This window comes from Saccharospirillum impatiens DSM 12546 (assembly GCF_000423605.1).
GTDB classification, from domain to species: domain Bacteria; phylum Pseudomonadota; class Gammaproteobacteria; order Pseudomonadales; family Natronospirillaceae; genus Saccharospirillum; species Saccharospirillum impatiens.
Map to the genome: position 1 here is coordinate 1 of NZ_AUIH01000037.1, position 41,515 is coordinate 41,515.

Genomic DNA, 41,515 nt, shown 5'->3' on the forward strand with positions numbered 1-41,515 from the left:
GGAACTGGCTAACGCGCAAGTGAACACGATCCGGCTAAAGCTGTGTAAGGTGGCGGCCATCGTCATACACAATACGCGCCGAATTCGCTTCCTGCTGCCCAGTCATTACCCATATCAAGGACTGTTTGAAACCGCACTGAACAACCTGAACTCGACATAGCCATAACCAGTGCTGACCCGGCACACTTTAAACAACGGGGTAAGGGGAAGTGTGCCTGAAAATCGGGAATCCGGGTCAAAATCGACCTGTAGCTGTGGAGCTGCTCGAAAACATTCAACAAATTCTATGCAGTGCTACTTTAGGCTGTTTGGTGAAATATCCGGGCTAGCCACTGCTTTGACTTCGCAAAGGGCCCGGGGTATATCTGAGTACAGACAAGGCCAGGCACACTCTGGCCTTGGCGCACGAATCGACTGACCAACAACAATAACAGACCGGGCCGAATCACGTTCGACCCGGACGTCGAGGAAATCGCCATGAGCCCAACCGCCGACCAGTTGCGGACGTTCAGCCGATGCATCCTGAATCTCCCGGACCCGGCCGAAACGACCGATCCACAGGACTGGCTTTCAGAAGCCGTTGCCGCTTTGCAGCCACTGGTTAAATTCGACTCCGCCTGGTGGGGACAGGTCGAGGCTGATCACGCTGCAGGTGTGGCCAGAAACGTCATGCACGGCAGCCATGGGTTAAGCCCCCGTTTTGCCCTTGAATGGAACGCCATTTCCTGCAGCGACGACTTCGCTCGTGCCTCGATAAACCGACTGGGGGAAGCCATCGTGCTGAACCACTCGGAAGACCTTGCCGAAAGCACAGACGTCACCCACTTCGCACTGAAGCACGGGCTCCACCACTGCATGGCCGTGACGTTGCGGTTTCGGGCCAGCGGTCTGTTATTTTTCATATCCCTGTATCGCAACCACACCGGCCCGGATTTTACCCCGATGGAGGCCCTGTGGCTGGAAGAATTCAGCACCCATTTGCTGGACGGCTGGGTCCACTGCCTGGCACTGGCCAATCAGGGACGATTCCGCGACCACTGGGACAGCGCCGCCCTAACCAATGCCGCCGGTCGAATTCTGTACATTGGCAAAGAACTGAGCCATCTGCTGGACGATCAGTTCGAAGACTGGCAAGGCACGGAAATGCCCGACGCTCTGGTCCGGTCACTCACCACCAAGCGCCGCTCGCCCTATCGGCGTGACCGAACCGGGCTCCTGGTTCAGCCCTTCGGCAAACTCGCCTCGTTCACCCTCTGCCGCGATGCATACCGAATGCCACCACCCCGGGAACTGAGCGCAGCTCTGTTGTACGCAAAAGGTCAGTCGTACAAAGAGGTGGCACGGTCTCTGGGTGTAACACCGGCAACCGTTCGAACGTACCTGAGGCAGGTCTATAGTCAGTTGAACGTTAACAACAAAATGGCGCTTGCTACCGCCTTGCACAAGGCAGGCTACGATACCGGAAGCGCACCCGCCCCGACTCCTGGCCCTTTGGCCCGCGAACCCGCCGACACTGCCTGAACCTCCCCGAATATTCAATTGAACAAATTGAAGCACTGATTTATCTCAAAATTCAACAAGTTAGCGACAATCCCAAACGCCCATGCCCTTTTTTGAGGCACAACGACTTGCCTAATGGGCGTTTGCTGTTAGTATCAATGTTCAATTGAACATCTAAAAATAACAAACGCATGGGGCTGGTCCTTTCAGGATGTTCAATTCAAGGCATGGAGCCTTAACGTATGGACCGCACCCAATGGAGAACCAACCATGAACCTGCAAAAGAAAATGCTCTCCCGCCTCTCACCCACAGCCACCCTGATGGCGACCGCTTTACTGCTGGGCTTCAGCAGCCAGGCGTTGGCCGAATGTGAACGTGGCGCGCTCGATACCATGTATTGCGACACCGACGGTGACCTGGTCGCCGATCTGCCTACCGATGAATCGCAATGGGTTGACCCGGACACCCTGATTTTCGCCTATACGCCGGTTGAAGACCCCGCCATTTATTCCGACATCTGGCAGCCCTTTATCGATCACCTGGCTGAGGTGACCGGCAAAGATGTGCGCTTTTTTGCCGTGCAATCCAACTCGGCCCAGGTAGAAGCGATGCGCAGTGGTCGTTTGCACGTCGCCGGTTTTTCAACGGGCCCGACACCCTTCGCGGTGAATCTGGCCGGCGCGGTACCCTTTGCGTTAATGGGCTCAAGCTCGGGCCAGTTTGGCTATTCATTGCAGGTGTACACCCATGTCGATTCCGACATTTATGAAATGGCCGACCTCAAAGGCAAGCGCGTCGCGCACACGTCGCCAACCTCCAATTCAGGCAACCAGGCACCCCGTGCCCTGTTCCCGGAAATGGGCATCGTACCGGGTGAAGACTATGAAATTTCATTCTCCGGTAGCCACGACCAGTCCATGCTGGGCGTCGTCGCCAAGGATTACGATGCGGCACCGGTAGCATCAGAGGTCGTCGAACGCATGGCCGCTCGCGGACTCTATGACGAGGACGATGTCCGTCTGGTCTGGGAATCGGATCGTTTCCCGACAACGTCTTACAACCATGCCTATAACCTTCACCCTGATTTGGCCGAGAAAGTGCGTGAAGCTTTTTATACCTTCAAGTTTGCTGGCACTGAACTGGGCGATGAGTTTGAAGGCGTCGAAACGTTCATTCCGATCACTTATCAGAATAACTGGCGCGTGATCCGCACCATCCAGGCATCTAATGGTGTTCAATACACCCGTGATAATCTTCAATAAGAAAAACGGGTGTCTCCGCCTTCTGGGCGGAGGCACCTGCGGGAGTGAAACACATGCTAGAGATTACCAACCTCGAAAAGCGATATGGTCGCAACGACCCGGTGCTCAAAGGTCTGAACCTCAGGGTTGAAGGCAGCAGTGTCGTATCCATCGTTGGCGCGTCCGGTGCCGGCAAAAGTACCATGCTGCGCTGCATCAACCGTCTGGTCGAGCCAACCTCGGGGTCGATAAAGCTCAACGGCCACGAACTGGTCAATCTTCGCGGCAGCGAACTGCGCCGTGCTCGTCGACGTATTGGTATGGTTTTTCAGGGGTTTAACCTGATCGATCGTCTGTCGGTTATGGAGAACGTGCTGTCTGGTCGCCTGGGTTATGTCTCGTTTTTTCAGGCGTTGACCCGTCGCTTTCCGCAATCGGACATAGACCGCGCATTTAGCCTGATGGAGCGCGTGGGCATTGCACACTATGCCAACAAACGGGCTGATCAACTGTCGGGTGGTGAGCGTCAGCGAGTGGCTGTCGTACGTGCCCTGATGCAAGAACCGGAAATTCTACTGGCCGATGAGCCAACCGCCTCACTGGACCCTAAAACCTCGCAGCAGATCATGAGTTTGTTGCAAACACTGGCGAGTGAAATGTCGCTGCCGGTATTAATCAACATTCACAACGTGACGCAGGCGCGGATGTACACCGACCGCATTGTCGGCATGCGCCACGGCCAGATGATTTTCGACGGTGCACCCAAAGAGTTCAATCAGGATGCACTGGATGCCATCTATGGCGGTATCGAGTCACCGGAAGAAGACGGCGCCGACCCTGAACACCAGACGACTCAGGAGGCGTTGGCATGACACCGGACAAAACAACTGCCGACGTACCGTCGGTCAGGGTCTGGAAAAAGCCACCGTTCATCGCCAACCCCTGGGTTCGCTATGGCTTGATGGCCGTCACCCTGATTTACCTGTATTGGGCATTCTCAACACTGCCGTTCAACTGGACTCGCATTGCCGAAGGCCTGCCTCGTGCGGCCCAGATTTTTGGTGGCGCCTTTCCTCCGAGCTTCGAACGCGGCGGCCTGTTATGGACCGGTTTCAAGGAGAGTTTCCAGATCGCGTTTCTGGCCACCTTGCTGGGCGTTTTCCTGTCGGTACCGATCGCCGTCATGGCGGCCAGAAATGTAGCACCCTTGCCGGTCTATTTGCTGGGTCGCACCATCATCATCATCTCGCGCAGCTTTCACCCGGTCATTGTCGCTATTCTGTTTGTTGCAGCGGTTGGCTTCGGTCCGCTGGCCGGCATTCTGACCCTGACACTTTACTCCATCGGCTTTGTGGCCAAGTTGCTGGCTGAAGAGATCGAAGAAATCGACTGGGGGCAGGTGGAGGCCATGCGCTCGGTAGGCGCGGGTTACCTGAAAATGCTGGTCTACGGGGTGTTCCCTCAGATTATGCCACGCCAGATCGGGCTGTCCATGTACCAGCTCGACAGCAACCTTCGCGCCTCGGCGGTGGTCGGGATTGTGGGTGCCGGTGGTATCGGTGGCACGCTCATGAACGCCTTCGGCCGTTATGATTACGATTTCGCATTTGCCATTCTACTGATGATCATTGGCATCATTCTGGTCAGTGAAGGCATCAGCGGTTGGGTGAGGAAAAAAGTATGGTAGATCACGCTGCAAAACTGGCTGACCATGTTTGGTCTCGTTACGACAAAAAAGAACAGTGGACTCGCTATGCCGTTTATCTGGCAACACTGATCGCCGTTGTTTGGGCGATCCACGACATCGATATTTTCTGGCCCTGGGTATGGGATGCTCCCAATCAGATTCAGAGCCTGGGCGCGCGCATGTGGCCACCGCAATTCAATACCTGGAACGCGATTTTCAATGCCATGCTCGAAACCGTGCACATCGCCACATTGTCGACACTGCTGACGATATTCATCGCCTTGCCGGTGTCTTACATCGCGGCGCAGAATACAACGCCGAACAAGGCAACACTGTGGCTGGGCCGGTTCATTCTAGTGTCGAGCCGCTCAGTGAACACCATCATCTGGGCGCTGTTGTTTGTGGCCATTTTTGGTCCGGGTGTTCTGGCGGGTATTCTGGCCGTGATGTTTCGCTCGGTGGGCTTCATCGGCAAATTAATGGGTGAAGCCATTGAAGAAATTGACCGCCGCCCGGTAGAAGCCATGCAAGCAACCGGCGCCAGCAAGATGAAGGTTGTGTTGTACGCCATTGTGCCTCAGGTGATGCCCGCTTTTTTTGCCATCATTATCCTGCGCTGGGATATCAACATTCGCGAGTCCACCGTACTCGGGTTGGTCGGCGCCGGTGGCATTGGTGTGTTACTGCAAGGGTCTATCGACCTGTTTGCCTGGCAAACCGTGGCCACCATTCTGCTGGCGATCGTCTTTCTGGTAATCCTGGGCGAAGCCATCACCAGCATTTTGCGCAAAAAGGTGATCTGACTCCGGCCCGGTGCCGCTCCGCGATAGCGCCCGGCGCCCGGCACCAACTGGAATGAGAGCGCTATGTCGAATAGTATTGGATTTGGCAACAGGGACGCTCTGATAACCGGACAGGACCAGACTGACGCAGGCTGCGTATAACGTTACAAAGGGCTGACTGACAGTGTATTTATTCTAATGGGCGCCAAAGAACGGCAGTACAGCATTCTGGAATGGGTGCGTGAGCAGGAGCATGTCGAGGTTGAAGACATTGCCCGGCGCTTTGGTGTGACCACCCAGACCATTCGACGGGACATTAACCGGCTGTGCGAGCAAGGCTTGTTACGCCGACGCTACGGCGGTGTCAGCCTGCCGGGCAGCGCGTCCAAAAGCCCCATAAGCGACCCCCTAGTGCGCAATCTACCGGCGAAACAACAGATGGCCCGGCGCGTCGCTGCAGACATCCCTGAGAACGCGACCGTCAGCCTGGGGGTTGGCAGCAGCATTGAACTGGTTGCCCGGGCGCTGATCCATCACCAATCGCTGCGCATTCTAACCAACAATCTCAGTGTGGCCTCGGCATTGTCCGCAAACCCGGGGATCGAAGTGATTGTCTCCGGTGGCCAATACCGCCACAACGATCACGACGTGGTCGGGCCGGAGGTCACCAACTTCTTCAGCTCCTTCATTACCGATTACGGCATCATCAGCACCGGCAGCATGGATTTGCACCATGGTTTGATGGACTACGACATTCGCGAAGCCGAAGTCAGCCGCGCCATTATATCCAACACGCGGGCTCGTTTGCTTGTGGCAGATCAGAGCAAATGGACGCTTAATTCGCATTGCAAAGTTGCCTCATTCAAATACGTAGACCGATTCTACACGGATGTAATGCCTGCCAGTAAACGCGCCGATTTACCCAATTCCGTAGACATCATCGAGTGTGCCGAAGCAGAACCGGAATTTGAACAGGAGGATCCTTTGTCAGTCAGCAACCTCTGATCTGCCATCCGACAGAGACTCCCAACCACGATTAGGGACATCTGACGTCCGTTCCGCTAGGCTTTGTTAACCATGCAAATACCACCCTTTCGTAAACAGGGCATCCAACGTGTCTCAACCGATCGATCTGGCTAACAGGCTGAACCGAAACCGGAGACGATTCCTGGTCGGACGCCACCGGGAAAAAGCGGCAATGGAAGCATTTGCCACCGCTTCCCCGACACAACCCGGGCTGGTCATTCATGTGTGTGCCCCCGGTGGGGTCGGCAAAACGACCCTGTTAAAAGACTTCCTTCAGGATACCCGATACGACAGCCCTATCTTGTGGCTCGATGCCCGCAACGTACCGCCCAATCCAGCATTACTTGCCGGTGCCATTCAGGCTCTGCGCGAGGAACAGGGTGTCGGGCACGCGCAGCCGCATTTACTGATCATCGACACCTTTGAATGCCTGGCACCCATGGAGGGCTGGCTGAGAGAGATTTTTATACCCTCACAGTCACTGGGTTTCAGGCTCATTCTGTCCGGTCGCAACCCGCCCGCCCTTGAGTGGCGAACCGACCCGGTGTGGATTGATGAACATAGTCAGATAACCCTGTCACCGTTTACCGATACAGAAGTCAATGAATACCTGGCTCTGCGCGGCATTGATAACGCAGGCTTTGACCGCGCCCGGCAGTTCGCCCGGGGTAACCCGCTGGCACTTGCCCTCTACTCTGACTCAATGGGCAGGGATGAGGGGCTCTCTGACAGCCTCGCCCGCAGCTGGCATCAGCGACTTGTCGACAGCCTGGAAGACAGTCGCCAGCGGGCTGCACTGGAGGCCTGCTGTGTCGTGCGACACATTGATGAACCCATGCTGGCCAGCATGCTCAGGCTGGAGCACAGCGAGGCCAACTTCCTATTTGGCTGGCTGGCATCTCAGTCGTATATTGAAACCGGAAATAGCGGTCTGTTTCCTCACGATCTTTTACGCCAAGCATTCACCGGGGAACTCAGGCAACGTCAGCCAAACCGACTGATCGAGCTTGGAGACCGGGCGTTTACCTACGTTCATGACCGGCTGGAACAGGGCGTAGAAAACCGACTGGGGTTAATTCAAGACGCCTTCTTTCTTCTGCGGGATATCGACATTCAGCAAAACATGAGCGAGTCGAATTCGATCACTGTTTACGTAGACAGTATTCGCCCGGCTGACTGGCCGACCATCGACAATATGGTTCGACGTTTTGAAAGTGACGGGACAGTCGACCTGGTCCACCAGTTGCACGCCAGCCAGCCTGAGTCTCTGACCGTCGTACGAGACAGCACTGACAAAGCGATCGGTTTCTTTCAGATTCTGAGCGTTGACCGGTTACCTGCACACTTGCTGGAAGCTGACCCCGTGTGCGCTGAGTTCCTGTCCATGGCAAGACAGACATTGAAGCACTCGGGCTCCGTTATTTTGAACCGATTCTGGATGCATGGTGATCAGGATATGGCGGCGTCATCTGTCTACACACAAGCCTTTTCGCACGTAGCCTTCCTATCAGTCAGCGCCACGCCAGCGGTGATGGGCAGTATTCAGGGAGACACCGCTGAATGGCGGCAGGCACAGGCCCGCTTTGGTCACCCGGAAGCGCCAATACAGGCAGCAGAACGTCGCGGCACGCCAGCCATGTTCATTTACCAGGACTTGAGCGCCAACGCCAGAGCCGGCATAAACTGGCTACGGCATGCCTATCGCCACGCATTCAGCCTTGAAGGTCTACCAGCGACAACGACAACCGAGCCGTTACCCGATCAAAAGGCATTTAAGAGCGCTCTGCGTCAGGCGTTTCGCAGCGCCACCCGACTCGATCGACTGCAAAGCAACGCCCTGCTCGACTGCAAACTGCTGCTGCAACACGGCCCGGACCAGGACCGGGTAACCCGGGCGCAACAGCTTCGACACCTCCTTGAAACAACCTGTGAACGGCTCGAGGCGCAAGCCACCACACTCAACCATGCGCGGGTGTTGCAATCCACCTATCTGCGGCCGGCCCCTAGCCAGCAAGCCGCGGCTGATCGCCTGGCCTTGTCCTATGCCACTTACCGCCGCCGTCTGACAGAAGCCCTGAAGCTGGTGGAGTCGGAATGGTGGGCTGAAGAGCTCAAGCTGCGCGAAAACTGAACAAAAAATGGAGCAGATTGTGAACCCTGACCCTCGTACAGTGAATTAACATTCGCTGAAGGAATAGACGGTCATGGATATCACACGCCTAATACCCCCCAAGTACCTGCGTCAGGGACTGATCAGCCTGATGATAGCCCCCGCGTTGCTTTTGAGTGGTTGCGGCAGCAGCTCCGATGATGGCCCCGGTGAGACCGACGATACAGAAGATACGAGCGATAGCGACCAGGACCCGGTCGACAGCCTGACAGCGCCCACGGTATCGGTAAACTACGACAACTGGCGCCTCCATTTCAGCTGGCCGGAAGTAGCCGGTGCAGACTACTACCGCCTCTTTGAAGATCCGGACAGCATGACTGGCTATACGCAGCTCGGGCCGGATATGACCAGCAATGAATACGTCTACAACATCAACCTCAGCGAAGGAACCGATGCCCGGTTTATCGTCGAAGCCTGTGACTCTGAACAATGCCTCGATTCCAGTGAAGTCACATTGGACGCAGTGTCTTCCGGTATTACACCCATCGCCTTCAGTGGAGATACAGCTCCGGGCATGGGCGGTGCCGTGTTCAGCAGCGACTTTGGCACCTCATTTGATTTCGATGTAAACGACCAGGGTGTCGTTGCCCTGCTGGGTGTGACCAACCAGACCGACAGCAGCGGCAGTGCCCGCGATGGTGTGTTCACATATGAGTCAGGATCCGGGTTGACCCTCGTGCAAGCTGACGATGCGACCCTGCCCGAAAGCGATGCCAGCTACAACGGTTTTTACGATGTCTGGATCGCCAACAGCGGCAGCATTCTCTTTGGCGGGTTACTCAATCTTGATAACACCCTGACCGACGATGTTGACGGATTCAATAATGAGGTCCTGTTGCGCAATACCTCCGGTACAACAGCATTATTGGCCCGTGAAGGCGAACCCGCGCGGAACGGAACCACCTTCCCGACACTGGACGCCGGCGCCAGTGTCTACTTCAGTGAAAACATCACCACCAACCGGGTTTTTACCAACATCAGCATTAATGCGTCGGGTGGCATATCCTTTCAACTGGGATCCAACACAGACGCCTTTCGCAGTGATGATGATTCAACCTTCACAGACCCAACGATCTGGTCAATCAAAGAAGATGGTACGAAGCTCCAATCGCTGAGTGCCAACCAGACGGAACTCCCGGGAAGTCTTGATATCGCGTCTTTCAGCGCATTCAAACAATACAGCCAGAATGCAGCAGGCCAGCTAGCTTACGGCCTGGCTCTTGCCAGCCTGCCAAACACCACAAACTCCGGGGTATATGTCCGGGATACAGACGGCTCAATCACCGAAGCAGCCCGAGAAGCGGGCGGATCGGCCAGCGACTACATTGACCGGCTGCAAGCCGCCACGGTAAAGATCACAGATAACGGAGAGATATTCTACTTCACCCAACGGAACGTCGCGGGTGTCGGCAACAGAGGCCTTTACACAAACGCAACCGGCACCACCAATACCCGGATCGCCCGCATTGGCCTGCCATTCCTGCTTGAGAATGGAACCACCCAGGAAATCACCGGCTTCATTGGCGGTGGGCGCTCATTTTCAGCAAGCGACGACGCCGCTGCGTTCCTGGTGAATGCCGGTTTGACCGACACCGAAGACGCCTTGATTGTGTGGCAAAACGGCAGCGCAAAGCGTCGTTTCCAGGAGGGCGACCCGGTACGCGCACTGCTGGACAGTTCAACGGTTGATCTCGATCTGGTGTCCGTTCCGGGAACAGGGCCGCGAATTGAAATGAACGACAGCGGCTGGATTGGTTTTCAGGGGCTCACCGCATTGGGCACTGAAGCGTTGTTTGCCTCAAGCCCCAATGGGTACACTCGATTGATTGTGCGCGAAGGGCAGCCATTCTCGGTGGACGGTACAGCCTATGGTACGGTCATGGAAGTACTCGACTTTCAAATCGACAACGCAGCGACCCTGACCGTGGGTTTGCGTTTTGTCGGCGGCACCAATGGCATTTTCAGTTTCACCCTGTGCGGTGCCGACGAGCCTTGCTAACGAATCGGCCGGCTTGCAGCGGGTTACCAGCTGTACCCGGCCGCACTCGTTTTACACTTTCTCGGGCACATGCAAAGGCCCGAGACTGCTCAGATAACTCGATGAAGCTGTGTACTGAGGGTAGGTTACCCTGGAGTCGCGAAAGCTTTTCAATGGCTGCCCCAGCATCAGAACTCCGCGTTCACGGCTCCGTCTGACCCGCTCGAGATCAACCACAGTGGTCATTAGTGTCTGACGTTCTCCGGCCTGTTTTAAAACCTCGCCGTCCGGTCCGACAATGATCGACTGACCATTACCCAGTGCGCCACAGCTGTTGATGTCGAAAAAATAACATTGGTTAGTGCCCGCACTTGCCCTGGCTATAGACAGCTCCAGATCCCGGTCATCGGTGTTGGTCAGCGTTGGGTGCAAAATCACCTCGGCCCCCATCGAACACAGTGCGCGTGTCGTTTCCGGAAACCACATATCGTAGCAAATGGACACGCCAAAACGGCCCACACCTTCGATGTCGAACACGGTATGCTGATCGCCGGCTGAAACGCCTTGCTCATAAGGCAGAAAGGGAAATAGCTTGCGGTGCCTGGCGACCACCTCGCCTTGCGGATTAATAACGGAAGTCGTGTTGTACACTTCACCTTCGTACAGCTCATATAACGACCCGTTAACCACCCACAGGCCCTGCTTACTCGCCAGTGAGCAGAAAAAATCCTCTGTCGGGCCCGGCAACGGTTCAGCACTGGCAACCGAGACTCCCTTGGCCGCCAACTCACCCAGCACGACCATGTCGATCCAGGGAAAACGCCGTTTGGCTCCGGCAACAAGCTGGCTGATGGCTTTCAAATTATCGCCCGTGGTGGCATCGAGCTGGATGCCGGCAATTGCAAACTCTGTCATGACTGACTCTCCGATACAGGGTAGAAGCAGGCGTAACCGTGGTTTGCCTCCTCCTCGATATAGGGGGGTGCTTCTTTACGGCAACGGTCCGCTGTCGACGGACATCGCCCGGCAAAGGGACAGCCGTGTGTTACGTTAGGCCGGTCCGAATCTCTGGACATTAACAAGGCAAGCTCGCGACGTTTGCCCGGGGTGATGCTGGGCACAGCATCAATGAGCGCACGGGTATAGTGATGACGGGGGTTGTCCAGAACCGCTCGGGTTGGACCCGATTCAACCCGATTGCCCAGATACATCACCATGATTCGATCGGCAACGAACGAGACAGAACCCAGATCATGTGAAATAAACACCATGCTTAATGAAAGCCGCGTCTTCAGTTCTTTCAAAAGCATCAGAATCTGGGCCTGCACGGAGACGTCAAGCGCTGCGGTGGGTTCATCCAGAATCAACAGTTTCGGCTCCTGCGCCAGTGCCCTCGCAAAAGCTATTCGCTGCAGTTGCCCGCCGGAAAATTCATGGGGGAATCTGTCCAGATGTGGCTCACCCATGCCCACCAGATTCAGGTATTCGATCACCTTTGCACGACGCAGTTTCTTTCTCTCCCGAAAACCGCTTGCCGCGGCCAGCGCCCCATAGCGAAAAGCCTCTGCGACCAGATCGATTACCTTCATTTTCGGATTCAGCGATGAATACGGGTCCTGAAATACAATGGCGATACCCTCGTTACGGTGCGCTGAGTTTTCTTCTCCCGGCTGATACAGTTTTCGATCCTGAAACGAAATATCGCCACCGTCAGACCGGTCCAGTCCAATCAGCAAGCGGGAAAGCGTGCTTTTGCCACACCCGCTCTCACCAACAACCGCCAGCACTTCGCCATGGGCAATATCCAGATCAACCGCGTTGACGGCAGTAAAAGGGCCTTTCCGGGTTTGATAGATCTTGGACAGCCCGCGTACTTTTAGGGTATTGAGCATATTGGCCGCTGTCATGAGAATTCAACCTCTTGCTCACTGGTCAAATGACAGCGATAACGCTGCCCATCGTTAAGTGCTCGCACTGGCGGTGACTCATCACACACCGGGAGCCTCCGGTCACAGCGCTCTTTGAAAGCACAGCCCCGAATCGGCCGGCTGAGGTCCGGTACCTGACCTGAGATATACTCCAGAACCGTTGCACCGCCTCTGATATCGGGTACCGTTGCCATCAACTTACGGGTATAGGGGTGGGCCGGTGATCTCAGTACATCCGACATCTGACCCGACTCAATTATTTCCCCGGCATACATCACTTCGACGCGATCACACAGCGATGCAACCACGCCAAGATCATGGGTAATCAGCAACACAGACAAGCCTTCCTCTCGGGCCAGGCTCTGCAACAATTGCAGGATTTCAGCCTGCACGATGACGTCAAGCGCCGTGGTGGGTTCATCAGCGATCAACACGCGCGGCTGGCACACCAGCGCCATGGCAATCACCACCCGTTGAATCTGCCCACCCGATAGCTGATGCGGGTATTTTTTCAATACCTGCGCCGGGTCGGGCAATTGCACGCGCGACAGTTTATCGAGTAATACAGGAAGCACCGTTTTACGTGAGACTTTCCCGCTGGCCAGAGCCACGTCAGTCAGTTGCTGTTCAATGGTAAAAAATGGATTCAGGGCCGTCAGTGGGTTCTGAAAAATAATGGCCGCGTGCTGGCCGGCCAGAGATTTACGATTACCCCGCGGACTCAGCGACTGACTCCGACCGAGCCACTGACATTCTCCCGTTACTTCGGCGGAATCCGGCAGCAAACCCATCGTCGCCATAGCCGTCATCGTTTTTCCAGAGCCCGACTCGCCCACCAGCGCAACAATTTCACCCTCATCCAATGACAGTGACACCCCTCTAACCGCGCGAACCGTTTTGCGAATAGAGGGAAAGCTAACGTTCAGGCCAGTTACCGATAAAAGTGTCGTCATTGCTGGCCCCTCGATTTAGGGTCAAGAATATCCCTCAGCCCGTCGCCAATCAGATTGACTGCAAGCACCGTCACGAAAATGGCCAGCCCGGGAAATGCCGCCGTCCACCAGTAATCGAGAAACTTTGACCGTGACAGAGACACCATCAGCCCCCACTCAATGGCCGGTGGTTTGGCACCGATGCCAATGAAGCTAAGGGACGCTGCCGCCAGAATCGTGTAGCCAAAATCCATTGACGCTTGAACCAGTGCAGGCGTCCAGGCATTGGGCAAAATGTGTCGCACCAGAATCTTCAGGTGGCTGATGCTCATAGTGCGGGCCGCACTGACATAGAGGTTGGAGCGAATCGACATCACAGCACCCCGCATAATGCGGGCATACCAGGGAAACCAGGAAATCGCGAGAGCGATCATGGCGTTAATCAGGCTCGGCCCTAATGCTGCAGTAATCGCGATGGGTAGCAGCAGAGGCGGAAACGCCAGAAAGACATCGGTCAGCCGCATCAGAATCGAATCCAGCCGGCCACCAAAATACCCTGACACCAGCCCTATGGGGATACCAATGGCCATGGCGACTGCGATCACGTTGATGCCGATGATCAGCGAGGTTCTGGCACCAAACATCACTCTCGACAAAATGTCCCGTCCGAGATCGTCGGTTCCCATCCAGTGAGCCCAGCTCGGTCCTTCCAGCTTAACCGAAAAATCAATGTTATTGGGGTCGTAGGGTGCCAGCCAGGGAGCAAACAACGCAGTCAGCAGAATGATCAGGAACAAACCCAGGCCAAGCACGAACAGTTTGTTGCGGCCGACAAAATCCCCCATCAGGGCAGCACGACCCGGTTCGAATGGACCCTCATGGCATTCCGCACCCCGGGTATTGGTTCTGCCCACTGGCATCGTTTCACTGGCTGACGTTTTCGACAAGGTCATTTCAGCTCCAGTCTCGGATCGACCAGGTGATAAAGCAGATCGATAACCAGGTTAAGGGACAGATAAATCACAGCCAGCAACAAGGTTGCGCCCATCACAGCAGGGAAATCGTTGCGTGTTATTCCCCCCACGGCATACCCGCCCATTCCGGGCCAGTCGAAAATAAATTCAACCACAACAGAGCCACCCAGCATGTAGCCATAAGCGAGCCCAATGACCGTTAGCAACGGAATCAGTGTCGCCTTCAGGGCGTACTTGTAATACACCTTACGACTGCCGACCCCGTAAGCCCGGAGCGTGCGGATGTGATCCTGTTGCAACACCTCAACCATGGTGTTTCGGGTAATCCGGGTAACCACAGCCATCGATGCCATCGCCAGCGTTACCACCGGCAGCACCAGATGCAAGGCGGCACTTTTGAACGCCTCCCACTGCCCCGCCAACAAGCTGTCGACCAGATAAAAACCAGTGCGCTGCGCGAACGGAAAATCCAGTGCAATCTCAGCGTCGATTCGGCCCTGTAATGGAAACCAGCCCAGACGACCGTAGAACACCATTTGCATCAGCATCGCGATCAAAAAAACCGGTAATGCCATACCCGCGATGGACGTGGTTCTGACAACGTGGTCCGGCCAGGTATTCTGGCGAACAGCAGAAAGCACACCCAACGGAATACCGACAACAATGACAATCGTCAGCGCCAGCGTGGTGAGCTCGAACGTAGCCCCAAACCGATTAAACAGATCACTGGTTACCGGTTGTCCGGTGCGCAGGCTGGTGCCGAGGTCGCCTTGAGCCAGGTCTCTTAGATACACCAGAAATTGCACGGCCACCGGTTTATCGAGCCCAAGCTCGGCGCGAGCGGCCTCTATCTGTTCAACCGAGGGGCGATGCCCCAGCATCATTTCAACCGGCGACCCGGGCAAAACACGACTCAGCAAGAACGTCAGCGTCAACACACCCAGCAGAATGAAAAACATCTGAACGAGCCGCTGGGCCAGATAGGTCTTCATGGCAGTTTCCTGACGATTGAATGCAGTGAACAAAGGTCCCCCGAGCGCAAGGCCAACAAGCCGAACCGCCCGGAGGTTAGCGACTACTGTTCGTACAAATCGTAAAAGAAGACGGCATTATAAGCGGGGTTCTCCTGAACCCCGCCAATGTCTGTCGCCCGGGCAACGCGCGATTGAATGTCGGCGTAAAAAATAGCCACGGCATCGTCAACCAGAATGCGCTGAGCTTCCTCATAATTCTGCACGGCGGCCTCACGATCATAGCCTTCCAGTGCAGCCCCCTCAGTGACCAGACGGTCGTACTCCGGGTTTGAATAATGCGACAGGTTGAACAATGTGCTGTCTTCGGTACGGAACAATCCGATCAGCCAGTCGTTCGGTGTGGGATAGGTTGGCCACCAGGTCATGGATTGAAGATTGGGTGCCGTACTGAGGTCTTTGGCCCGGTTCCAGATAACACCCCAGTCGCCCGGCAACAAATCAACGTCTACGCCCACCTGTGCAGCCATCGCCTGAAACAGCAACGCCGAGTTCTTGTAGGCTTCATCGGTGCCGATGTAAGCCATGCTGATCTCCCAGTCAGACTCCGGGATGCCGGACTCATTCAACAGCTCCCTTGCACGTTCAAGATCAAACGTCGGGTTCTGCAGATCACCATTGTGGCCCCACATGGTTTTAGGAATCGGCCCTTCGCCCACAGAGGCATGACCATCGTATACTTCGTTCACAACGCTGTCGTAATCCCAAAGGTGGGTAAGCGCCTGACGAAAAGCTCTGTTATCGGTAGGGTATTTCTGCGTGTTGATCAGGAACTGAGAATTTTTCCAGGACGGTACTGCATAGGAACTGAGGCCCACTTCCTGATCAACCCGATCGACAATATCGGCCGGTACCAGTGAAATAAAATCGGCTTCACCAGACATCAGCATCTGCACCTGAGTGGCGTTTTCAGTTACAACGCGCAAGATAACACGGTCGTACTGATTGGCCTCCCAGCCCCCCCAATACTGATCAAACGCTTCCAACACCACCTGCTGACCCTGAGACCACTGGCGCACCTGATAAGGGCCCGTACCGGCGGCGTTACCCTCATTGAACCAGTCAGTCCCTTGCTCGGCAGCATCCGGTGAATAGATATAGGCGCCGTACTGTGACGACGCGATCAGATCAATCGGTTGTGGGGTTTCGGTGGTGATCACTAACTCATGGGTGTCGATGGCTTCAATGCTCTCAACACCTGCCCAGATGTACCAGGCGCCCTGGCGCATTTCCCGGGTACGATCCAGAGACAGTTTGGCGGCTTCTGCGTTGAAAGGTGTCCCATCCTGAAACGTCACACCTTCACGCAGGGTAAACGTCCAACTAAGTCCATCGTCCGACACGGACCAATCGGTAGCGAGTGCCGGTGTGAATCGCTCGTCGGCACCTTCAGGGTTATACCAAAGCAGCGGTTCATACACGTTTGCCAGCATCACCACTTCCAGTGAAAAAGCGGCAGCCGGATCCCAGTCTTTAATATCGCCATACATGGCATAGGTGAGTGTGCGGGCATGAGCTACCGTCAGGGACAAGCTAATAGCGACCCCCAACAACAGAATCTTGATGGCTTTCATGGAGAATCCTCCTAATTATTATGTCAAGAAATAGGGTCCGCGCAGTGAAAGACGGTTAGCCGAGCCCTGTCCCGGTAGAGATAGCAAGGAAGGTGCCAAAGAACTCAGATTGCTTTTTTCCTTTAGAAACAATGCCTTGTGAAAACCATTGAGGAACAGAGTGTATTAATAAATGAATAGTCAACACATTATATTCATTTTTGAATAGGTTCTTTGGCAATCGATACGTCGTGTTTTTTCATCATACGTGCGACCGTTGGCTGCGAAACACCCAATTCACGGGCAATATCGACCTGGCGGTGATATTTTTCACAAGCAGCTCTGAGATATTGTTGTTCAACCTGGTTCAAAGCGGCATGAAACGACAACTCCATTGGGTGTCCATGAGATATGTAAAGCCCATCAGACAGATAGCCGGGTAAGTCCTCGACCTGTATTTGCTCATCCGTTGTCATCACAAAAATACGCTCAAGAATGTTTTCCAATTCCCGAATATTGCCGGGGTAGTGGTAGCGACACATAACATCAAGCGCGTCCCGGGAGAGTGTTCGGGTCTGACCGTAACGATCCGACAGGCGCTGCAACACCAGTCGCGCAAGACCCGGCAAATCACTCAGACGATCGCGCAGCGCAGGCAACTCAATGGGCAATACATTGAGCCGGTACAGCAGATCCGACCGAAACGCTCCCTGCTCGACGCGGGCGGCCAGGTTCTGGTTGGTCGCGACAATTAACCGCACATTCACTTCCCTGACCCGGGTATCACCGACCCGAATAAAACGCTGGGTATCGAGGAAAGTAAGCAACTTGACCTGTAAATCCATGCTGAATGAATCGACTTCATCCAACAGCAGGGTTCCGCCGTCTGCCGCCTCAATCAAGCCGGGCTTGCCTCCTTTGCGGGACCCACTGAACGCCCCTTCCGCATAGCCGAAGAGTTCCGCCTCGATCAGCCCTTCGGGTATGGCTCCGCAATTTAACGACAGAAACGGTTTGGCATGTCGATCTGACGTCTCATGGATGAACCCGGCAATCACGCTCTTGCCAGTTCCCGTTTCACCCGTAAGCAGTACGGTAGAATCAAAATGAGCAACCCGAACACAAGTATCAACAATACGCTGCATGACATCGCTGTTGGCCACCAGGCTGCCACTGCCGAAGCGGTCAATCGACAACGCCGTCAGTTCAGACTGAATTTTCTCCTGGATACCGCGCGAGCGATCAATCTGTTCGCGCAGTGCATTAAGCTCTGTCAGGTCACGCTCAGTGCCGACAACCAGACTGACCTCCCCGTTTGCATCGAAGACCGGCACACCATGAACCAGCAAAGTGCGCCCGGAGCGCACCTTTTGAATAATGGCTGTTGGCTTGCCAGTGCGAAGCACCTGATGAGTCACATCACGGTCATAGTTGCCCTGCCCCTGTAACTGGTCAACGGTCTTTCCACAAACCTGATCTCGCCGGATGTCGTTTAATTGCTCACAGGCGGAATTGACCCAGATCAGATACGCGTCCGCATTGCACACCCAAACTCCGTCGGTCATCGCCTCCAGAACCTGGAAAAGCAGCTCCAGACTGACCGATTCACGCAATAGCCCGGGGTTTTCAGAATGATTGAGAGGGAATTCCAGAGACGGCATGGTCAATATTCTTATTTGAATAATTTAGAAAACTGTAGGGGACCGCTCCGAAAAGGTCAACGTTGTCGAGTGCGAGCGCGACCTCGTGGCGACATCCCATTCACAAACGATCCGGTATGCCAGAACGAAGCCATCGGCCGGACAAGTCAGTTGCAGGTCACGGTACCGGCCGACGGCGGTATAGTGGACACACCCCAACAGTGGTCGACATTCGAGAGAACCCAGGTGCGCTCAGCACGCAAGGCTCCTACAATCGTCGCTCAGTACAACCGCCCGAACAACCGGGTGAACAGCCCGGTTCGCCACTGACTGACCATGAGGCCCGTCAGTATCAGCATACAGGCAAGCAGTTTGGTTGAGCTCATCGCTTCACCATAAAACAGAAAGCTGCCCAACAATCCAAAAACAGGCACCAGCAACGTCAGGGGTGCCACGGTCGACAGGGGGTAGCTCACAATCAGGCGGTTCCACAGCCAATACCCCAGTAACGTGGTCGGATAGGCCTGAAAGAACACCGAAAACCAGACCTCCCGATTCATTTGTGCAGGCAATGTCAAAAAGACCTCAGCACCCTGACTAACCCAGGCCACCATTATCAGCGGAATGGGCGCAAACAACATACCCCAGACACTGAACGCAAACACTTCAGCCGTTGCTGCCTTCTTGACGATGATGCCGGTCAAACTCCAACTGATGGCCGCCACCAGAACGAACAGCAACCCGATCAAACTGACTGAGCCATCCTGCAACGTCATGCTGACGGCGAGCCCAGCCAGCGCAAGCCCTGCACCCAGCAGTTTGGGAAGCGTCAATCGCTCTTTCAGCCAGGCCCACCCCAACACCAGACTGGAGACAACGCTCAGTTGCATCAGTAAACCCGCCATGCCCGCCGAGATACCCACCGTGATCGACCAGGTCATCATGCCCCACACCCCGGTGCCAAAGGTCAGCCCGTAGGCGAAGAAGTATCGGGCTGGCACAGCAGGCCTGGCGACGAAAAACACCGCTGGAATGGCCGCCAGCGTGAAACGCAACGCCACCAGTAGCGTGGGGTCAATTTGGTCGGCCCCAAGTTTGATCACCGAAAAGTTGAACCCCCATAAACACATCACAGCGATGCCCAACAGCAAATCGTTCAAACGCATTGTCGCTTCCCCGGCCACATTGAAATCAGAGACCCAGCTTAGCCAGCCTCGAAAACAGTAAACAGATTCAATTTTCAATAAATAAGAGAGTACAATTTCAAGAGAACGGCCGAATGCGTGCATCCCACCCCTTTACGAGGCCCATTCATGCGCTATAAAGCCATCGCCGATCAGATCATCAGCGACATCGAACAAGGCACCCGGGTCGCTGGCACCCGAATGCCGCCCTTGCGCGCGCTGACCAAGCTCTACGGGGTCAGCATGACCACAGCACTCAACAGTTACCGTCTGCTGGAGGAACTCGGCTGGATCATCGCCAAACCCCAGTCGGGCTTTTACGTCACTCAACCCCTCAGCGACCAGAAAACGCCGAAGCCGCCGCTGTTTCGAAGCCACCTGACGGATCCGAACCGCGGGCACGCCAGCCCTCCTGCCATTGCACCGTCTGTTATTCACCCCGGCCCTGGCCCTTTGCGCATCTCGCAGATGAGCCCGTCACTGATGCCGACCGATGCCCTGCAGCGAAGCCTGAAACGCGGCATCCAGCGGTTGGGCCGGCGCCTGCACGAATACCCGGATCGTCAGGGCGAGATAACGCTTAGGCAGGCTTTGGAGCAGCATTTTCTGGGGTATGGGTTTCCGTTTTCCGCCGATGAACTGGTCATCACCAACGGCTGTATGGATGCCGTTCGCGTCGCCCTGGAAGCCACGACCCAAAGGGGGGATGCAGTCGCGATCAGCTCCCCCTGTTTCAGCGGCCTGCTGGAGCTTTTGGCGGGTCTGTCCCGCAAGGTGATCGAGATCCCCTATACCGACGACGGCATTGAACTGGCTCAGTTGGAGCAACACCTTAAAGACGGGACCGTCAAAGCCGGCTTGTTCAGCACCTCCCACATGAACCCTCAGGGCACCAGCCTGTCACCCGCCCAGAAACAGGCGCTGGCTGCGCTGGCAAGCCAGTACCGGACGCCCATCATCGAAGACGACGTTTACATGGAGCTGGGGTATGACAAGGTCGCACCGCTGCCAGCAAAGCACTGGGATTCAGACGGCTATATCCTCTGGTGCGGTTCCGTTTCCAAAACCCTGACAGCAGGCTACCGCGTTGGCTGGTGTCTGCCCGGTCGCTATTTACCGGATGTCGTTCGACGCACCGAGTTCAGCCACTTCGGTGTGAATTCACCCGTTCAAATGGGCCTGGCCGACTTTATTGCCACCGGCCAATACCACAGCCACCTGCAGAAAACGCGCCTTCGACTGGCGCACCATATGCGCCAGTACCGCAACGCATTGGCTGGGTTACTGCCAGCCGACGCAGCATTCAGCAACCCGACCGGGGGCATGGTGTTGTGGGTACAGGTGCCAGGCCTGAACACGCATGAGTTGCTTAAAGCGGCCCGTCAAAATGACATCAGCATCCGCATCGGCTCACACTTCAGCACCCTGCCGCTGTATCGCGATTGCTTCCGGATCAACACCGGCTGGCCGCTGGAGGAAGACACTGAAGAACATCAGGTAGCGAGCAGGCACCTGCACAGGGTGGCAGAGCTGGTGAACAGCCAACTACAGCAGGGGGAAACACAATAACGCAGACTGGGATCAAACAATGCGCTTCGGGGGGTGTTACAGAAACGGGGTGATATCAAGATTCAACTGGCGCGCATCCAGAGTGCCTACGATGTCATAGCGGGAGTTTGCTTTGGCCAGATCGACGACTACCGGCTCTACCTGATGTCGGTTCACCGTGTTGTAGAAGACCCTCACCAGCGGGTGCTTCGGGCTGCGTCGATTGGCTTCAATCACCACACCGGCCCGATTGTTGGACAGTTCAACCAAAGTGCCCACCGGGTAAACCGACAGGCACCGAATGAAATCGTAAACCAACTCTTTGTCGAGGTGAAAGATGCTCCACTCGACCAACTTTCTCAACGCCAGATCCGGTGACATGCCGGTGTGGTAGACCCGATCCGCCGTCACGGCGTCGTAAACATCGCAAATCGCGGCCATCCGGCCAAACCGATCGATCTTGTCCTGGTTCAGACTGCGCGGGTAGCCGGTACCGTCCAGCCGTTCATGGTGCAGCCGGCAGATCGATCGACTCACCTCACTCAACCCGGCGGTCACATCCAGAATCTTCTCGCCATAGGTAACATGGCGCTTCATCTCATCCCATTCATCGGGCTCCAGCTTACCGGGCTTGTGCAAGATAGAATCAGGCACCAGCACCTTACCAATGTCGTGCAGAATCCCCCCGATCACGAGTTCCTTGAGCACCTTGGGGTCGAGCCGCAAAGAACGGCCAAATATACCCAGGAGAATCCCCACATTCACCGAGTGCTGGAGCAGATAGGTATCTTTAGATCGGATATGAGACAGGCAAGCGAGGGCATTTTCATTGGTGTTAAGAGACTCAAGAAGCTCTTCGGAGGTCTGATCGACCGCCGCCACATCAATGGCGCCATGGTTTTTCACATCCTGCAATACATCATCAATGACATTGCGGGCTTGCTGGTATCGTTTTTCGGCCCGGTCCCGCTCTTTCGAGACAGGCACTCGCTTGCGGGCTGTTCCGGCGTCCGACTGAAGCTGCAGCGATTCCAGTTGCTGTGCCTGAACCTGCTTCTGTTCATCGGCCGGCATCGCCTCAGGGCAGTCAAGCCCCTTTGCCGTGTCAATAAAGAGCTCAGTAACCCCAAGCTGTTTGATTTTGTCGATGGTCGCCTGGCTCCCGATCTTACCGCTTCGGGATGCATTATTGCTTGGCACCCACTGGTTATTCAGATCGGACACATACATTCCGGGCTTCAACATACTGATCAGTATCTTCTTTATCACGCTACACCCCGAATCATGACGTTGCCTACTAACCAGAAATGCAGAATATCAACCCTACTGGCAACTGTCGCTATTCCGTGCACATATTAACCAATGGTTCGCATAGTAGATTTGTATCGGTCATTGTTTCAACAAACACCTGATCCCTCAATCTCAACCGGAACACCTCAATCAACGCGGTCTACAAACCCTCATTCCAAGTGTAAAGTAGACCCGTAACCGACACGGAGACTCCCGACCCCATGAGCACCGACTTGACTGACCAAGATCAGGAACATTGAAAGGCGTTTGAATCGAACCTGTTCAAGCAATACTGCGCGCTCAAAAGCCAGGGGCTGAATCTTGACCTGACGCGCGGTAAACCTTCCGCCGAACAGTTAAGCTTGTCCAATGGTCTGGACGGTATCCTTAACGGCGACTACCAATCGCGCGACGGCATCGATACGCGCAACTACGGTGGGCTGGAAGGGTTACCGGAATGTCGGGAGCTGGGCGCCACACTGCTGGGGATGCCCGCTCATCAGGTTATTGCGGGCGGCCATTCGAGCCTGACGCTTATGCATCAGGCCCTGAGTCTTTGACCTGTGCTGTCACCGTTTGAAGCGAACCGAATGCCAGCGCCCGGTGATAGCCCGGAAGTCTCAATCTACCCGCGCTAGTACATCGACTGCTCCGGCCAGACGTACCAGAGGCTGAATACCAGTGGCAGGGCCGTAACTGCAACCAACACCGCCAGCTGCAACCACCAACGGCGAGTTGAAAGCCAGGCCCGAAACAGGCTAACCGTTAGCCAGGGCAGCGCAGCGGCCAACAAAGCCAGAACCGGTACGTCGACCAGGTGATACGCCGTCAAAGCGACCCACATCAGTGGCAAGGTGAGCGTCACCAACAGGCGCTGCCACAAACGGGACACCGACCAGCCAGAGATCATCGGCGCGGCGCAATTCACCCACCAGCAAGCAGCCATCACCACACCCATGGCACCGGCAATTTCCGCCAGTTTGATGCTGCCAGCCAGGCCGACCGTTGGTGCCAGTATCGCTACCGGGGCGACCAGAAAGCCCGACATCCAGAATCCACGCGTCACCTCAGCCGGATCATCCCGGCTTTCAGCGCTATAAGCGACCAGCGCAACCGGCACCAGCAGCGCAACGACCTGGCCCAACCAGGCGATAGGGCCGATGGACGCAGCAAACACCCAGACCACCCAGACGCTGATGGGCAGGCCAAGCAATATAAACGCTGCCCCCCGCCACCGATTCACGCTGGCGGCGAGCACCGCCACCAGGGTCATCAGCCAGAGGCCATCCATCGCAGTAGGATTCAACGGTTGGCTGAACCGAAACCCCTGAATCCAGCCATAGGCGCCGAGAATGGCCACGAGCGAGCCAACCAGGGGTGCCCAGGCTACGCGCAAACTGGCTACCGCCGCTGCCAGCATAACCAGCAGTGGCATTAGGATGGTGGGCAACAATAGGTCACCAATCATGACTAAAACTCCCGCCAGCCGTTATTGGCGAATGCCTTCGATAAAGATGGTCAGTTCAGTCGCGTCTGGCACGTTGGGAATGAAATAATCGATGTCAAAGTCGCTGCGCATCAACTCAGTAGTGGCAACGAAACCCTGACGAAAGCCACCCCAGGGGTCTTCACCTTCCCCGATTTTGACAATATTCATGTCCACATCGCGGGTCACGCCATGCATGGTCAGTTCCCCGGTCAGCACGCCTTCGTCTGCAGTGCCTTCATAGCCAGTGCTGGTAAATTCAATGGTTGGATACTGGCGGGCATTGAAGAAATCCGGGCTGCGCAGGTGCTCGTCCCGGTCGGTGTGGTTAGTGTCTATGCTATCGGTCTGGATCTCGATCGAAACCGAATTCTGCGAAAGATCTTCATCAGACCAGGTGTAAGAGCCGGAGAAATCGTTAAACCGACCCGGCAGACGAGACACGCCCAGGTGACCGGTTTCGAAAGTAACCGCCGAGTGTGCATGGTCGATCGCATAGTCAGCTGCCAGCACCGAGGCACTGATCAATGAGGCAGACAACGTCAGCACAGTCATGGAGAGAGTTTTCATGGTCGCTTCCTTGTAGAGAATTAAACGGGTTAGAGCCCGACACTCTACTGAGTCACTCGCTCGCTGTAATCCACTGTAATTGAAAATGGCTTTTTCGAATTTGGAAAACAGTGACACCGGTTTTAAATCGATGTATAGATCGTTTAAGGACGCCAACACCGGAGACAAAAACGGGTAAGATGAAGGGTTAAGGCAGAAAAAAGGGGCCCCTTGATGGACCGATTGGACGCATTGCGCGTGTTTTGCGCCGTAGTGGAGCACAGCAGTTTTTCCCGCGCAGCGGCCGAACTGAACATATCGGTCGCTAAGGCCAGCAAACTGGTTCAATCGCTTGAGCAGACACTGAACACCAGCCTGTTGCGCCGCAATACCCGCCGCATTACCGTCACTGAAGCTGGCGAAAGTTATTACCACGATATCGTTCCGCTGCTTGAAGAAATGGCCAACATAGACGCGCGCGTCGAGCGCATGACTACCGCGATCAGCGGCACACTGCGCATGACCATGCCACTCGATTACGGGCGACGGCTGATCATGCCGCTGATCCCCGAATTCAAACTGACCTACCCGGACCTGGAACTGGACATCGAACTGTCCGACCGACACGCCGACCTCGTCGCCGAGGGCTTCGACCTGGGTCTGCGCATCGCCGACCTGAAAGACAGCAGCCTGATTGCAAAGCCACTGGGCTCTTACCGCATGAAATGCGCTGCTTCGCCGGAATACCTGTCCCGACACCCTGCTATTACCATACCTGAAGACCTGGAGGCACACCCCAGCTTAACCTACTCATTGATGGCCCAGCCCACCCAATGGTTGCTGAAACGGGGCAAAGAAGAATCCAGAGTCAAAGTTCAATCAGCCTTGCAATTAAACAACGGTGATCTGCTGGCAGAATCAGCCTGCCAACACTTAGGGGTGCTCTATCAACCCGATTTCATTCTGAACCCTTACCTGGAATCCGGTGCGCTGACCCCAGTGCTCACTGACTGGCAAGATCGTATGGTGCACGCCTGGCTGGTCTACCCGGCCCGCAAATTCCTGCCCATGAAAGTACAGGCGATGCTGGGTTTCCTGAACAGCCGCCTCTCAGATTCTCACCCCGATTCGACCTGCTAAAGAGCCCTTGCAGGTTTGTTCAGTAGAAAGAACCCCCCACTGGCTGATCAAATAGAAGTTCAAAATGCAACCACTTGTAAAATTCTGGACGAGTAAAAATTGACTACCAAGCACCCACGCTTAGACTGCTGACGTTCACTTTTGACCAGGGACGTTCCATGCAGACGCTCGGCGCCATTCGCAATGACTGGACAACAACAGAGGTTCGCGACCTTTTTGCGCGGCCCTTCAACGACCTTATTCACACCGCACAGAGTATTCATCGCCAGTACTTCGACCCCAATGAGGTTCAGGTCAGTACCTTGTTATCGATAAAAACGGGTGCCTGCCCCGAGGATTGCAAATACTGCCCACAGAGTGCCCGCTATGATACCGGCCTGAAAAAAGAACGGCTAATGGACGTCGAGACCGTGCTGCAACGCGCCACAGAAGCCAGACAAAGTGGTTCGACCCGCTTTTGCATGGGCGCAGCCTGGCGCAACCCCAACGACAGAGACATGCCCGCTGTCATTAAGATGATTCAGGGGGTCCGATCACTGGGCCTGGAAACCTGCATGACACTGGGCATGCTCAGCCACAAACAATCCCTGATGCTGCAACAAGCCGGGCTCGATTACTACAACCACAACCTCGATACCTCACCGGAATACTACGGCAACATCACCACCACCCGCACCTACCAGGACCGTCTGGATACACTGGGCCATGTGCGCGAAGCCGGCATGAAGGTGTGTTCAGGCGGTATTGTCGGCATGGGCGAAAGCGCCAGTGACAGAGCCGGGTTGCTGGTGCAACTGGCCAACCTCGACACACAGCCCGAAAGCGTGCCCATCAATAAGCTGGTCAAAGTAGCCGGAACACCGCTGGATCAAGTGGAAGAGTTGGATGCATTCGAGTTTATTCGGACCATCGCTGTGGCCCGCATCATGATGCCGAAAAGCCATGTACGGCTCAGCGCCGGCCGGGAAGACATGAACGAACAAACGCAGGCGCTGTGTTTTATGGCCGGAGCCAATTCAATTTTTTACGGCGCTCAGCTACTGACCACACCCAACCCGGAAGCAGATGCCGATACCCGTTTGTTTCGAAAGCTTGGCATCAATACCGAGCAAGTGCCCGATGAAAGTAATCAGCCAACAGCATGATCTATGCACTTCTGGGAGCGAACATAATAATGGCCATACCCAACAAAGCCACGCTGGCTCCCAGTAAATCCCACCCGGTTGGCTTGATGCCATCGACCGTCCAGAGCCAGAGAATCGCCATGAAAATATAAACACCGCCATAGGCGGCATACACGCGGCCAGCGGTCGTAGGGTGCAACGACAACAACCAGGCGAACGCCGCCAGACTCAACGCACCCGGCACCAGCAGCCAGATGGTTTTGCCTTCGCGCAGCCAGAGGTACGGCAAATAACATCCGACGATTTCGGCCAGAGCAGTAACAAGAAAGAGTCCCAGTGTTTTTAGTTCAGGCAAAATGACATATCCCGCTGCGGTAGATTCTACGGTGATTCGATAGGTTATTCTGTCGTTCCCGGTACACCCAAAGGTGACGGGGAGTCAGCTTATTTGTCGGTACTGTGTTGAGTACCCTGGCCCGGCGTAATAAACAACAGCTTTGATTTGCATGCCGTCTTGGCGGTATGCCATACCCCGCTGGGTACAACCAAATACTGACCCTGTTCGCGCAGAGTAATACGGCTATCGCCTGACTCTGTCCGGAGCAAAAACGTAACGTCACCGGCCATCAGCAATACAATTTCATCACCATGGGGATGGACCTCCCAGCTTGACCAATCAGACTCGAACTCATGGCAGGCCACCAGTTCATGCCCGACAAAACCATTGTAGGTTTCATCAATACGCTTATACAAGGTGTCATCGGCAGGCTCAATAAATGCCTTTTTGTCCGGGCTCAGTACGATAAAATCTCGTTCAATCTGGTTGGGTGCTGTCATGATCGGATCCTGTCTCATGCCACGTTTTACGTTCAATGCGGTCAGCCTACCACAGCGCCCCTCATCGCAAGACCATCAACCTCATCCTTGTTCGGTACCAGTGCCCTAATTCAGATTAGACGGAGGCCTGTAATCTGAACCGGCAACATCGACAACCAGCCTACCGTTACTTTTGTTGTGACCTGGTTTTTACTTTCGCCGTGAATGCTTGAACCTGATGCGACTAAAACTGGCCCCTCGGTTAAGCGGGGTAATCGCAAGTAGCCGGTCGATGCGCACCTCCCGCTGACCAGCATCGGTATCCAGCACCAGATACTCCTCCTTACTCTGTGCGGTATAAGTCGTTGACGCCTGGGCCTGGAATCGCTCACCGCTGAGCAGCTCGACCAAAAGGTCGTAGTGGTGCATGCAGGCTATCTCCAGATAGTCATGCAAATCGCAATCCATAATCTGATAGACAGTCACGGGAACTCCAAAACGTAGGCCCAAAGCAGAAGTATAGCCAAGTGAACGGGTGTATAGCTCTCATTCAGCGTCTGGGAATGGGAATGGGAATCTCGACAACCGGCTTGACCTAAAGTAAACCTGAGGTATTAGCATTATCGACATCGCACCAAAACAGCAAACCGAGGAACTTGCCATGTGGATCCAGCACTGTCTAAGCATCTTTAAAGCACGACGCGAACGCGCACGATGGCTAAAGCAAGAACGGGCGGCGCGTTTTGAACTGCGTCACCTGAACCATCATCTGCGCAAGGACATTGGGCTGACCAACCTTGGGTCTAACCCGCCACTTCGGTGGCAGCAGGCTCCCGGGAGCCAGAACATTTCAAAAGAAACACCCTCCAGTGCCGCTAACCCACAGGGTACCAGGCGGCAGCCATCGCCTGGGTGACAAGCAGCGGTTAAGCTGCTTACATAGACAAACAGACACGTTCAACTCAGTGCGTGACGCAACAGCGCCGAAGCGTTCCTGGCAACTGTGCAAAACCGATGTCACCGACGAGGAAAACCCTGGATGGCCACTAAAAAAACGACGCCCAGCTACATTATCCGCGAAGCCACCGAAGCGGACTTACCGGTATTGGTGGATTTTCTTAAGAAACTCGCGCTTCATGTAAACGGCGAGCCCGATCTGGACCTTAAAGAGTCAGAATACCAACGGCTGCTGGAGGTGCTTGAAGCGGCACTGGCCTCGCCCGACAAACGCATTGTGGTGGCCGAGCAGCCCGGTGTTGGTTTGGTCGGAATGGGCGATGTTACAGTCTGGTCTAGCCAGAGCATCTGGGAGCAGGCAACGGTGGCCGAGTATCGCTCTGCTATTCTTGATGATATCTGGGTTGAGCCGGAATTTCGCAAAGCCGGCATTTTTAAAGCCTTGCTGCGAAGCCTGGTTGATTTCGCCGACGAAAGAGGGGCTCACGATCTAATGCTGGAGTATTCATCCTCCAACAAGGAAGCCAAATCAGCCTGGACTCGGCTTGGCTTCAAGACTACTGGTATTCGCGCCGCTGCGTTCACCCACCACGTGAAGGAAGCCCTGATATGACTGGGTTTAACTGCGGTGTTTCTCAGGCAGTAACCGGTCACTATTTACAAAAGGAAACGATCTGATGGCAGGCCGAACGGTTAATGTTTTCTATGACGAGGTAATGCTGGGTCATAACCCGGAAGTCGACCTACCTTACTTACCCAGCCGGGTTGAAAAACGGGTCCGACACATTCTGGATGGGCTCGATTTTAAATGGAGTTACCCCGAACACCCGGGCCGTGTTTCTGCGATCAAAACCTACCTCGATGAACATCCGATTCCCGGCGTCCATTTTCGCACAGGCCCGAAGGCCAGCTACAAACAACTGGCCCGCGTTCATACCAGCGCCTATCTGGACTACCTGTTTTCACTGGCCGGCAAACGCGCCTGGCTCGACTCAGACACCACCGCTGTCTCGCCCGATAGCATTGACGCCGCGGTAATGGCGGCCGGGCTCGCCATTGCCGCCGTCGAATCCGTCGTTAATGGCAAGGCGGGCAGCGCGTTCGCCCTGGTCAGGCCCCCGGGCCACCACGCGGAGCCGGTGCGCGCCCGCGGCTTCTGCCTGATCAACAATGTCGCCGTCGCCGCTGCTCATGCTCACGCCAAACTCGGTTGCGAACGCATACTGATCATCGACTGGGATGCCCACCACGGCAATGGCACTCAGGATATCTTCTGGGCCGACCCCAGTGTTCTGTTCTTCGACACCCATTGTGCGGCGCCATTCTACCCGGGTTCTGGCGATCTGGAAGAAGTCGGTGCCGGCCTTGGTGAGGGCTATACCATCAATGTTCCTATGGCCGAGTCCTCTGGCGATGTAGCTTTTGAAAAAGCCTTCAGGGACATTCTTATTCCGGCGGCCGATCAGTTCAAGCCAGACCTGATTCTGGTGTCCGCCGGGTTCGACCCGCACCGGAACGACCTGGCAATGAACCTGACCTACGACGGCTTCAAGGCAATCACCGCCATCGTTCAGGGCATAGCGGACAAACACTGCAAGGGTAAGCTGGCGTTCGTGCTTGAGGGCGGCTACAACCTGACATCATTGTCGCGCGGGGTGCACTCCGTGCTGGAAGTGCTGACCGGCGGTAAGGTACCCAAGGTGTCGGAGATTGGCATCAAAGAGGTAGAGAGCGCGGCAGAGTTTCATCTCTCCGCTTTCACTGATGATGAATAAATCTCGACACTCAGGATGGACCAGTAAACGGTAAAGCGGCACCAATGGCCGCGAACAGCCCACCACAGACCTGATTAAAACGCTTGCCGACCCGGGCAAGCCAGGGCCGAATGGTAAACGCCAGTCGCGCCAACCCGTACTCGACGAAAAACTCACCCACGGCAAAGGTCATAGCCATGATCACGAACTGCTGCAACAGCGCCGCATTCGGGTCCAGAAACTGCGGCAGAAAGGCGCCAAAGAACAACAGCACCTTAGGGTTGGAAACGGCGGCCAGTAGCCCTTGTCGAAACAGCACGAACCCGGGCACCCGCCTCTGTTCCGCAACCATATGAAGCTGGGGCGGCGGTGAGCGCCATACCTGAATGCCCAACCAAACCAGGTACCCGGCGCCTAACCACTTTAGCACCATCAGGGCATGCGCCGAGGCTTGCAACAACAGTCCAATGCCGAACATCGACAGAGCAATGGCAATAATAAACCCCAGTGCCCCGCCACTGATGGTAAACAGAGACCGCCGATGTCCGTAGAGTGCTCCATGGGTGAGGGCCAGCAAACTGTTAGGACCTGGCGTCAATGACAAACCAATGACCGCGACCAGATAAATCAACCAGATGTCCAGCGCCATACCAGTAACCCCTTAAATGCCATAAAACAATGATGAAACCTTACTCGGGAACTGTCTACCCAGCCACTGATAATGCATTCACACAGTCACCTACTTTGGCATTCAACTCAGCTAGTTTTTGTACTGGCTTGCACCTAGGGTATGCAGAACATCCGCCGAACTGATTGCCCACGCTTGCTCACTTTTTCGAAGCACACACCGGTACTACTTATTCAGTAAAAGGTAGGGCCCCAAGTCATGCTCAACGTCTGCTGCTAACAATCCGACAGTAACGGCCACACCGGCGGCTTCTAATAGTTGGATTCCCGCGCCATTATTTCTTGGATCAGGGTCTATTATTCCCACGAACACAGACTTGATGCCGCTTTCAACCAGCGCTTTAGCGCAGGAAGGAGTTCGCCCCTGGAAGGAACAGGGCTCAAGTGTGACATAGGCAGAGATATCGTTCAGACCCTCTTGCAGGTTAGCCAACGCCATGGCCTCGGCATGGTGCTCACCGGGTCGCCCGGTATGCCCCCGGCTAACAATCAGGCCGTTTGAGACCAGGACACAACCGACAGGCGGATTGTCACCGCAAATGCCCCTCGCCTTGCGGCCTTCATTCAGGGCTTGTCTCATGAAATAGTCTGGGTTCAATGAACTTACTCCGCCGTGACACATAATGTTACGACCGCCGATGATATCACTTGATGGGGCCTGGATGACAAAATCACACGCACCTGAGAGCCATCTACCCGGACACCCATCCCAATCGACTAATACAAACTACCTGAGGTCAAGCCTGGAAAGCTGACTGAGCTGACTGGTGTAGGTGTCCTGGTCCTCGCAGCCACCCAAGCCCCGTAGAGCTTGAGTCAGCCCGATCTTTCCGGTTTACTGTGCGCTATTAACCCCCAGAGCAACTGCAGGAGCACACCGATGAGCCGCCATTTTGAAACCGCCGATGGCCTGTGTGAAGCCCGCGACCCGGCAACAGAGGGCTTTGTCTTCAACCAGACCATGCTGCGCATCAAGTCTCCCCAGGCTTCACTGGACTTCTACACCCGTGTTATGGGCATGACGCTGGTACGCAAACTGCCCTTTCCTGAGATGCAATTTACCCTGTACTTCCTGACCGCCATCGATCCGGCCGACTTGAAAAACTGGGCAACCGACACCGACCAACGCACCGAACAGACCTTCAGCCGGCCCGCCATGCTCGAACTGACCTACAACTGGGGCTCGGAACAGGATGACGAGGTTGTCTACCACAATGGCAACAGCGACCCTCGTGGTTTTGGCCACATTGGGTTTGCCGTACCCAACCTGAACGATGCCTGCGCCCGTTTCGAAGCCCTGGACATACCATTTGTGAAACGCCCACAAGACGGCAAAATGAACGACCTCGCCTTTATTCAAGACCCGGACGGCTACTGGATCGAGATCTTTGAACCCAGCCGTATTCCTGGCGGCTTGGCAGCCCACCTGGGAGATGAGCACGTTCAGGCTGACTAAGCCTGCCTGAGTTCACTTGAGCGACAACCAGGGAATGAAAACTAATGGGACACGTCCCTGGTCCTCCAGCCCGCCAATTACTCATAGCTCGCACGTCAGCGTCTCAATCGACGATCTACTCTGAATGCTCTTAGGGCCGACATCAAGGCCGCTCAAATATATCCTCAACAAACGCCTCGAGTTGATCCTCATTACCGCTGGCCCGAATGTAAGCGCGCAACCCCATAAATTGCAATTGAAGGCGCTGGTTACCAGCAACAACAGGTATTAGACATTATTCTGGGGCTATCTCAGAAAGTGATTAGCAACTACGTGAATCATCTGGCAAAAACGCCTGTCGATAAACGATTTGAACAATACGCCTGGAAATAAACAGAAAGGGAACTGAGGTGCCTGTCCACAGTGACCCCAACGAAGATAGGACCACCAACCCATTGGCACCGTTGTTACAAGTCACAAGACCGGGTCGTCTTCCCGGGAAACCAACAGGGTGATCAGCCATCCCCTCTATGATGATATTCACCGTGTTCTTTTAACAACCAATAGGTAACACCCAGCGACAACGTCGTTGCTGCGATTCCAATCAGGTACAGGGGCGTCAGCGTATCGAAATCGAGCACAATGACTTTTCGGGCAATTGCCATCAACGCGGTCGCAACCACCAATTGAACGGGAAACACATTAGTGCCCAGATAGAGCCGGATATTGATGAAAATCTCCACAGCAATCAGCACCGCCATAAAGGCCCCGAAGGTGTAGAAAATGTCATTGATGTCCAGCAGCAGAAAAGGCGGTGCAATCAGTCTGTCGTAAATGATGTAAATAACATCGCCAACACCCCATAAAATAACCGCCACCATCAGTACAGCAAGTACCCGGATGGCAAACCGGATGATTCGATGCAGGCCACGAAAGAAAGGATCCGGGAAATCGACGGGCAGTTCCTGATGGAGCTCGTGCGGGCGTGTTGTCGGCGTCTGATTCAGCTTTGTCTCTTCGTGCCCGGGCATTCATACTCTCCATCCAAACGTGTTAGCACCAGAACAGGCACAAGGATCGTTAGCGTTCAGTATAGTAGCTCTCGACTGTTTAGCCCAGCCAGCGTGCAGAGGGAAATCCTCCCCAGAGGCTTCCCGGCCCGGGCAAGCCAGGGCTGGATGATAAACGTCAATCGTGCCAACCCATACTCGAGCAGAAAGTCGTTCATGGCAAAGGTCATTGCCATGAGCACCGATGATGTCACTTGATGGGGCCTGGATGACAAAATCACACGCACCTGAAACAAATGCCGATGATGATGGACGCGTCCTGTTCGAACGGCTCAATGAACCGGGCATCATTGCTCAACTGAACCGAGCGTAACTGGAATCCCGGCTTGAGGATGGGCTGACCATCCATCATTTCAGTGCGCTGAACCACCTGGCCAGGTGGATTAGCTGCCAGGACACCCACCACAGCCCATCCGTATAAACTATCGAATACTATCGTCTAATAGCCAACTAATATGCCCGGGCAATACTATTCCGCTATATGCCAAGCTGACCCTGCGTCCCGGTGAGTGGACGCTGAATACTGGTTCCGCCTATGAAGGCCATGTACACTGTCGTACGTTTTTTACCCTATACCGAACTTCCGCCATGACGTTCGACTAATGTGAAGACCCCAATAACCAACCCGAGAACTGAGACGTCTGCGGGTTCAGTTGAGCGTCTGGCTGCTGACAAAACATCAACCTCTAATAACGTGTTTCAAGGCCTTACCTGACATGAGGACACCCCATGAAAACGCTAAGCAGGGCACTCGTTTCTCTCTTGCTGTTAACACCCATGCTGGCGTGGTCGACCAACCATCGTGAAGGCATCACGCTGGTTCAAGGCACAGAACAACAAGTGATGAACCTGGAGGAGCTTCACGGCCAGGCCAACATTGCCATCGACATTTACGAACCCTTCCGCCGGGATCACATCTCAATACGGGGCATTCGTCTGGTCGATTTTGTCGAACAGCATTTCAACGATACGCCCGACAGTATCGCGCTGCAGGCCCACGACGGCTACACCGTCGAAATTACCGACTGGCAAGACCGCAACTGGATACTGATGACCCACGAGAACGGTCGGCCCCTTACACTGCGTACCCATGGCCCTCTAAGGTTGGTAGAGGAAGACTTGCGCGATCGCGATCCGGAAATACTGCGCGATTTCACCGATTGGGTATGGATGATTAAACAGATCACGGCAACCCAGTGAACCCGCTGCAAAAACAATTGTCCTGGTGGTTGTGGTTAGCCACACTGAGCTTCGGCGTTGTCGCGGGCTGGGTCGTGTACGAAGTGCGCTGGTTTTACCCGGACCTACAACGTCATTTCGGGCCAGTGGGCGACCCTCAGGTTGGGCGTCAGATCATCACCCGATCACGTGAGTACCTGCAGAATGGGTTGAATATTCTGGCCTCAGAACCTCTGAATAATGAGCAATTCGACGACGCCTTTTTTCAGTTCGAACTGGCTTACAGCTTTCTCAACGTCGGGCTCTATCGGGAACGTTACGACTGCACTGAAACGAGCCTGAATCAACTCGACCAACTACTCAATACGCTAACGAATGCAGACGCGACCGATCTGGCTTCGGTCGTGCGCGCGGTCAACCCCATCGTCCAATGTGCAACATCCATCGAACAGCACCAGTGGGAGTTGCGTCAGACACGCGCCCTGCATATGGCTGAACGTCTTGATCAAAGCCAACGCTGGTTTTTAACCGTAACCGGAGTTGCCTATTCCATGGGTGTTTTGTTTCTTGTGTTTTATGAATACCAGAGACGGCGCACCAATCATTCTTTGAAATCCCAGCTATCCTGGATGGAAAAGGCACTGGAGGATGCGCTCACCGGCGCACAAAATCGACGAGCCTTTGATCAGGACCTTCAGCGTCATTTCGAGCGCTTCCAAAAGGGCGACCCCAGCTTCTCGTTGCTAATGTGCGATCTGGACTACTTCAAAGCCTTTAATGACCATTATGGCCATACCCGTGGTGACGAAGCCTTGCAACAAGTGGTTGAAACCATCACCCAAACCCTGAGGCCGGGTGATCAGGTTTACCGATATGGCGGTGAAGAACTGGCCATCCTATTGCCCAACACACGGCAGTTACAGGCGCGCCCAATAGCCGACAGAGCCATCGCTGCGGTACGCAACCTGGGCATAAGCAACCCGACTAGCCCGCAGGAGAGCTTAACCATTAGCGCTGGCCTCGCGACCAGCGCCCACACCGACACAGAAGGGGCCGATGTGCTAAACCGGGCAGATAACCTTCTGTATCAGGTAAAAGCCCGCGGCAAAAACGATGTGATCGACGAATCCCAGAGCGAAGAACGCCCGGACAAATCCAACCCGACCTGAACACGAATGGCAATGCCAAATACCAACCGGTACAAACCCCGGCACCCATCCATCGCTATGAACAGTCACATTCTGTAGCAATCAACACAGCAATTGTCATTGAACCCAAGCATCGATCGAATGGTCCATGCGCGAACATGGCAAAAATCGACCGCTTCTCCGTGAAGCCGCCGATTAGTGCATAACGCAAGTGCCATTGTGCGAGCTACCGATCCAATGAAGAGCAACTATTCACTTATCTTTGTGACCGTGGTCCCTTAGTCGGTTCTATAACGTCGATTCGTAGGCCCGTATCATCGTCGACAACTGATCCTTTAGGTGTAAACGCTGCTTCTTGAGATCTTCCAGTTCTTCATCGGAGGTGTGTTCCGCACCCGTCTCAATGCGATGAACAGCATGCTCCACGTCATTATACTCTCCGAATAATCTGGCAAAGTGATGATCGTTCAACTTCAGGTTATGGATGGCTTCTTTGGATTCGGGAAACTCGTGAACGAGATCATGTTTTTCCAGGGTCATAGCGTCAGTCTCCTTGACTGGGTAAATTGGTGGTGACTTACCTCAGCATAAGCTCCTCGAAATATCATGCTTTGACCCTCGTCAATACATTGCGCGGTCAGCCTCGTTAATCCACGACTTTAGTACCTTGGAAACCAGTACCTTGGACACCCACACCCTACCAAATTAATGAGATCTATCGAAAACTTACTCTTGATAGACTGTGTAGTAAAGTTGTCTCAACTGGGCCCTTCTAAGGTGCCTGTCCAATGTGATCCGCGAGAGGCGCTTGCCTCTCTTTTTTCACAGGAAATAGCACATGTTCGCGCTAAACGATAAATGGATCTGGGATTTCTGGCTGTACCAGGACGGCGACCACTGGCACCTCTACTACCTTCAGGCCGACAAAAGCCTGAAGGATCCGGAGTTGCGACATTGGAATGTCAGCCAAGGTCATGCCATCTCGACCGATCTACAGCATTGGGACAACCAGGGCACCTGCCTGGCCCCCGCCCAAGGCCCGGCCTGGGACGACAAGACCACCTGGACCGGTTCGGTCATTAAAGACGACAGCGGGCTTTGGCACCTTTTTTACACCGGCACCTGTGAAGCCGAACGAGGCATGAAACAGCGTATCGGTCACGCCACCAGTACAGACGGCCACCATTGGGAACGCCTTGGCAACGGCCTGGCGCTTGATTTGGACCCAGAGCTATATGAAGAATACGAACAAGGCCAATGGCATGACCGTGCCATGCGCGACCCCTGGGTAATGAAAGACCCTGATGGTGACGGATGGCTGATGTATTTCACCGCACGCGTAATGGGCCGTGACGAACCCAATGACGGAGGTGCCATCGGTCTGGCACGATCAGCGGACTTGACCCACTGGACTCTGGAAAAACCCGTCTATGCTGGCCAGTTCGGCCAGTTAGAAGTTCCCCAAGTCTTCAAACATGGCGCGCACTGGTACTGCCTGTTTTGCACAGCCGGGGAGCACTGGTCAACAGCCTATGCGGCAGCCTCACCCACCGAACCCGTAGGCGGCACCCACTACCTGATGGCCGACCATCACCTTGGCCCCTGGCGGCTGGCCCCGGGGTCTTTCCTCGACGGCGCCAACCCGGTGGCACGTTATGCAGGCAAGATCATCCGGCAAACTGACGAACTCGCGTTCATGGGCTTCTGGCATGACACCCCGGATGGAACCTTCATCGGCCAAGTGTCTGATCCGGTTCCGGTCAGGGTGAACGCTGAAGGGTTGCTGCATCTAACTGACTGATAATTGAAGGTTCACATAGCGGTGACTCGCCAAACAGGCTGTTGAGACTATCCGCATGAACTGAGTGTTCGCTATAAAATTCATCGTTTATGCGGGGCAATTTCAACACACCTTTTATGCAGGAGAAACTGCCGGAACCCTCGATCGGCCGAATCAGGCCTAGCCAGGCAGGGGGGAATATTGCATCACCTCCTGCAAACCTCTGTGGCATACTTGCCGGTGATTGATTTAATTTAGGGCCCTATCATGGCTAATGCGCTACTTCATACCATCGCCGCATCTACCCTCCTCGCCGCACTGATGGGCTGCCAGCCCGGAAGCACCAGTGATTGCGACATCAAGCCCTACCAGACTGAGATGCTGGACCAGGTGAACAGCGCTCGCGCCAGCGCCCGAACCTGCGGTGATACCGACTTCCCTTCCGCCCCGGCCCTGGTCTACCAATGTGACTTAAATAAAGCGGCAGAACGCCACGGCCAGGACATGGCCACCAACAATTTCTTCAGCCACACCGGCTCTGACGGCCTAAAACTCAGAGACCGGGTGGATGCGACTGGCTATCAGTGGAGTACCATTGGTGAAAACATCGCAGCCGGACAAAGTACGGTGGCAGATGTAATGGATGGCTGGCTAAAAAGTGAAGGCCACTGCAAAAACATCATGAATGATCAGTTTAAGGAATTTGGCGTGAGCCGAGTGGATACTGAGACCGCCGATTTCCACCGGTATTGGACCCAGGTATTTGGCGCTCAACAGTAGGTGCTACTAACGAGCTCAAGCTGAGTGATGAGCTCGCCATTTATTCAATGGACATCGACACTGGTTAATACATTTAAGCTATTAAATTCGATATTCTGATAGTCGCCAATTGTAGACGCCCTAGTAACTCCTTATTAATTGGCCCTTAGTCCTTATGTATCCCCGCTGTTTGTCGAACCGGGTTTCATTGAGCTACTCTGAGCGGCTCATCGAACCTATCAACGACGTCCAGCGAGCCCGACCATGTCCGAAGATCCCCTGAAAATACTCTCTGATGCAGCCAGCGATGCCCATGCCCGCATCCAGGCCAGTCACGAACACATCAACCCGGTCATTGAGGTTCGCCGCAAGATGCGTGACGCCGGAATTCCGGCGGATGTACTGACCATTGACTGCCACCAGACACGTCGCCGTATCATGCTGATTCTCCATGACCAGCAGCCCGGCCTGTTGTTGTATCAGTTTATAACGATCGAACAGGAGGCCGGAGATGATTTTCAGAGTATGGCGTTGTCCGAATTGGACACCCAAAAACTGGTGCAGTGGATGGAGGACTATTTTGGCTGAGTCTCGACTTTGAGTGGGGGGGCTTTCGAAGTCGACTGCCCACTGAGGTGACTGTCCAACTAGCTCCAGCTTTTCGGGACCCTCACGAATGAAAATAGCCAAAAAAGGACTGGACTCCGCCAGAAAAACCTATACCCTGCACGCAGCTTTAAAAGAACGACGAATATTTAGTTGCTCCATGCCGAGAATTTTCAAGTCCTTGTCCTGTAGTCCTTAAGTACCGCTCCCGTTTTATCGCTAAACCGCTCCACAGGAGCATACTTTTCTTATATACAGGATATTTATCATGTCTACAGTTACCGGCACCGTAAAATGGTTCAACGAAGCAAAAGGTTTTGGTTTTATTGAGCAGGAAGGCGGCAAAGACGTTTTCGCTCATTTCAGCGCCATCACCGGTTCAGGGTTTAAAACTCTGACTGAAGGTCAGCGCGTTGAATTCACCGTCACTCAGGGTCAGAAAGGCCCTCAGGCGGAAAACATCACTCCTAGCTAAGTGATGTGATTTAAAGAAGCCCCGCTAAGCGGGGCTTTTTTTTGAGCTAAATTCCACCAGATAATTGAAACTACCGGCACACCAACCCCAGTTGTTTAATTTAAGCTATCAGGAGTCAATCATTGATAGCCGACTAATGTGGTTGTATCAACAGGGCTGCCTTGCTGGGATGCCTTGCTGGGACACCCACATGAATACTTCGACTGGCTATTTCTACTGTTCGCTAGGGTGCCTGGCCTATAATTTGAATATTTACCCTCCAAGTTAGTGACTACTAATGTACCTGTCCTATTAGTCGCACTATTAGTCGTTCAGACGTCAACGATTCCAGCGATTAATAACCGGCAGCTGGCGGCGGTACGTGTAAACCACAACCAGCGAGAGCAAGCCGAGAACGATCGCGGGTGTCGAACCCGGGCCGAGTATGAAAAGATGGGCAATCACTGCTCCAATCATGGTGCAGACCAGCAAAGCAGCGCCCCAGGCTTGTTTACCCGGAACAAAAAGTAAAATGGCCGAGCCCACTTCGATAATACCGGTCAGGTAGCGAAACCACTGTCCAACACCGATGGTTTCGTAAGTTGCGACCATCATTTCAACACCGGCCAGTTTGGCGCCACCTGCACCGATGAATGCCAATGCGAGAAGCAATCGAATAAAGATGAGTCCGTAACGTTTGAGTTTGTCGTTCATGTGTTTTCTCCGGATTAAAAGGTCTAGGCGGTTGCGCTGATGTCAGTAAGCAGATTGTCGAGTACTTGTGAAAGTTTGTTCTGATGCTCAGGCTGAATAGGGCGATTGGCCTCACTGTCGAAGTTCACAAAAAAATCAGGCAGTGAGAAGCTGCCACGTACGTCCGCACCGAAGAACGGCAACGCTTCCGTCGCCGTTCTCAGGACATTCTTGCCACCACCAGGCCCAAGCGATGTAGAAAACAGAGCCATGGGTTTACCTTCAAAGAGGCGCATTTCGATGCGCGAGGCCCAATCAAATACATTTTTGAAAGCGACTGTGTAGGTGCCATTGTGCTCCGCGAACGAAATCAGTACCGCGTCGGCTTCGCGAACTTTGCTGAAGAACGTCTGAGCTTCCGGTGGAACGCCCGATTCTCTTTCCCGGTCGATGCTGTAGATCGGCATTTCATAATCGTTCAGGTCGATGAATTCTACCTCGGCATCTGGACCAGCGGTTCCGATCAGTTGTTCCGATGCATAAGCCACCAACTGCTTGTTGATGGATTGTTTGCTGCTGGTTGCCGCAAAGGAAAGAATTTTCATGTCTACATCCTCTTGTTTGAGTTGGCTCAAGATGATCACAAAATTCGCGATCTAATCTCGAATTCGTCGATGTGGGCCATTCTAACCCGCTGTATATTTGCAACAATGTGCGGAAAATAGCCTGGGGTGTGCGTATATGTGATATGAGTCTTTGTTCGTGGGAGGCCTAAACAGAACGCAGACCTGCAGTCAGGACCGCACACCGAGCGGGAATTGGGTTTAACGCCTCTGGGAAACGCCCGACAGGACGCTCTCTGGGCAGGCCTTTCAGGTCATTAATAGGTATCGGACACTTGATTCTGCCGCGAAGCGCTGAGTGGACACGGCGTCAGCCCGCTCACAATAAATAGCTGTCGGACACCATTTTCTGCGAACTGCCTGATGTAGTTGACTATTCAAGCAGATCAACAAAGCGGCGCATCTGACTAGAGTGACTTGTCAGGGCCTTCGAGATCTCTTACGGTAAGCGTCCAACCGCACCACCTGTTGTTTAAATCTATCAGCCCGCAGGCTGTGGTTTTCTTCAACAGGATCCATCAATGCAAACTCCGGACGAACGACGCACTTTTTGGGCAGAGCATCTTAAGGCGTGCTCCAAAAGCGGCCTGACCAAAGTCGCCTATTGCCAGCAACACGGTCTGAAAATCAAAAGCTTCTATTACTGGCAACGCCGTAACCGGCCTGTTACCGGGCCCGTCACGCTGGTACCAGTGTCGGTTCAGACTTCTTCTGTTAACACATCGCCCGACGGGTTGGTATTGCGTCATAACACTGGCTGGTCATTGCACCTACCGGCCGATCTGTCGCC

Annotated in this window: 44 protein-coding genes; 23 read left to right on the top strand and 21 right to left on the bottom strand. The window is 54.5% G+C overall.

Going from position 1 to position 41,515, the window contains the following annotated elements; translation table 11 throughout:
- Window positions 1-4: 4 nt before the first annotated feature.
- From G565_RS26435 to G565_RS0115525, 9 genes are all read left to right on the top strand, one after another.
- Window positions 5-160 carry a transposase gene (locus G565_RS26435; RefSeq protein WP_425413981.1) on the top strand — a complete coding sequence of 52 codons (156 nt, stop codon included), beginning with the start codon at window positions 5-7 and terminating at the stop codon, window positions 158-160.
- 317 nt (window positions 161-477) lie between these two features.
- Window positions 478-1,521: a helix-turn-helix transcriptional regulator gene (locus G565_RS24415; protein ID WP_051208041.1), complete on the top strand. Its 1,044-nt coding sequence runs from the start codon at window positions 478-480 to the stop codon at window positions 1,519-1,521.
- Between the two features lie 249 nt (window positions 1,522-1,770).
- Entirely contained in the window at window positions 1,771-2,763 is a 993-nt protein-coding gene (phnD, locus tag G565_RS0115495; RefSeq protein WP_028671713.1) for a phosphate/phosphite/phosphonate ABC transporter substrate-binding protein, read from the top strand.
- Window positions 2,764-2,816: 53 nt separating this feature from the next.
- Window positions 2,817-3,614, top strand: a complete 798-nt coding sequence (gene phnC, locus G565_RS0115500; RefSeq protein WP_028671714.1) for a phosphonate ABC transporter ATP-binding protein — start codon at window positions 2,817-2,819, stop codon at window positions 3,612-3,614.
- The gene (gene phnE, locus G565_RS0115505) at window positions 3,611-4,429 is read left to right on the top strand and encodes a phosphonate ABC transporter, permease protein PhnE (protein WP_028671715.1); all 819 of its coding nucleotides are present in this window, start codon (window positions 3,611-3,613) and stop codon (window positions 4,427-4,429) included. Before phnC ends, phnE (G565_RS0115505) begins: the two co-directional genes overlap by 4 nt.
- Window positions 4,423-5,232, top strand: coding sequence for a phosphonate ABC transporter, permease protein PhnE (phnE, locus tag G565_RS0115510; RefSeq protein WP_028671716.1), 810 nt, complete (start codon window positions 4,423-4,425; stop codon window positions 5,230-5,232). Before phnE (G565_RS0115505) ends, phnE (G565_RS0115510) begins: the two co-directional genes overlap by 7 nt.
- Before the next feature lie 177 nt (window positions 5,233-5,409).
- Window positions 5,410-6,216: a DeoR/GlpR family DNA-binding transcription regulator gene (locus G565_RS24420; protein ID WP_051208043.1), complete on the top strand. Its 807-nt coding sequence runs from the start codon at window positions 5,410-5,412 to the stop codon at window positions 6,214-6,216.
- A 109-nt stretch (window positions 6,217-6,325) separates the two neighbouring features.
- Complete coding sequence (locus tag G565_RS0115520; RefSeq protein WP_157600104.1) at window positions 6,326-8,368, top strand: P-loop NTPase family protein; 2,043 nt, start codon at window positions 6,326-6,328, stop codon at window positions 8,366-8,368.
- A 73-nt stretch (window positions 8,369-8,441) separates the two neighbouring features.
- Entirely contained in the window at window positions 8,442-10,406 is a 1,965-nt protein-coding gene (locus G565_RS0115525) for a choice-of-anchor tandem repeat NxxGxxAF-containing protein (RefSeq protein ID WP_028671718.1), read from the top strand.
- A gap of 51 nt (window positions 10,407-10,457) precedes the next feature.
- On the opposite strand, the gene G565_RS0115530 is transcribed toward G565_RS0115525, so the two are convergent.
- From G565_RS0115530 to G565_RS0115565, 8 genes are all read right to left on the bottom strand, one after another.
- A complete protein-coding gene (locus G565_RS0115530; RefSeq protein ID WP_028671719.1) occupies window positions 10,458-11,300 on the bottom strand; it encodes a carbon-nitrogen hydrolase family protein in 843 nt (280 codons plus the stop codon).
- Window positions 11,297-12,292 (bottom strand): ABC transporter ATP-binding protein, encoded by a 996-nt coding sequence (locus G565_RS0115535; protein ID WP_028671720.1) that lies wholly within the window; start codon window positions 12,290-12,292, stop codon window positions 11,297-11,299. Before G565_RS0115535 ends, G565_RS0115530 begins: the two co-directional genes overlap by 4 nt.
- Window positions 12,289-13,266 carry an ABC transporter ATP-binding protein gene (locus G565_RS0115540; protein ID WP_028671721.1) on the bottom strand — a complete coding sequence of 326 codons (978 nt, stop codon included), beginning with the start codon at window positions 13,264-13,266 and terminating at the stop codon, window positions 12,289-12,291. Before G565_RS0115540 ends, G565_RS0115535 begins: the two co-directional genes overlap by 4 nt.
- Entirely contained in the window at window positions 13,263-14,198 is a 936-nt protein-coding gene (locus G565_RS0115545) for an ABC transporter permease (protein WP_211227191.1), read from the bottom strand. Before G565_RS0115545 ends, G565_RS0115540 begins: the two co-directional genes overlap by 4 nt.
- Window positions 14,195-15,211, bottom strand: coding sequence for an ABC transporter permease (locus G565_RS0115550; protein WP_028671723.1), 1,017 nt, complete (start codon window positions 15,209-15,211; stop codon window positions 14,195-14,197). The genes G565_RS0115545 and G565_RS0115550 overlap by 4 nt, the downstream gene beginning before the upstream one ends.
- Window positions 15,212-15,294: 83 nt before the next feature.
- Window positions 15,295-16,824: an ABC transporter substrate-binding protein gene (locus tag G565_RS0115555; protein ID WP_028671724.1), complete on the bottom strand. Its 1,530-nt coding sequence runs from the start codon at window positions 16,822-16,824 to the stop codon at window positions 15,295-15,297.
- 194 nt (window positions 16,825-17,018) lie between these two features.
- Entirely contained in the window at window positions 17,019-18,464 is a 1,446-nt protein-coding gene (locus tag G565_RS24425; protein WP_051208046.1) for a sigma-54 interaction domain-containing protein, read from the bottom strand.
- 260 nt (window positions 18,465-18,724) lie between these two features.
- On the bottom strand, window positions 18,725-19,609 hold the full coding sequence (locus G565_RS0115565; RefSeq protein ID WP_028671725.1) for an EamA family transporter: 885 nt from the start codon (window positions 19,607-19,609) through the stop codon (window positions 18,725-18,727).
- 147 nt (window positions 19,610-19,756) lie between these two features.
- On the opposite strand from G565_RS0115565, the gene G565_RS0115570 reads away from it, so the two are divergent.
- Window positions 19,757-21,196, top strand: a complete 1,440-nt coding sequence (locus G565_RS0115570; protein ID WP_028671726.1) for an aminotransferase-like domain-containing protein — start codon at window positions 19,757-19,759, stop codon at window positions 21,194-21,196.
- 36 nt (window positions 21,197-21,232) lie between these two features.
- Here the strand turns inward: G565_RS0115570 and G565_RS0115575 are convergent, their stop codons facing one another.
- Window positions 21,233-22,444 (bottom strand): cyclic di-GMP phosphodiesterase, encoded by a 1,212-nt coding sequence (locus G565_RS0115575; RefSeq protein WP_028671727.1) that lies wholly within the window; start codon window positions 22,442-22,444, stop codon window positions 21,233-21,235.
- A gap of 299 nt (window positions 22,445-22,743) precedes the next feature.
- On the opposite strand from G565_RS0115575, the gene G565_RS0115580 reads away from it, so the two are divergent.
- Entirely contained in the window at window positions 22,744-23,025 is a 282-nt protein-coding gene (locus tag G565_RS0115580; RefSeq protein ID WP_084649420.1) for a PLP-dependent aminotransferase family protein, read from the top strand.
- A 74-nt stretch (window positions 23,026-23,099) separates the two neighbouring features.
- On the opposite strand, the gene G565_RS0115585 is transcribed toward G565_RS0115580, so the two are convergent.
- Together G565_RS0115585 and G565_RS0115590 are read right to left on the bottom strand one after the other, a co-directional pair.
- Window positions 23,100-23,933 (bottom strand): hypothetical protein, encoded by an 834-nt coding sequence (locus tag G565_RS0115585; RefSeq protein WP_028671729.1) that lies wholly within the window; start codon window positions 23,931-23,933, stop codon window positions 23,100-23,102.
- A 21-nt stretch (window positions 23,934-23,954) separates the two neighbouring features.
- The gene (locus G565_RS0115590; protein WP_028671730.1) at window positions 23,955-24,521 is read right to left on the bottom strand and encodes a YceI family protein; all 567 of its coding nucleotides are present in this window, start codon (window positions 24,519-24,521) and stop codon (window positions 23,955-23,957) included.
- 213 nt (window positions 24,522-24,734) lie between these two features.
- Between G565_RS0115590 and G565_RS0115595 the strand changes: the two genes are divergently transcribed.
- The gene (locus tag G565_RS0115595; RefSeq protein WP_028671731.1) at window positions 24,735-25,640 is read left to right on the top strand and encodes a LysR family transcriptional regulator; all 906 of its coding nucleotides are present in this window, start codon (window positions 24,735-24,737) and stop codon (window positions 25,638-25,640) included.
- 158 nt (window positions 25,641-25,798) lie between these two features.
- Window positions 25,799-26,785, top strand: coding sequence for a biotin synthase BioB (bioB, locus tag G565_RS24430; protein WP_084649421.1), 987 nt, complete (start codon window positions 25,799-25,801; stop codon window positions 26,783-26,785).
- A gap of 1 nt (window position 26,786) precedes the next feature.
- Here the strand turns inward: bioB and G565_RS0115605 are convergent, their stop codons facing one another.
- From G565_RS0115605 to G565_RS0115615, 3 genes are all read right to left on the bottom strand, one after another.
- Entirely contained in the window at window positions 26,787-27,119 is a 333-nt protein-coding gene (locus tag G565_RS0115605) for a YnfA family protein (protein ID WP_028671732.1), read from the bottom strand.
- Between the two features lie 89 nt (window positions 27,120-27,208).
- The gene (locus tag G565_RS0115610) at window positions 27,209-27,601 is read right to left on the bottom strand and encodes a cupin domain-containing protein (protein WP_037339699.1); all 393 of its coding nucleotides are present in this window, start codon (window positions 27,599-27,601) and stop codon (window positions 27,209-27,211) included.
- Between the two features lie 189 nt (window positions 27,602-27,790).
- A complete protein-coding gene (locus tag G565_RS0115615; RefSeq protein WP_028671734.1) occupies window positions 27,791-28,066 on the bottom strand; it encodes a Rho-binding antiterminator in 276 nt (91 codons plus the stop codon).
- A gap of 553 nt (window positions 28,067-28,619) precedes the next feature.
- On the opposite strand from G565_RS0115615, the gene G565_RS0115620 reads away from it, so the two are divergent.
- Complete coding sequence (locus G565_RS0115620; RefSeq protein WP_028671735.1) at window positions 28,620-29,150, top strand: GNAT family N-acetyltransferase; 531 nt, start codon at window positions 28,620-28,622, stop codon at window positions 29,148-29,150.
- Window positions 29,151-29,214: 64 nt separating this feature from the next.
- A complete protein-coding gene (locus G565_RS0115625) occupies window positions 29,215-30,312 on the top strand; it encodes a histone deacetylase family protein (RefSeq protein ID WP_037339701.1) in 1,098 nt (365 codons plus the stop codon).
- A 10-nt stretch (window positions 30,313-30,322) separates the two neighbouring features.
- Here G565_RS0115625 and G565_RS0115630 read toward each other — a convergent pair whose 3' ends face one another.
- Both G565_RS0115630 and G565_RS0115635 read right to left on the bottom strand, forming a co-directional pair.
- Window positions 30,323-30,940 carry a LysE family translocator gene (locus tag G565_RS0115630; RefSeq protein WP_028671737.1) on the bottom strand — a complete coding sequence of 206 codons (618 nt, stop codon included), beginning with the start codon at window positions 30,938-30,940 and terminating at the stop codon, window positions 30,323-30,325.
- A gap of 204 nt (window positions 30,941-31,144) precedes the next feature.
- Entirely contained in the window at window positions 31,145-31,558 is a 414-nt protein-coding gene (locus G565_RS0115635; RefSeq protein WP_211227192.1) for a bifunctional diaminohydroxyphosphoribosylaminopyrimidine deaminase/5-amino-6-(5-phosphoribosylamino)uracil reductase RibD, read from the bottom strand.
- A gap of 300 nt (window positions 31,559-31,858) precedes the next feature.
- Between G565_RS0115635 and gloA the strand changes: the two genes are divergently transcribed.
- Complete coding sequence (gloA, locus tag G565_RS0115640; RefSeq protein ID WP_028671739.1) at window positions 31,859-32,434, top strand: lactoylglutathione lyase; 576 nt, start codon at window positions 31,859-31,861, stop codon at window positions 32,432-32,434.
- 494 nt (window positions 32,435-32,928) lie between these two features.
- Here the strand turns inward: gloA and G565_RS0115645 are convergent, their stop codons facing one another.
- Together G565_RS0115645 and G565_RS26850 are read right to left on the bottom strand one after the other, a co-directional pair.
- A complete protein-coding gene (locus tag G565_RS0115645) occupies window positions 32,929-33,444 on the bottom strand; it encodes a phosphate-starvation-inducible PsiE family protein (protein ID WP_051208052.1) in 516 nt (171 codons plus the stop codon).
- Between the two features lie 256 nt (window positions 33,445-33,700).
- Entirely contained in the window at window positions 33,701-33,889 is a 189-nt protein-coding gene (locus tag G565_RS26850; RefSeq protein WP_157600105.1) for a hypothetical protein, read from the bottom strand.
- 323 nt (window positions 33,890-34,212) lie between these two features.
- Here G565_RS26850 and G565_RS26110 point away from each other — a divergent pair, with 323 nt between their 5' ends.
- Together G565_RS26110 and G565_RS26115 are read left to right on the top strand one after the other, a co-directional pair.
- The gene (locus G565_RS26110) at window positions 34,213-34,683 is read left to right on the top strand and encodes a hypothetical protein (protein WP_051208055.1); all 471 of its coding nucleotides are present in this window, start codon (window positions 34,213-34,215) and stop codon (window positions 34,681-34,683) included.
- Complete coding sequence (locus G565_RS26115) at window positions 34,680-35,831, top strand: GGDEF domain-containing protein (RefSeq protein WP_028671742.1); 1,152 nt, start codon at window positions 34,680-34,682, stop codon at window positions 35,829-35,831. Before G565_RS26110 ends, G565_RS26115 begins: the two co-directional genes overlap by 4 nt.
- 267 nt (window positions 35,832-36,098) lie before the next feature.
- Here G565_RS26115 and G565_RS0115670 read toward each other — a convergent pair whose 3' ends face one another.
- Window positions 36,099-36,350, bottom strand: coding sequence for an HP1242/YdcH family protein (locus tag G565_RS0115670; protein WP_028671743.1), 252 nt, complete (start codon window positions 36,348-36,350; stop codon window positions 36,099-36,101).
- Window positions 36,351-36,648: 298 nt separating this feature from the next.
- Between G565_RS0115670 and G565_RS0115675 the strand changes: the two genes are divergently transcribed.
- The 4 genes from G565_RS0115675 to G565_RS0115690 all read left to right on the top strand — a co-directional run bounded on the left by G565_RS0115675 (window position 36,649) and on the right by G565_RS0115690 (window position 39,430).
- Complete coding sequence (locus G565_RS0115675; RefSeq protein WP_028671744.1) at window positions 36,649-37,611, top strand: glycoside hydrolase family protein; 963 nt, start codon at window positions 36,649-36,651, stop codon at window positions 37,609-37,611.
- Between the two features lie 246 nt (window positions 37,612-37,857).
- Window positions 37,858-38,370 (top strand): CAP domain-containing protein, encoded by a 513-nt coding sequence (locus G565_RS0115680; RefSeq protein ID WP_051208058.1) that lies wholly within the window; start codon window positions 37,858-37,860, stop codon window positions 38,368-38,370.
- 243 nt (window positions 38,371-38,613) lie between these two features.
- The gene (locus G565_RS0115685; protein WP_028671746.1) at window positions 38,614-38,937 is read left to right on the top strand and encodes a hypothetical protein; all 324 of its coding nucleotides are present in this window, start codon (window positions 38,614-38,616) and stop codon (window positions 38,935-38,937) included.
- Between the two features lie 286 nt (window positions 38,938-39,223).
- Window positions 39,224-39,430 carry a cold-shock protein gene (locus G565_RS0115690; protein ID WP_028671747.1) on the top strand — a complete coding sequence of 69 codons (207 nt, stop codon included), beginning with the start codon at window positions 39,224-39,226 and terminating at the stop codon, window positions 39,428-39,430.
- A gap of 318 nt (window positions 39,431-39,748) precedes the next feature.
- Here the strand turns inward: G565_RS0115690 and G565_RS0115695 are convergent, their stop codons facing one another.
- The gene (locus G565_RS0115695) at window positions 39,749-40,123 is read right to left on the bottom strand and encodes a DoxX family protein (RefSeq protein WP_028671748.1); all 375 of its coding nucleotides are present in this window, start codon (window positions 40,121-40,123) and stop codon (window positions 39,749-39,751) included.
- 23 nt (window positions 40,124-40,146) lie between these two features.
- Complete coding sequence (locus G565_RS0115700) at window positions 40,147-40,707, bottom strand: NADPH-dependent FMN reductase (RefSeq protein ID WP_028671749.1); 561 nt, start codon at window positions 40,705-40,707, stop codon at window positions 40,147-40,149.
- Window positions 40,708-41,246: 539 nt separating this feature from the next.
- Here G565_RS0115700 and tnpA point away from each other — a divergent pair.
- A partial coding sequence (gene tnpA, locus G565_RS0115705) for an IS66 family insertion sequence element accessory protein TnpA (protein WP_028671750.1) occupies window positions 41,247-41,515 on the top strand: 269 nt, incomplete at its 3' end.

Bases quoted from the DNA above. Each gene is read 5' to 3' on its own strand.
- G565_RS24415 (WP_051208041.1), top strand. From the start codon at position 478: ATGAGCCCAACCGCCGACCAGTTGCGGACGTTCAGCCGATGCATCCTG.
- phnD (WP_028671713.1), top strand. From the start codon at position 1,771: ATGAACCTGCAAAAGAAAATGCTCTCCCGCCTCTCACCCACAGCCACC.
- phnC (WP_028671714.1), top strand. From the start codon at position 2,817: ATGCTAGAGATTACCAACCTCGAAAAGCGATATGGTCGCAACGACCCG.
- phnE (WP_028671715.1), top strand. From the start codon at position 3,611: ATGACACCGGACAAAACAACTGCCGACGTACCGTCGGTCAGGGTCTGG.
- phnE (WP_028671716.1), top strand. From the start codon at position 4,423: ATGGTAGATCACGCTGCAAAACTGGCTGACCATGTTTGGTCTCGTTAC.
- G565_RS24420 (WP_051208043.1), top strand. From the start codon at position 5,410: ATGGGCGCCAAAGAACGGCAGTACAGCATTCTGGAATGGGTGCGTGAG.
- G565_RS0115525 (WP_028671718.1), top strand. From the start codon at position 8,442: ATGGATATCACACGCCTAATACCCCCCAAGTACCTGCGTCAGGGACTG.
- G565_RS0115530 (WP_028671719.1), bottom strand. From the start codon at position 11,300: ATGACAGAGTTTGCAATTGCCGGCATCCAGCTCGATGCCACCACGGGC.
- G565_RS0115535 (WP_028671720.1), bottom strand. From the start codon at position 12,292: ATGACAGCGGCCAATATGCTCAATACCCTAAAAGTACGCGGGCTGTCC.
- G565_RS0115540 (WP_028671721.1), bottom strand. From the start codon at position 13,266: ATGACGACACTTTTATCGGTAACTGGCCTGAACGTTAGCTTTCCCTCT.
- G565_RS0115545 (WP_211227191.1), bottom strand. From the start codon at position 14,198: ATGACCTTGTCGAAAACGTCAGCCAGTGAAACGATGCCAGTGGGCAGA.
- G565_RS0115550 (WP_028671723.1), bottom strand. From the start codon at position 15,211: ATGAAGACCTATCTGGCCCAGCGGCTCGTTCAGATGTTTTTCATTCTG.
- G565_RS0115555 (WP_028671724.1), bottom strand. From the start codon at position 16,824: ATGAAAGCCATCAAGATTCTGTTGTTGGGGGTCGCTATTAGCTTGTCC.
- G565_RS24425 (WP_051208046.1), bottom strand. From the start codon at position 18,464: ATGCCGTCTCTGGAATTCCCTCTCAATCATTCTGAAAACCCCGGGCTA.
- G565_RS0115565 (WP_028671725.1), bottom strand. From the start codon at position 19,609: ATGCGTTTGAACGATTTGCTGTTGGGCATCGCTGTGATGTGTTTATGG.
- G565_RS0115570 (WP_028671726.1), top strand. From the start codon at position 19,757: ATGCGCTATAAAGCCATCGCCGATCAGATCATCAGCGACATCGAACAA.
- G565_RS0115585 (WP_028671729.1), bottom strand. From the start codon at position 23,933: ATGATTGGTGACCTATTGTTGCCCACCATCCTAATGCCACTGCTGGTT.
- G565_RS0115590 (WP_028671730.1), bottom strand. From the start codon at position 24,521: ATGAAAACTCTCTCCATGACTGTGCTGACGTTGTCTGCCTCATTGATC.
- G565_RS0115595 (WP_028671731.1), top strand. From the start codon at position 24,735: ATGGACCGATTGGACGCATTGCGCGTGTTTTGCGCCGTAGTGGAGCAC.
- bioB (WP_084649421.1), top strand. From the start codon at position 25,799: ATGCAGACGCTCGGCGCCATTCGCAATGACTGGACAACAACAGAGGTT.
- G565_RS0115610 (WP_037339699.1), bottom strand. From the start codon at position 27,601: ATGACAGCACCCAACCAGATTGAACGAGATTTTATCGTACTGAGCCCG.
- G565_RS0115620 (WP_028671735.1), top strand. From the start codon at position 28,620: ATGGCCACTAAAAAAACGACGCCCAGCTACATTATCCGCGAAGCCACC.
- G565_RS0115625 (WP_037339701.1), top strand. From the start codon at position 29,215: ATGGCAGGCCGAACGGTTAATGTTTTCTATGACGAGGTAATGCTGGGT.
- G565_RS0115630 (WP_028671737.1), bottom strand. From the start codon at position 30,940: ATGGCGCTGGACATCTGGTTGATTTATCTGGTCGCGGTCATTGGTTTG.
- G565_RS0115635 (WP_211227192.1), bottom strand. From the start codon at position 31,558: ATGAGACAAGCCCTGAATGAAGGCCGCAAGGCGAGGGGCATTTGCGGT.
- gloA (WP_028671739.1), top strand. From the start codon at position 31,859: ATGAGCCGCCATTTTGAAACCGCCGATGGCCTGTGTGAAGCCCGCGAC.
- G565_RS0115645 (WP_051208052.1), bottom strand. From the start codon at position 33,444: ATGCCCGGGCACGAAGAGACAAAGCTGAATCAGACGCCGACAACACGC.
- G565_RS26110 (WP_051208055.1), top strand. From the start codon at position 34,213: ATGAAAACGCTAAGCAGGGCACTCGTTTCTCTCTTGCTGTTAACACCC.
- G565_RS0115670 (WP_028671743.1), bottom strand. From the start codon at position 36,350: ATGACCCTGGAAAAACATGATCTCGTTCACGAGTTTCCCGAATCCAAA.
- G565_RS0115675 (WP_028671744.1), top strand. From the start codon at position 36,649: ATGTTCGCGCTAAACGATAAATGGATCTGGGATTTCTGGCTGTACCAG.
- G565_RS0115680 (WP_051208058.1), top strand. From the start codon at position 37,858: ATGGCTAATGCGCTACTTCATACCATCGCCGCATCTACCCTCCTCGCC.
- G565_RS0115685 (WP_028671746.1), top strand. From the start codon at position 38,614: ATGTCCGAAGATCCCCTGAAAATACTCTCTGATGCAGCCAGCGATGCC.
- G565_RS0115690 (WP_028671747.1), top strand. From the start codon at position 39,224: ATGTCTACAGTTACCGGCACCGTAAAATGGTTCAACGAAGCAAAAGGT.
- G565_RS0115695 (WP_028671748.1), bottom strand. From the start codon at position 40,123: ATGAACGACAAACTCAAACGTTACGGACTCATCTTTATTCGATTGCTT.
- G565_RS0115700 (WP_028671749.1), bottom strand. From the start codon at position 40,707: ATGAAAATTCTTTCCTTTGCGGCAACCAGCAGCAAACAATCCATCAAC.